Source organism: Kitasatospora sp. NPDC047058, from assembly GCF_040643935.1.
GTDB lineage: Bacteria > Actinomycetota > Actinomycetes > Streptomycetales > Streptomycetaceae > Kitasatospora.
The window spans coordinates 1-40,414 of record NZ_JBEYVJ010000036.1 but is presented as its reverse complement, the minus strand read 5'-3'; the positions used below and the strand labels follow the sequence as shown (position 1 = coordinate 40,414).

Genomic DNA, 40,414 nt, shown 5'->3' with positions numbered 1-40,414 from the left:
GGACCCGACACGGGGACCGGACCGGACGGACCCGACACGGGGACCGGACCGGACGGACCCGACACGGGGACCGGACCGGACGGACCCGACACGGGGACCGGACCGGACGGACCCGACACGGGAGCACCGACGAGGCGGAGCCGCGGTTGTTCGGCGAGGGCCTGGGTGTGGTCGAGTTCCTGGGTGTCGGATCGGTTGCGGCGGAAGCGGGTTCGCAACCAGGACCGGACCGTGGTCGGCTCGTCGGAGTCGGTCCGGTCGGTCTGGTCGGTCTGAGCTGTCCCGTTCGTCTCGGTCTGCTCGTCAGCCGGGCTGGGCTGCGCGGTAGAGGTGTGCCGCGACATGACGATGTACAGGTGGGTGGCGCCGCCGAGTACCAGCGGGGCGATGGTGCTGAGCGCGCCGACCGCGGGGTTGCTCAGGTGGAATCCCTGGCCGGCTGCTGTGGTCTCGCCGTTCAAGCTGACGGCGTGGGTCCAGTTGGCCCAGACGCTGGTGGCCGTGGCTCCGCCGAACACCGACCAGGTGTAGACACGGGCCCGCAGCGGTGCCTCCTTCAGCACCACCAGCGCCCGCACGCCGTACGCGATGAACCCGTCGATGGCGACCGGGAAGAGATAGGAGAGTTCGGGGCGGACGTGCATGGCGACGGCCATCTGCTGCAAGGCGTCGTAGCTCAGAGTTCCGCCGACCGCGCCCATCACGCCGATCGCGGCCTTGTCCCATCGGGACATCCGGCTCGGCCCGGTGGTATCGCTCACGCCGCCACCACCGTGGTCGCCGGGGTGAACGCGGCGGCGATGCGCTGCTCGCGCCGCAGCAGGAAGGGTTGCTTCTCGAGCTGGGCGCGGGCTTCGCGCAGTCGAGTAAGTGCCCGTTTGCGGCCGATGCCGAGCACTGGTGCCCAGATCTGCGGGTCGAGGTCGAGGATGGCGGCGATGACGGAGACGCTGTGCTTCTCCTGCGGGGAGAGGTTGGCCGGACGGCCGTTGAGGGCGGCGAGGACGCGCTCCTCTTCCCATCGAACGGTGCCGAGGCGGTGCAGTACGAGCCGCTCGCTCTCGGTGATGCCGCCGCGGATTCCGTAGCGGTCGTTGGTCTCCAGCGCTTCGGTGAGGCACTCGTCACTGACGGGGCAGCGGCTGCACAGGGCCTTGGCTGCCTGGACCTCTTCGGCCTGGTCGGGCAGGGAGTAGAAGCGGTCAGGCGCGGCGGTGCCGGCGCAGGCGGCGCGCTGCACCCAGGTGTTGTCGCGGCGGCGGGTGGCGATCGAGGTGATGGTGGACACGGGGTTGGGTCTCCGGGTGAGTCCGCGGCCGGGGCGCGGAGGTTCGAGGGGCGGGTCGGCGCGATCAGGGTCGGTCGCGCCGGCCCGCCGGTGGCTAGCGCGGGCTGGGGCCGGAGAGACGGGGTGCCGTCTCCGGGCCTCTGGCCAGCGATCTGATCCGCCGGTCGACTGCCGGGCTCGTCCTGGAGTCCGCGGGCGCGCTCGGGCGGCTGGCCTGGAGTTGGGCCAGGGCCCGCAGGTAGCCGGGTGAGGCGTCTTCCCGGGTCTTGATCTTGGGTTCCGGCGCGGGGGCTCCGTTGCGGGCGGCCGGTCGGGTTGCCGCTGCGGCCTGGGCTCGGTGGGTGCCCAGCACTCGGATGGTGCGCAGGATCGTTTCTCCGTTGGCCTGGTTGAGCGTTGCGACGAGTGCCGGGGCGAGGGTGCGGACGTGGGTGGCGTAGGCCGGAGAGTCGGCGCGGACGTCGAGGCGGCCGGTCTGGTGGTCGAAGCTCACCGCGGTGACGTGGTTGGCGAGTTCTCCGACGGCGGCCGGCCAGAGGTCGAGCAGTCCGCCGCCGGCGAGCGGTGCCTCCCAGGCGTGCTGGACCATCAGGTCGGACAGGGCCGCTCCGAGGCCCATCGGGTCGGCCCTGCCGCGCCGGGGTGCGCTCGTCGGCCAGGTGGCCCGGGCCTTCACCACGGTTTCGGAGCGCTTGGCGGCGTCGGCGCGGGCGCGGCGCAGGGCGAGTCGGGCGAGGTCGATCCCGGTGGCGGGCTGGTTGTCGGTCATCGTGCTGTTCCTGTTCGGAGGTGGCTGGTGGTGGAGCGCAGGCGCAGGACGCGCTCGACGAGGTCTCGGCCGTAGATCTGCTCGGCCTGCTCGCGGCCGGCGATGGCCAGGGCGGAGGTGACCAGGGAGGGTCTGCCGCTGAGGTACTGGCGCCACGCCGTGGTGCGGGCCTCGCGGTGTTCTTCGCCGGTGGGCCGGTCGTCAAGGACGGCCGCCGGCTGGCGGAAGGTCTCCCGTGCTCTCGCCCAGGCGCCCTGGACGAGGGTCCGGACCGCGGAGCTGCGCGGTGCCTGCCAGGTGCCGGACCACTCGGCGTGGCGCTCGCGGGCGGCCTGCGGAGAGTCGCGCCACCAGGCGGTGATCGCCTCGCGCTTGGCCTCGGTGTCGTACAGCAGCTCGGCTCCGGCCAGGCGGGCGGTGAGGAATCCGACCGGGCGGTGGATCCGGGTGGCCGGGGTCCGCTGGGCGAGTACGGCGATGACCTGGTGGGCGGTCCACCCGGCGTCGGCGAGGTGGCGTACGGCCCAAGCGACCCGCGGCACGGGGCTGCCGCTGAGCCAGGCGACCTGGCGGACGAGTTCGAGGCCGAGCTGGTGGCGGCGACCGACCTGGTTCAGCTGCCGACGGGCCTTCCGTTCCCCCTGGTGCTGCTGGTCGTTCCCGTTCGCGACGTCGTTCTCAGAGGGATTGTTGGTAGGTGCTGCAGGAGAAGACGTGACAGCACCGACCCCCATTGGGGTGCAACGGGGGGAGGTCGACGAGGAGCGGTTGCCGGCCCTTCCGGGGCTGCGCCGCTTGGTTCGGCGGACCGTTCGGCGGGCCTTCTTGCCCAGCTGCGCGAGGGTGTGGCGGCCTTCGTCCGAGGCGACGCCGACGACCTTGCGGATGAAGGTCTCGGACTCGGCGGTCCGCAGGCCGATGGCCTCGTCGAACCGCTTCGGGATGGTGCGGACGAACTCGCTGGCCCGGCCACCCACCTGGCGTACACGGCTGCCCTTGCTGGTGTAGCTGAGCAGGCCGGACTCCCGGAGGATCGACAAGTGGTACTGCACGGTGCGCTCGGAGACCTTCAGCATCCGCACGAGATAGCCGACGCCCGGTCTGCACGGGGTGAGCTGGGCGAGCAGCTGGGCGATCCGGAGTGTGGTGCGGCCGAACCGCGGACCGTGGGCGCGAGCCGGGGCGTGGGCCTGGGTGTCGGACGCCCAGTGGACAGCCTGCAACCAGGTGTAGGTGTCCGGCGCGATGCGGCCGGTGGTGGTCGATATCCACTGGGCAGGATCGGGAACGAGCAGGCCGGAGGCGCTCGTCGCCATCTCCGTGCTGTGCGCCTCGGCGGCGCGGTCGGACAGGGTGGTGCTGGGCACGGAAGTCCTCGCTGGGCATGGCGGCCGGCGCCCCGGGCGATCGGGGCGAGGCGGCGGGTGCGGGCGGCTGTGCGCGGTGGAGGCTCTCCTGCGGTGTCACCGGCAGGGGGCTGTCTCGCTCGGGAGGGACAGCCGGGGGCTCTCACGGCGCGGACCGGGGCAGGGTTGATCAGCCGACGTCGCGGCGGCCGTGGGCCTGCGGGTCGGAGACGGTCGGGCTGTGTCGGGGGGACTTCCCGGTCAGGCGGCCACGGCGGCCGTGTCGGCGGCGACCACTGCCGTCAGGCGGCCGGTGGCGAGGTCGAGCTCGTGGGCGTGGTCGGGGTCCAGGCCGGGGAAGCACTGGACGATCCACCGGGCTGCGGCCTGCCGGTAGGCGAGGGGCTGCGGGACCGCTTGGCCCTCGGCGTCGAACGCGCCGGCGGTGCGGGGGAAGCCGCCGGTACCGGCGTCCAGTCGCACGACGGCGGCGCGCGGTTCGAGGAGGCCGGCGAGAATCTCGACGAAGGAGGCCGGGGCGGTGGCGATCTCGGTGGTGGCCGGTCGCGACGGCGACCCGGCTGTACCCGCGAGGATGGGCATGGGAGACTCCTGGGCGGTGGAGCAGACCGGCCGCATGGTGGAACAGGCTGGCCGAGCTGCTTCGGACGTGATCCGCGCCCTCGGCGGGTGGCATCAAGGAGCTGCAATCTCCGGACGCCCGCCGAGGACGGCCCGCGGACTCGGTCTCGGCAGCAATCTGCTGCCGGTTCCCCCTGCCGCCCACCTCATCCAGGGCGAAGCGAAACACCCCCTGACCAGGCGATCGACAGTTAACTGTCCATCGGGTGCGATCAACGTACACCAAAATATCGGCCATGGGGACAGCTAACTGTCGATCGAGATGTGCACTCGGGCACCATCGGGCACTAAAGTGTCCGCGTGGGACGATCTGACACGAGGGAGCACCGATGAACGAGGCCGCGAGAGAGGGCGCGACGCGGATCGCCGGCATCTTCAACTACCTGCTGGACCACCGCCACCCCCAGGAGCGGGGGCCCTACTCGATCCCCGAGGTCGCCAAGGGCACGGGCGTCAGCGAGAGCACCCTCAAGCAGATGAAGTCCGGCTCCAACGACAACCCCAAGATCAACACCCTGGTCGTGGTCGCGAAGTTCTTCGACGTGCCGCCGGATATCTGGGTGACCGACAAACCCTTGGACGAGGTGCTGGTCGACCGCGACCTCCACAACGCCATGCGCGACGCCGGCATCGAGTCGATCGCCCTGCGCAGCAAGGACCTGACCCCGGAGAACCGCAGGCTCGTCGCCGACATGATCACCGTGGCGCGCAAGTCTCAGGGACTGGACCCCAAGGAGCCCGGCACGCCCTGAGCACCCCGGCCGCAGGGTCCTTTATTTTTCAACCTTATCTATGCGCATAGACTCGCCTGGCGAGTCTGTGCGCATTTCGGCTTTCCGGGCATGCCCCTTCGGAGTGCGAACAGAAATGGGACGCGAATGCGAAACTGAGACGCAGATCACGAGCTGTCTTGACGCGGGCACGCTGACTCACTTTCGGTAATGAACTAACGCCTCGTCACTCGCCCCCACCCCGTGATCTCGCGCATCCCAAGTGGTTGCATCATGCACACCGGCACTTTCCGTCACGGTCCGAAACAAACTCGCAGGGGCTCACTCCACCCCTCCCGCCGCCCGAAGATCATTAGCGGAAACGATCTTCATGGATATGCATACGATCGTCTCTGTCACGACCACGGTGCAGGCCGTCGCAATGAGCACGGGCCCCACCCAAGATCATTTCAGGAGGGGATTGTGCATGCGGCCTGCGAGAACCGCCTCAGCGACCTTCTCCCGCTCCTGCCTCATCGCTTCAGCGAGGAGGAGCTGGTCCAGGCGGTCTCCACGCTGATCGGCCGCCCGATCTACGTCGAAGCTCGTGACATGAGAGGGAATTTCGCCTGCGGCCTCCGCGAGAGGTATTCGGACCGCGAGGTCATCTCCTTCGAAATACACACATCACCGCTTCACCGAAGCCAGATCATCTGCCATGAGCTCGCCCACATCCTCTGCGGACACAAGGGCTCGATCAGTTATGCCGATATCCCCTCGGACGAGGAATTGGCCGACATGATCGACTGGTCGGTTCTCGGCATTTCCGCCCGCACGTCCTACGAGGAGCAGGACGAGCAGGAGGCCGAGCTGATGGCCAGCCTCATCGTCCAGCGGATGTACCGCGCGACCGTGATGCCCGCACAGCGCCCCGCCGCCGCCGACGAGCGGTGGAACGCGATGTTCACCTGACCGGAAAGAACCACCACCCATGATCCGCCTCATTACGCTCGGGCTCCCTGCCCTGCTCGTGGCAGCCGCTCTTTTCTGGATTCGCCCGCGCCGAAACGGCCAGGCGCGGCCGGCTCATTCCGGCAGCACGATCACCATGCTGCTGGCCTGGGCTGTCGCCATCGTGGGCTTCCATCCCGGAGTACAGGAAGCAGCGGACAGCGTCACCCGCGACCTCGCGAAGCTGGCCAGCAACGCGCTGATGCTCATCGCGAGCGTCAGCGTTGTCTCCTGGCTCATGTTCCTCAACCACGAGCAGGTCGAGGCCCGCAGAAGGCTCCGGCCCCGACTCGCCTTCCTCGGCGTGGCCGTCGCCGTGATGACGGCCGCCTTCTTCTCGGTCCCCGCGGACCGCCGTTGGAGCAGCGAGTTCACGAACACCCACTGGGGCCAGGCCCCCGTCCTTCTCCACGTCTACACCCTCGCCTACGTGCTGGTGATGGGGCACGCCACGTACGACTGCCTCACCCAGACCTGGCGCCGCAGCAGCCAGTCGCCCTGGCGGGTCCACCGTGCCGGGCTTCGCGGAGCGGCGATCGGCTGCTTCTTCGTCCTGCTCTACCTGGCCTACAAGGTCGTCAACGCCGGCGCGTCCATCGCCGGGGTCGAGCTGTTCCCCGGCGGTCCCCGCTGCACCACACTCGTCACGCCCTACCGCTGTGCGTTCTCGTTCACCGCGCCCTTGCTGGGCGTGCTGCTGATCACCGCCGGCCTCACGGTCCCGGCCCTGCTCTGGCCGGCCGCCAAGATGCTGCGCCGTCGGTGGGAGCGCAAGACCGCCCAGGACCTCCTGCCGCTGTGGACGGACGTGACCGCGGTCCGCCCGCAGGTCATCCTGCGTGCCGTGGTCGTCGAGACCGACCCGGACGTCGTTCTGCACCGCCGGGTGGTGGAGGTCTGCGACGGAATCCTCGACCTGGACAACCACCGCTCCCGCGCCATCGAGCGCATGGCCACCGAAGCCGTCGAACGCCGAGGGCAGGCCGGCACCGCGACTGGCGCCGCCATCGTCGAAGCAGCTGTCGTCGCCGCGGCAATCGAGGCGGCCCGAACCGACGCCCGGGAGCAGGACGACCCCGCTCCCCAGGCCACCGGGGAGTCCGCCCGCGCGGGAGACCTCCGCGCCGAGGCGCTGTGGCTACGCTCGGTCTCCCAGCAGTACGCGAACAACGACATCGTCCGCACCGCCGTGGCCGTCCAGCGGCAAGCGGCGCCCACTGCAACAGCGGCCTAGGGACCGAACCATGGCATCCTCGCCCTTCAGCGACCCGGCGTTCTACGCCGACCGCTACCCCACCTACACCGCTCTGCGGACGTCGTCCCCGGTCCTGCAGGCGTCGCTGGACGGCGGCGCCTCCACCGTGGCCGTCGTCACCGGCTACGACGAGGCCCGGCAGGCGTTCACCGCGCCGCTGTCCAAGGACGCCGGCGCCTACTTCGCGGACAAGCCCTCCACCCGCTCGCTCCACCCGGCCATCGCCCGCACCATGCTCACCGTCGACCCGCCCGAGCACACCCGGCTGCGGAGGCTGGTGACGAAGGCGTTCACCCCGGCCAGGATCGACGGATTGCGCCCCTACATCCGCGCCCTCGCCGAGCAGTTGGTCGGGAACTGGGAGCCCGGCACCGAGGTCGACCTCGTCGAAGAGCTGGCCGGCCCGCTGCCGGTCACCGTCATCTGCCAGCTCCTCGGCGTGCCGACGGTCGACAGGGCGTCGATCCGCTCCTGGTCGACCGACCTGTTCGCCACCGGTGACCACACCCGCATCGACGGGGCCTCCCACGCCCTGGCCGACTACATGGCCGAGCTGATCACCGCCAAGCGCGCCCACCCAGACCGCTCACTGCTCTCCGACCTGATCGCGGTCCACGACCAGGACGAAGACCGGCTGAGCGAGGACGAGCTGCTCTCGCTCGCCGTACTGCTGCTGGTCGCCGGCCACGAGACCACCACCGCGGCGATCGGCAACGCCATGCTGGCCCTGCTCCACCACCCCGCCGACCTGGCACACCTGCGTGCCAGCCCGCACTGCATCGCCGACGCCGTCGACGAGCTGCTGCGGTACGACTCCCCGGTCAGCATCGCCACGTGGCGCTGGGCGCCCGACGAGGTGGACCTCTCCGGAACCACAGTGCCCGCCGGCAGCCCGGTCTTCGTCTGCCCGGGCGCGGCCAACCGCGACCCGGCGAAGTTCCCCGACCCCAACCACCTCGACCTCAACCGCCAGAACGCCGCCAGCCACCTCGCCTTCGGCCACGGAATCCACCGCTGCCTCGGCGCACCCCTGGCCAGTGCGGAGGTCGAGATCGTCCTCGCGGTCCTCCTGCAGCAGTTTCCCGGCCTGCAGCTGGCCGTCCCGACCGACCAACTCGTCTGGCGGCAGTCCCGGCTTGTCCGCGGCCTCGTCGCCCTGCCAGTGAAACTCTAGGCTCGCGCCGTGCGGGGGCGGGACGATCTCCCCGCCCCCGCCCCCGCCCCCGCCCCCGCACACGCGCCACACCGGCCCCACACGGGGCCACACGTGTTCACCCATGTCAGGACGGGTCACCGGCCTGCTCCGCGCCCGGCAGCGGGGCCTACGCGGCCTCGCCCGCCCCGGTGGCCATCGCAGCCCGGACCCTGGCCCGCCCCCTGGCCGTCACCCGCGCCCGCGCCTCATCCGGACCGCTCTGGCAGCGAGCCCCCGAGCACAACGGGCACAGGCCCGGCTCCGGCAGCGGATCCCGGCACTCCTCGCACTCAGCGAAGCGTCGGCGGCGCGCCGATGGCGCGTCCAGGCGCTGCGGCGGCGGCATCTTGCGCTCGAGACGGCTCTGCAGCACCTTGGCCGGCGAGTAGACCACGCTGGGCAGACCGGCCAGCAACGCCTCGCGCAGCCCCTCCTCGGAGCCGCCCCGGTCCAGCCATGCCCGCACCAGCGGCGCGAGCGCCGCCGCCTCGGCCTCGCCGAGCGGCAGTCTGCGCTCGCGCCGAACCGCCCGCAGGAGGACCACAGCCGCCGCCCGGGTGTCCTCGTCGGCCGCCTCCCCGCCGTCGGCGGTCGTTCGGGAGTCGAGTTCGTCCTCCTTCCCTCCCTGCTCCTCCTCGGCCCGCGATCCGCTCGGCTCCTCCGGCTGCGGCTCCTCGGCGACAGGGAGGGAGGGTATTTTCACCAGGTACTTTCCAAGAAGGGCGTCAGGACCACCGCACTCCGGCTCACCGGACGCCGGTATGTCGGCACCCGGCAGCATCGACCGCTGCGGCACGTCGAAAAGATGGGCCTCGGAGCGGAGTCGGCCGTTCGGCAGCCGTACCACGTCCACCCGGTAGTACCCCCACGCTCGGAGCTCGTCGAGGGCGTCCTCCACCGTCTTCCGGCCCTGCGGGCTGGAGTCCGCCATCTGCCGGCAGGTCTCCTTCCACTCCTCCGGCCGAGAGATTAGGTCGAGGAACAACCCCTTGGCCGTGTAGGAGATCGCGCGGTTCTGCGCCAGAGCGTTCGGGACGACCACGAAGCGGGACAGGTGCGGGCTGCGGTGGATACGCAGGGAGAGCCTCCTCGTTCCTCAGCCGGGCCAGTCCCAACCGGGGGACGACGGACCATAGCCACGAACTCGGCTCAAGTGAAGCCGACACCGAGCGACCTTGATCACACTGCGATTCGACCGCCTGGCGACGCGCCACAACCAAGCAGCCGACCACCGCCCAGGATCAGCCTCGGTGTTGGCGGTACAGCAGCCCAGGGGCCCTCTGTAGATCAAGGCGGAAGCCTGTCACCGCCTCCTGGGTGTCGAGGGTGATCGCGTATCCGGGTCCGGTGTACGTCAGGCTGCCGGTCTGAGCGAGCCGGTCGCCGGTTCCCTTCCGCCACAAGTGGAGGCCGCTGCTGGTACGGGTCAGCCGGAGCGTTCCTGGAACGTCCTCGCACGTGAAGGCGCCGATCTCGATGTGCTCGCTGTCCGCAACCGGCTCAGAGCCCTGCGCCTCCTCTGCCTCACCTCTGGTCGCGACGAGCTGGGCGTCGAGGAGGTCGAGGTCGGCGGAGTCGATCGCCGCGACGATGGGTGCGGCGATGCGGGCCGCGTCCAGCTGTGCGTGGTTGGACAGGCAGACGACCCGTGCTCCGGCGGCGGTGAGGTGGGCGGCGGCGGAGAAGCCGTGTTCGTGTCCGGAGTGGAACACGACGTGATGGTCGCTGCGGGTGTCGGCGTAGAGGCCGGCGCCGTAGAGGAACGGCGGATGGTCGCTGGGGCCGTACGGGACGGCGCGCTCGAACGGCAGGGGTCCGCCGTCGGTGATCCACCTCTGGTGCAGGTGTACGAGCCAGCGGTCGAGGTCGTCGGGGGTGGTGGAGAGGGATCCGGCGCCGGGGAGCATGGCCGGTTGGGCGGTGTGCTGCCATCCGGACGTGGTGGGCCGGTAGGCGTTCGCGGCGTTGGGGATGACGTCGCGGGGGTCGTTCTTGAAGCGGCTGTTGTGCATGCCCAGCGGGGTGAAGACGCGGTCGCGGGCGAGGTAGTCGAGAGTTGCGCTGTGGACCATCTGCAGGATCCGGGTCAGCAGGAGGTAGTTGGTGTTGCTGTAGAGGAACTGCCCTCGGGGGACGGCGCGCTGGCGCTGGCGGGCGGCCAGGGCGAGGAGGTCGTCGGCGGTGTAGTGGTCGAGGTCGCGCAGGCCGGCGAGCGGGAGCAGGGATTCGGTGTCGCGGATCCCGGACCGGTGGGTGATCAGTTCGGCGATGGTGACGCCGGGCACGCGCAGGGCGGGGACGAGGTCGGCGACCTCCTGGTCGAGGCGCAAGGCACCACACTGCGCTGCTTCCAACACCAGGTAGGCGGTGATCTGTTTGGTGGTGGAGCCGACGACGAAGGCGGTGTCCGGGGTGATCGGGGTGGAGGTCTCCAGGTTCGCCAGGCCGGCGGTCCACCGCCGGGGTTGCTCCCCGGGCCGGTGGACCAGCACGGACAGGCCGGGGCCGTCGGCAGTCACAGGCCGATGGCCTGCTGGTGGACGGCGCGCAGGTGCTCGCGCAGGTCCGGGTCGGGAACCAGGGTGAGGGCTCGGGCGTGGTCGGGGCCGGTGCCGGCGAGGAAGGTGCGTTGGAGGTCGAGGTACGAGGTGAGGAACCGGCGGCCGGCTCCCTCGGTGCGCTCCAGGACCCGGGCGGTGTAGATCATGGTGAGGGGGAAGGCCCAGCAGGCGTGGAGGAACCCGTACGCCGGGCGCGGGGTCCGCTTCCACGGGGAGTGGAACAGGGCCTGGTCGTCGAGCTTGCAGCCCGTGGCGGCGAGCGCGTCGTTGAGCCAGTTGTGGCCGGCTTCGTGGATAAGGTCGCGGGCGAGGGCGGCGGGGTCGTCGATGTGGTCGACGAAGACGGTGCCGGGCAGGCGGCTGATCGTCCAGCTGTCGAAGGTGTCGTTGTAGCCCTTGCGGCCGAGGAAGACGAGGACGCGGGCGTGGCCGGCGAGGAGGTCGCCGAAGCCGGTGTCGTCGGCGAGGGTGTAGGCGGCGCGGGCGAGTTCCTGGTGCCCGGCCGGGGCGGGGCCGGTGTGGGGGTTGAGCAGGTAGTAGGCGGTGTCGGAGATCGGCGAGGTGATGAGCTGCTCGGGGGCGATGACCACGCACTGGCCGACCGCTGTGGGCGCCGCGAGGGCGTGGGCACCGGCGTCGGGGTGCGCGGTGTACCAGGCGAAGAGGTCGCGGTCTCCGGCGCGGGCGGCGGCCTCGGCACCTTCGAGGTAGTGGTGCGCGGTGGCGTAGGCGAAGGCGTGCTCGGCGGCGGCCGGTGCGGTGGTGGCGGTGAGCGCGTGGATGCGCCGGACGCGCTCGGGGTGGAGGCGGTCGGTGGGGGCGAAGCGGAAGCCGAGCTGGGTGGGGGTTGCCATGGGAGTCCTCCTGTCGCGGTGGGTGGGGCCGGGCCGCCGGTCGGGGATGGCGGCCCGGCCCCGTCAGGCGGGTCAGACGGTGCGGTTCTCCTCGGTGGTGCCCGTGTCGCCCTCGGCGTCGTCGCCCTGGGCGGCGGGCCAGCCCTCGGCGGACACGCGGGAGGTGTGGGCGGTGGTCCGGACGGTGGAGTCCTCGCCGCGCAGCTCGTCGACGGCGGCGAGGAAGCCGGTGATCTTGTCGCTCATGGGTCCTCTTCTCTGGTCGGGTGATGATGGTCGGGCGGTGGGCGAGCGGCCGTCTCGCGTGCATCGCCCTCGCCCGCACGGCAGGTGCGGGCGGGTCAGGGGGTGTCGCGCTCGCAAGGGCAGCGGTCGGTGGCCGGTGCGTGGCGGGCGGCGTGGGTCAGGACGCGGGCGCCCTGGTCGAGGCCGGCGAAGTAGGTGTCCCAGTCGGAGCCGTCGGCGGGGACGAGCCGGATCTCGATGGTGCGGTGCGTCCTGCCGGTGGCCGTGCTGGCGAGGTCGGTGTGGATCAGCTGGAGCGCGAGCCCGGCGGGCAGGAACGGGCTCGCGCGGGTGACCGTGTGGCAGGCGCGGGCGGCGAGGCGTCCGTATTCGGCGGCATCGCGCGGCAGTAGGCCGACGCGGAACGGGGACGGCGCGGCGTCGGTTCCGGTGTGTGGGTGGCCCTCGCAACTGTCGTAGGTGACGGCCTGCCAGGTGCCGGTCGCGGTGTCGACGAGCGGTCGCACGCGCGGTTCGATGCCCGCGGTCCACTGGGGGTGGAGGGGGTCGAGGTCGTCGGCCTCGTGGATGCCGGGCAGCCCGACGGTGTTGATGTTGCCGTGCTCGCTGGTCACCAGCCGGGCGGGTGCGCGGTGGGCGTCGGGGTCGTCCCAGCGGGCGAGGAAGGCGTCGGCGTCGGCCATCTCGTTGACCGCGTGGCGCCGCCAGTGGGCCTTCTCGCAGAACGCGCCGTCCGGGTGGCCGGGTGCGGCGATCAGGGCGGCGACGCCGTCGATCAGCCGGGCGCGGTGCTCGCAGTAGGCGTCGTCGCTGCCGGTGTCCTTGAGCATCCGCCAGCGGGTCGCGGCGCAGCCGCCGCCGCACGCCACCCGGTACGGGCAGGTCAGGCACTTGGCCATCATGCCCCGGGCACCGGTGAGCAGGGTGCTGCTGTCCTGGGCGGCGGTGACGTCCTGCTCGCTGCGGGCGCCGGCGAGGGGGAGGAGCTTGGCGGTGGGCCAGGGCAGTTCGTCGCAGGAGCCGAGGCGGCCGTTGGGGTAGGCGGTGAAGACATGGGAGCACTTGAGGTTGGAGAAGTGGCAGTGGTCTCCGCCGACGCCCTGCAGCTGGCGGATGACCGCGACGACGGGGTCGAGCTTGACGCGGCGGTAGTGGCCGGCGGTGATCCAGCGGGCGGCGGCCTGCAGGACGAAGCGGGCGTACTGGTCGGGCGTGACTGCCCAGGCCGGCCCGGCGGGGGTGATGGCCTGCTGCTGGAGTTCGCGGCTGGCGGGGGCCCGGCGGGAGGCTGCGGCGGTCGCCCGGGTGGTGGAACTGTCGAACGCCGGGACGAGGTTGATCGCGTTGACCGCGGTGAAGGAGGCGATGTGGTCGATGATCTCGGCGGCCCGGCCCATGACGGCCGGGGTGACGACGGTGATGACGCCGCAGGTGCGCCCGCGCCGGCCGAGGAGGTCGAGGGCCGCCGCGATCTTCGGATAGACCGGTTGCCCGTCGTAGCCCAGGCGCCAGGAGTTGCCCTGCTCGTCGCCGTCGAGGGATATCCCGATGGTCAGCTGCGGGCAGTGCCGCTCGAAGAGGTCGAGCCAGGAGTCGTCGAGCTGCACGCCGTTGGTCTGCAGGTGGACGCGCAGGACCGCGGGCTGGGCGGCGAGTTCGTCGAGGATGGCGGCCATGGCGTCCTGGCCGACGGTGAGGGGTTCCCCGCCGTGGAGTTCGACGACCAGTCGGCGGCCGGGGAAGAGGGAGGCGAGGTGGCGGATCTGCTCGCGGGTGACGACCGCCCCGCCCGGGGCCTCCTTGCGCTTCTCGAAGCAGTACAGGCAGTCGACGTCGCAGGTCTCACCGCGCAGCTTGAGGATGACGGAGACGGCGGTGTCGGGGCCGGTGCTCTCCAGCGTGCGCCACAGGGAGTCGAGGTCGTCGGGCGGGGCGAAGGTGCTGCGGTGCGGCATGGTGCCTCCGGCCGGTGGGTGTGGTCAGGAGCGGGCGGTTGCCGCCCAGGAGTGGAACTGCGCGTCGGTGAGCGGGACGAGGTCGTCGCCGCGCTGGAGTGCCCAGCCGTCGCTGCAGCGCTGGGGCAGCCATCCGAGGCCGGACCAGGCCGGGTCGAGGACGGGTGCGTCGCCGGCGTCGGGAAGTTCCCAGAGTGTGGTCAGGGCGTCGCACAGCCGGGCCCGGACCGTCCGGAACGCGCGCTCGGTACCGTAGGGGCGTTCGGTGTCGGGCAGCGCGACCACCGGCCGGGGCGAGCGGTCGGGGCCGGCGGCCAGGCCGAGCAGGGCGGGCAGCCACTTCTCCCCCAGCAGGGGCTGGCCCGCGGCTGCGGCTTCGGCCTGCGCGACCACCACGGCCATGCGCTCCCAGACCAGGTGTTCGGCGAGGCGCTGGCGGGCCTCGATGAGGCCGAGCAGGTCCTCGGTCAGGCTGATCGCCTGCTGGATCCGGTCCGCCAGCGCCCACTGGGCGTAGACGTCCAGCTCGTCCTTGTCGAGCACCGGGTGCTGGCGGCCGTCGTCGAGGACGACGGCGGTGCGAAGCGCCGTGAGGTCGGGAAGGCGGCGGCGGACGGTACGGAAGGCGGCAACGTCGCCCTCGCGGGGCAGTTCGAACCCGGCGAGCAGGCTCCGGAGGTCGGAGGTCTCCTTCCCGGTGCTGGTGTGGAGGTCGACGCGGATCCCGTCGACCGTCCGCGAGACGACCCGGACCGGGTGACCGACCGGGGTGATGATCCGCAGGTCGATGTCGGAGCGGGCGTGGGCGAGGCCGTGGGCGAGGGCGCCTTCCAGCAGGATCTGCGCGCCTGGGTGCTCGGTGGCCAGCAACGCGGCGGTGGCGTGGGCGATCCGCAGCCGCTCGGCGTACCAGGTGCTCACGGGCGCACCGCCTCACGCCGGCCGGCAAGGGTGCGGGCGGTGGTGGCGACCCAGTCGTCCAGTTGGTCGCGGACGTCGGTGCGCTGGGCCCCGATGTGCGGGGTGGCGATGAAGTTGCGGGGCGGGCCGCCGCGGGGCAGCAGGCGCATGTCCTCGCGCTCCACCGGGTCCAGGGCGAGGCCGGCGAGGTCGCCGTCGTCGAGGGCTTCCAGGCAGGCGGCCACATCCAGGGTGGCGAGGCGCCCGACGCAGACCAGCATCGGGCGGCGCTCGCGGGCTGCGGCCAGGAAGTCGGCGCCGAACCGGCCCTGGTTCTCCGGTGTGGCGGGCAGGGCGACGAGGTGGATGTCCGCCCAGTCGGCGAGAGCGGCGGCCGGGAGCTGGCGGGTGCCGTCGGGGATGCTGGGCCTGGCCGCGTAGGCGATGTCGCCGACGTGCGGGGCCAGCGCGACCTCGCACGCCTGGCCGATCGGTCCGGCGCCCCAGATCGCGAGCCGGGCCTCGGCGAGGGGGCGGGTCACGCAGCCCGCCTTGAAGTGCACGCCCGCGGCCAGGGCCGACTGCCCGAGCGGGATGCGCCGGCCGAGCGACAGGACGGCGGCCAGCGCCCACTGCGCGACGGAGGCGGCGGCCGGCAGCGGGTTGCGGTGCACCGAGATCCCGCGGCGGGCCAGCTCCGGAAGGTCCAGCCCGTCCAGGCCGGAGCCGGCCCGGATGACGTGCCGCAGCGCCGGGAAGTACTGGAGCTGCTCGGCGCCCAGCCGGACGCCGGAGCGCAGCACCACGATCTCGGTGGTGTCGTGGACGGGTTCGCTGCCGTCGAGGTGGTCGGCGTGCCGCACGGTCCAGCCGGGCAGTGCCTCGGCGAGGGTGATCAGGTCGATGGCGCCAGCCATGACGAGCGCTGTGGGCCGTCGGAGCACGGCTGCGGTCACCACCGGTCCACCAGGATGTCGCGGGGGTGGGCGAGGGCGTCCAGGAGTGCCTGGTTGACGTTCGGCAGCAGGTGCTTGCCGGGCAGGTCCGCCAGGGGTACCCATTCGAAGCCGACCTGCATCGGGTCGACGGGGTCGGACATGCGCGGGACGCTCTGGCCGTCGGTGATCTCGGCGAGGAAGTTGTGCTGGGTCTTGTGCTGGGGGCCGAGGTCGAAGCCGTACTGGCCGGGGACGTACTCGACGACGAACAGCTCCCGGACGGTGCGCACGTTCAGGCCGGTCTCCTGCAGGACCTTGCGGACGACCGCGTCGCGCAGGGACTCGCCCTCGGCGGCCTTGCCGCCGGGCAGGTTGTAGTGGAAGTCCCCGCCGTCGGCGGTGTCGTCGTAGGACAGCAGCAGGACCTGGCCGTCGTGGACGATCGCGGCCTTCACCGAGACGCTGATCTTGGGCAGTGCCGTCATGGTCGGTCCCTCCTTTCGCTCGTGGTGGGCGGGCAGGGTGGTCACAGGCAGGCGCGGGCGGCGGGGTCGGCGACCTGGAGGAGGTCCTGGACGTCGGCGAGGCGGGCCGGGTCGAAGGCGCCGTTGGCGCGGAAGTGGTCCGCGGCCTCGCGCATGGCGGCCATCGCCGCGCGGCTGAGTTGGTTGGCGTAGATCGCCAGCGCGTAGCCGGCCGCGCCGAGCTCGTCGGGCCCCAGGTGGGGGAAGGCGGTGGGCACGCTCACCAGCGGGGCCAGGCCCGTCCACGCCTTGCCGACCGCCAACGCCTGCTGGCCGGAGGCATCCTTGGAGTGCAGCAGCACCGCGTCGGCTCCGGCCGCGACGTACGCCTCGGCGCGGGCGACGGCCTCGGCCACCGAGCCGCCGCAGATCAGCGTCTCGGTGCGGGCGATCAGCAGCATCTCCGGGCCGGCCTGGGCCCGGATCTCCTTCAGCTGGGTGCGGACCAGGTCGAGGTCTGCCAGGCTCTGGTCGCGGTGCATCGAGAAGGAGTTGGTCTTGGGGTAGGCGCTGTCCTCCAGGCACACGGCGGAGGCCCCGGCGCGGGCGAGGTCGAAGGCGAAGCGGCCGGCCGGGCCGACGGCCCCGCCAGCGTTGTCGATGTCGACGATGACCGGCAGGTCGGTGGTGCGGCGCAGGGTGAGGACCACGTCCGCCAGGTCCCGCGGTCCCAGGACGTTCTCGTCCGGGAGGCCGAGTGCGGTGGAGACCTCCAGGCCGGACACCCACAGGGCGTCGAACCCGGCACCGGCCGCGATCTTGGCGGCGGGGGCGTTGGCGGCGCCGACCGCCCGCACCGGGCGGCCGTTCACCTCGGCGTTGCGGAGGGCTGCGGCCAGCGGCCGGGCTATCGGGCGCAGGGTGGTGGCGGTCATGCGGTGGTCTCCTTCAGGGGCAGGGCGGGAAGCAGCTGGTGCTCGCGCAGGGCGCTCCAGGCGTCGGCGAGGACGCCCGCGCGGTCCTGGGAGGCGTCGATGCGGACGATCGGGCCGAGCTTGGGGAAGGCGGACGGGTCGTCGGCGACCTCGTCGTACGTGCGGCGCACTCGGGTCTGGACGTCCAGGACGTCCCAGTCCGCGCGGACCGCGTCACCGGAGCGGCCGGCTGCGCGGGCCATCGCCGCCTCGGGGCTGTTCTCCAGCAGGAGCGTCAGGTCGGCGGTCACCCCGATCGCCCCTTCGAGGGCGGCATACGTCTCCTTCGCCGGCGCGTCGTGCTTCACGGCAAAGAACGCCAGCTCCGACAGGAGCCACCGGTCGGCAATCACCGGCCGGTGCGCGAGCGCGGGCAGGACCAACTGCTCGACGGACGCCCGCTTGTCGGCGCGCAGGGCCGCCAGGTAGCGGTCCCGGTTCGCCGGGCCGGGCCGGTACTTGCCCTCTTCCAGGTCCGCGGCCACCGCCGGGTCGAGCCAGTTCGTCGTCAGAATCGACAGCGGGGCCACTCCGTACAGGCTCTCGATCAGCCGGAACAGGCCCTTGCGCAGGGTGGTCTTGCCGGTGCCGTCCAGGCCCTCGACCACGACGAGGAAACCCGGAACGCTGCTGCTGTTGCTGCTCATGGCTACTCCACCTGCCCGGCGCCGAGGCCGCTGCGGTACTTCAGGAACTGGCCGCGCCACGGGAGCGCGTTGGAGACGAGGTCCACCAGGCGCAGCTCGGCGAGGCTTTCCAGCAGGGCGGGCATGCCGGCCTCGGTGACGACGGCCTCGGTGACGGCCCGGCAGTAGGCCGCTCGCACCTCGGGGTCGTCGTCGCCGTTCTGCTGGAGGTGGCGGCGCAGGACGCGCAGGGCGCTGCCGAGGGCGACCGCGCGGGTGGCCTCGGTCAGGGTGGCGAGCGGCACGGTGTCGGTGACGTCGTCGTCGATGGTGATGTGGTGGCCGCCGAGGTGGCGCAGGACGGCGAAGGCGCCGACCCACCAGGCGGACGCCGCGCAGACCGCGCGGACCGCGTCGGCGACGGCGCCCTGCGGGGTGCCGACGAGGAGTGCCTCGGCCACGGAGCTGGCGGCGGGTGCCAGCTGGCTCGTGCCCGAGGTGCGGCCGACCTGCTGGGGGACGGTGACCAGGGCCAGCAGGCCGGCGGCGGTCACGACCGGCGTCGCCGCGTCCGCTGGCGGCTCCGGCCGGCGCAGCAGCGCGAGCGGGACCGCCTGCGCGGGCAGGCCGCACTCGGCGGCCCCCTTGCCGGAGGCTTCCTCCAGCTCCGCGCGGTGGAGGTGGATCCGCTGGACGGCCAGGCCGTCCGAGAGCGCCTCCCAGCCGTCAGATACACCGACCGGGCGTGGGGGTCTCAGGAGTTCGCGAGCCATGGGTGTCCTCTCAAGGGCAAGCCGAGGGCCGCGCAGCGGTAGCACTCCGAGATTTCAGGAGTGCGCTGCGTCACGTCGAGTAGCGTCCACCCATCGGCCGCACCGCGTCAAGCACGTGACTGGCAAAATGCCATTTGGAGTGCCAGTCATATGAACGGCACACTTGCCTACACTGACCCGCGCCGGGCCGGTGTGGCCTACCCTGGCCGGATAGACGCGCTTCAACCTCGGAGGGGACCGATGGCAGCTACCATCCCGAGCAGCCCTACCGCGGCCCGGAGGGCGTTCGGCGCTGACATAAGGCGCCGACGCGACGACCGGGACCTGACCGCGGCGGAGGTCGCCGTCGTCATCGGGTGCAGCACCTCCAAGGTGACCCGCATCGAGACTGGCCAGCGCAGCGCGAACCCTGACGACTTCGAGGCATTGATGGACCTCTTTCAGGTCCCCGACGCCGACCGGACCCACCTGGAAGCCCTGTTCAAGCGGGGCCGTAAGCGGACGGCCATGTGGTGGGACGCCTACGGGGACGTCCTGAGCTCGAAGTACGTCGAATTCATCCGCAACGAGCACGAAGCGGCCGGCATCTTCGACTACCAGGTGGTCTATGTGCCTTCCCTGTTGCAGACCGAGGCGTACGCCCGCGCGGTCACGGCCGTCGGCTTCGCCGCGCTCGGCCCCGACCAGATCGACAGCCTCGTCGAGGTCAAGATGCGCCGCCAGGGCCGCCTCCACGAGGATGAACCCCTCCGCCTCGCTGGCGTGATCACACAAGCCGCCCTTGAGTTCCACGTCGGCGGCCCAGCCGTCCAAGCCGCCCAACTGCGCCACCTCCGCGCCATGATGGAGCTGCCCAACATCGACCTTCGCGTGATCCCCTTCAGCAAGGGCGCGGACGGAACGCAGACCGGCGCGTTCAGCACCTTCACAAACGAAGGGCAGGAGTCCCCGGAAGCCGCCTTCGCAGAGGCCGTCACTGGTAGCGTCTTTGTCGATGATGCACTGGGTCTGCGGCGCCTCCACCGCCTTTCCACCTACCTCGCCGATGCAGCCCTCAGTGCCGACGAGAGCCTTGACCTGATCGAGCAGACCGAGAGAAAACTGGCAGCAGCATGATCAACGCAACGAAGCTCTACGCAGCCCCCCTCACCGGAGCCAGCTGGCACAAGAGCACGTACACCGCCAACAACGGCCAGTGCGTGGAACTGCTCCCGATGACGTCCCTGCCGGCCGTGGCCATCCGCGACTCGAAGAACGTCCAGATCCCGCCGATCAGGACCAGCAACCAGTCGATGCGGAGCTTCGCGGACGCCCTCCTCAATGGCCAGCTGGTCGCGGCATGAGCCACCCCCAGACCACCGCCAAGGAAGCCCTCTACGCCCTCGACCTCAGCAACGCCGTGTGGCAGGTGGCGCCCGACAGCGACCCGTCGGACCGCCTTGAGGTCGCCTTCCTCCAGGACGGCGCCGTGGCACTTCGGCACTCAGCGAACCCTGCGGGCACTATCCTGCGCTACGACGCCCAGGAGTGGGTCGCCTTCCAGCGAGGACTCGAAGACGGCGAGTTCGACGCCGACATGGGGCGCATCCTCACTTCTGCCTAGACCGGTTGCCGCCCCGATGACTTCGTCCATCACGCCCGCCCTGGACCCGCTGCTTCCTAAGTAGCCCGGTCCGACGGACCAGCTCGGGTGCCGTGTCCTGCGGCGGGGCCGAGCCGGCCAACCTCTGCCTGTTCGGTGAGGGGCAGCGAGCGGTCCACTTCGGCCTCCCAGAATCGGTTCGGCTGGCCCTTGTAGCGCGGTACCAACAAAGCAAAGCCCTCCCAGGGCCTGTTGAACAGGGCGGAATTGATGCATCAATGAGGCGTTGCTGCTGCAATGACGCCTCTGAGCTGGGAACTTCTACGGCAGTGAATCCGGCAGGGAAGTGGGGGCCGCCTGGTGGGAGCGCGGCGCGACCGGCTAGTCCAGCACCGCAAGATCGCGGGCTTCTCGCAGGAGTCCCTAGCCCTTGCGATGGGCGTCGACCGCACCACGGTGGGCCGCTGGGAGCGCGGTCTAGCTGAACCACGCCCGTGGCAGATGCCGAAGCTTGCCGAACTCCTGGGCGTCAGCCAGCGCGGACTCGGTATTCTGCTGATGCCGGATGAACCGGCTAGACCGGAGTCTGCTCCCACTGTCCTACGAGGTACCGATGCTGACGTGCGGACCTACGGGCATGCGGAACCAGGCTTGGGGCCGAGCGAGGGGCGCTCTGGGGCTGGTTCCAGCCTGGCTGCCGGCGCAACGGTCCTCATGGACGGCGGGGTCCGGGTCGGGTGCCGGACGTCAGACGGAAGGATCGTCTTCGTGACCATGCCGCGCCGGGCACTCCTACGCGGTGTCTCAGCCGCGGCCAGCATGACCGCGCTGTCGAGCCTCGTTTCACCGGCTACCCACGCTGCTCGGCCGGTCCTCTCTGCCGACATCCACCCCGTTGACAGCATGCGGTTGTTACGCCGAGCCCTAGTCGAGTGCGACAACGTTCTCGGGCCCCGTGAGGTCGTCGCCACTGCCCAAGAGCACATCCTCATGATCCAGGACCTCCGCCGGGAACTGTCCGGCCAGGACCGCCGCGCACTTCTGCAGGTCCAGGCCGAGTACGCCGAGTTCTGCAGCTGGCTGTACCAGGACAGCGGCGACCACCGCGCCGCCCAATACTGGGCGGACCGAGCCGTCGACTGGGCGCGGGCCTCAGACGATCAGGACCTCGCTGTCTACATCCTGGCTCGAAAGGCGCAACTCGCGGGCGACATGCTGGACTCGTTAGACGCTGTCGACCTGGCCGCCTCCGCTCAAAACCTGGCACGGCCGGGGAGCCGGCTCAGTGCCATGGGAGCTGTCTACGGTGCTCACGGACATGCCCTGCTAGGCGATGAGCGCACGGCCCAACAGGCGTACGACCAGGCGCTGTCGCTGCTCGCCCGGCCACCCGAGGCGCCACCTGGCCGGGGTCGCTGGCTGGACGAAGCGTATGTCGTGGCACAGCGCGCTCGGTCGCTGTCGGTGCTCGGAAGGCACCGCGAGGCGGTGTCCAGCTTCGACCAGGCGATTCGGTCCCTGCCCGTGACCTACCGGCGTGACCGCGGCGTTTACCTCGCCCGCGCGGCCACCGCACAGCTCCACGCCGACGGCCCGGAGCAGGCGGCCACCACGGCAATCGAGGCGTTGTCGATCGCCGCCACGACCGGCTCTGCTCGGATCTTCACCGAACTGGCCGCGCTCGACTCTCTGCTGCAGGGCTGGCGCCGCGTGCCGGAGGTGGCCCGGTTTCGGCAGGAACTCGACGGTCTGCTCCTACACGACCTCTGATCACCCCCGAACCGATACTGCCTTCCATAGAGAACGGACCCCGCGATGCCCAACCGCCATCTCCCCCACGTCCTGCTGAGCGTCGCCACCTCTGTAGACGGATTCATCGACGACGCCTCCGCGCAACGGCTGCTGCTGTCTAACGCAGCGGACTTCGACCGTGTCGACGAAGTTCGGGCGAACTCCGACGCCATCCTCATCGGTGGCAACACCCTGCGCAGTGACAACCCCAGGCTGCTGGTGAACAGCGACAAGCGGCGCGCTGCCCGGGTGGCGGCCGGGAAGTCCGAGTACCCCCTCAAGGTGACGATCTCGGCCAGCGGCGACCTGAGTCCTGAGCTGAAGTTCTGGCACTTCGGCAACGACAAGGTCGTCTACACAACCGACGCGGCGGCGTCGAAGCTCCGCGAGCGCCTGAGCGACCTGGCCGACGTCGTCAGCACCGGTCCCACCGTCGACTTCACTGCGATGCTCGAAGACCTCGCGAACCGTGGCGTCGAACGTCTCATGGTCGAGGGGGGTGGACAGATCCACACCCAATTCCTCGCCCAGGGCTTGGCCGACGAGGTGCACCTCGCGGTGGCTCCGCTACTGGTCGGCGACGCCGGTGCCCCGCGATTTCTCCACCCTGCCGAGTACCCCGGGGGCAGCGCCCACCGGATGACTCTGCTGGGCGTCCAGGCCATCGGGGACGTCGTCGTCCTGCGCTACGCGCCGAAGGGAGGCGTTGTCTGAGCTGCCCGATCCTGCGGCGGTTCGAGGGGGTTGGTCATGGCTTCGGGTACCCGGATAGCCTACGGCGGAGCGGGCAGCGACGGCCGAGGGGACCGCATGACCATCGAGGGCAGCAACGGGCTTTCGCCCGCGTGGGTGGCTCGGAACGTGGTGGCCTTCGACGAACTCCGGTTCGCGCACGGCTTTCTGTGGTGGCTGCAGTCCGACCCGGAACACGGCGGCGTGCGCCGGATCATGCGGTCCGACACCGCCGGCCGGGGCCTCGCGGTGACGCCACCGCAGATTCCAGTCGGTGGTCAGCTTCATGCCTACGGTGGCGGCAGCTTCGCGGTCGCTGGAGACGCTGTGTGGTTCGTCGGGGACGCCGGCCGGTCCGTCTGCCGGCATGAAAGGGGTCGGCGGGCGGTGCGCGCCGTTTCCGGGGGTGGGGATGACCAGTTCGGGGATCTGGCCCTGACCACGGAAGACTTACTGCTGGCGGTCCGCGGAGGGGAGTCCGCCGACGAGATCGTCTCCGTCTCCCCGGCGGGTGAAACGCGCGTGCTGGTCCGGTCGTCCGGCTTCCTTGCCGCGCCCCGGCTCCGGGACGGAGTCCTCGCCTACCTGGAGTGGGACCGCCAGGAGATGCCGTGGGACGGCTCTCGGCTCCTGCTCGCCGAAACCCGTCCAGGCAACTCGCCGCAGGGCTCCTGGGTGGCGGGCGGCCCGACGGAGTCGGTGGTGCAGCCGTCATGGGGGCCGGACGGCGCGCTCTACTTCATGTCCGATCGCACGGGCTGGTGGAACCTGCACCGCTTCCGCGACGGCGCCGTCGAGACGGTCGTGCAGGTCACCGGCGACTGTGCCCCGGCTCCCTGGGAAGGCGGCTACCAGTCCTACGACTTCACTTCGACGGGCGGGATCGTCCTGATCACGGGTGACGGCATCAGCAGTGAGCTGCTGCTCGTCGAGGGCTCGGCACGGCGCAAGATCGCCTCGAACCTCACCTCCATCAAGCCCTACCTCGCCGTCGCGGGTGAGACCGTCGCGGTGATCGGAGCGACCCCGGACCTTGCACCGGCCGTCTGGGTCGCCGATCTCGCCGCTGACCCCGATGCCCCTGCCCTCCCGCTCGGCGGGGAAGTCAGCTCCTCTCCCTCCTGGACAGTGCAGGAGCCCGTCGTGGAGACCGTGGAATCGGATGACGTGACCTTGCGGTATCTGCTGCACCGCTCCCGCCACGACCGGCCCGGACCGCTGCTGGTGCGGGCTCACCCCGGGCCGACCGACGACGTTCCTCTGCGCCTCGACTGGACCACCCAGTACTTCGTCAGCCACGGGTTCTCCGTCGCGGAGGTCCTGTACCGGGGAAGCACCGGGCAGGGCCGCGCCTTCCGGCAGGCCCTGCACGGCCACTGGGGCGACTACGACGTCGAGGACTGCGCGGCCGTCGCCGAGCACCTGATCGCCACCGGGGTCGCGGCGGCCGGGGCCGTGTTCATCAGCGGCGCCAGCGCCGGCGGCTACACCGCCCTCCAAGCGGCTTGCCAGCCAGGCCCGTTCTCCGCCGCAACGGCAACGTCCGCCATCATCGACCCAGCCCAGTGGGAGCAGTCGGTCCCGGCCTTCCAGCGCCCGCACGCCGCAGTCCTGGCGGGGCCGGCTGGCGCGGTCCGGCCCGAGCGCGTGAGGATCCCCGTCCTGCTGATCCACGGGACCGAGGACACCATCACCTCCCCCGAGGACGCCATGCTGCTCGCCGACCGGCTTGCCGCCACAGGCGATACGCACCAGCGGCTCCTCCTCAAGGGCGGTGACCACTACCTGTCCGACCCAACGTCACGCGCGCTGGCCCTGCAAGCGGAACTCGACTTCTACCGGCGCGTCATGAGCCACGGGCCATCGTGAGGGCGAGCTGGCCGGCCTCCGGCAGCACCGCCTCGGCGTACTCGCGGAGGTCACGGACAGGCGCGTAGTCGCGGTGAGCGTTGAGTTCGGCCAGGACTCCGGCCACGCGCTCGATGCAGCGTCCAGAACCGGTGCGGGCTGCGTACGTCACGGCTTCGCGGCCGGCCGCGCTCGCCTGATCGAGATCTCCGCTGCGTAGCCAGGTCGAGGCGAGCAGCGCGGCGTCGATGGCGAGACGGCGGACCTTGTCACGGCCGACGCCGTCCAGTGCGTCCGCGAGCTGGGTCCGGGCCGCTGGGGAGTGGCCGAGATCGTGCCAGCAGTGCGCCGCTTCGTCGGCGAGGTAGGCGGGCGTGAAGTACCGGATCCACTCCGGTTCGTCCTGCGGATTCGCCCCACTGAGCAGTTCCTCCGCCTGCAGGATCAGTCTGGTCGCCTCGCTCTCCCGGCCCATGCGGGCGTTCGCCCGGGCGACGACGGCGGTGATCGCTGACCGCGTCGCGGGGCTCGCCGCCGTACCCGCCGCGGCCTGCGCGGAGGAAGCCCACCGCAGAGCGGCCTGCGGCTGTCCGCAGTGCAGAGCCAGGTGCGCCAGGTTCACCGCCACCAGGTAGGCGCCGTACGCCTGGTCGTTCGTTGCGGTGGTCAGGGTCAGTGCCCGCTGGTAGTACGCCTGGGCCTGCCCGGGGTTGCCCGTGTCGACCGCCTGGTATCCGGCGAGTTCGAGGAAGCCAGCGGCGATCCTGGCACGGTCGCGCGTCACCCGTTCGTCTGCCGCCGGCCGGGCGAGCAAGGAGCTGAGCTCACCGTCGATGTAGGACCCGACCTGTGGAGCGTAGGCCCGGGCGCCGTGCATGTGGTCGAGTTGGCGGAACATCGTGAGCATGCCTGCCACTGCTCCCAACTCCTCGGCAGTGACCCACGACTGATGCCCGTGGGCAGCTGGCCGATTCGTGTAGAGGGAGGCCCAGTCGCCGATCAGAGTGTCCCCGCTGTCGAGGCGAAGGCCGGCTGCCTCAACCTCCCTACGGGGAGGTCTGGTTGGCGGTTGCGCCGCGACTGCTCCCGCTGTGGCCTGCGACGTCGCTGCCTGGCCACGGGTCTGCCGGAGGATGTCGTCCAGCTCGTCGGCGGATACGCGTAGCACGCCCATCAACTTCGGCCGGTGCCCGCTCTGCGGCTCGCTCTTTCCGACCTCCCACCGACCCACGGTGGTCCTGTCCAGGCCCATCGCTTCGGCGAAGCCCTCTTGCGAGTAGCCCGCGGCAGCCCGCCGCGCGGCGAGCGCGGACCGCTTCCGTAGAGCCATCGGTGGACATCCCCCAATTTCGCGGTACCCGAAGAGACGCAGGTCAGGGCGCACATTGCATCAACTACGCCTCATATTCGCCTCAAGTTTGCCGTGTTCAACGCTAGTTCGTGCTGCTTCTGTATGACCCGCCGAAGAAAGTTGGCAGCCCTGACCGGCCAGCTTCCGGCTGGGCCGGGGCCTTCGACACGTCCTCGCCCCGAGGGCCTCGCATTTCCTCAGAGGAAGGACCGGCAATGGAGACCGCATTCAGCCCGCAGCCCGGACAGCTGGTCCAGCACCCCGCCGGCCACGACGGGGAACTGCGCGGGGCGGTGGAGGAGCTGCGGGCCGGACGCTGGCAGGCCGCTCGTGCGCTGCTGGCCGGTTCGTGGAGCGTCCGGTCGTTGTGGACCTCGCGTACCCAGGCGCTCGGCGTCGTCGCGGCTCACACTGATGTCCTTCGGCACTGGGCCCGGGAGGAGCCGAGCGGCTTCGGCCTGGTCACGCTTCAGGCCAGGGCTTCCGTCGAACTGGCTCTCATGGCCGCGCAGACGCACGCCGAACCGCCGGAGGTAGCCGCTCGGGAGCGCGAAGCCCGCGGATGGTGCTGGCAGGCGGCCTCCACACTCGCCGGCGACCCGGTCCCGTGGATCGGCCTGCTCGCGCTCGCCCAGTTGGATCCGGGACAGGCCCGCCCCGAGCACCGGGTGGCGGCGCCCGACCAGATGCTTCCACCCGGCCCGTGGGGGCTGCTCAACCAGGCTCACCTGGCCGACCCGTGGTGCAGGGAGGCGTTCCACCGCATGCTCCGCTTCTGGCTGGCCCGGGGAGACGGCGGCACTGCGGCCGAGTTCGTGGCGACGTACCTGCCCGCCGCCCCGTCCGGCTCACCTCTGTACGCACTCCCGTTGTACCTGCAGGTCGACCGCTACCGGCGTGCCGAGCGCAAGGAGGCAGTCGCGCTGCTGTGGACGAACGACCAAGGCGTCAAGGCAGCAGCGTGGCGGGCCTACGAGCACTGGCGGACGGCACGGTCAGCCGGCGACCGGTGGCTGGTGACGGACGAGAGCCACCTCGCCCATGCCCTCTGGGCGACCCGGAAGCCGGAGCAGGCCGCCGAGGTGTTCGCGTCGCTGGACCCGTTCGTCTCCTCCCAACCCTGGGCGAGCCTGTCGGGCCGTCCGGAGGACCTGCTCCGTCAGGCCATGGCCCAGTCGTTCGCCGCTGTTCGCTGACCGTCGTCCCCCGGGCACCGGCACCCGGGCTCCCCACCGTCGCTTCGCCCTACGGAGGTCTCCGCATGTCCCGATCCCACCGCTCCGCCCCCGCGCACGGGGACGACGAGCACCTGCGATCACTGGGCTACCAACCTGAACTCACCCGGAGAATGGGCTCGTTCGGGAACTTCGCCATCTCCCTGTCGGTCATCTCGGTTCTGTCCGGCTGCATGACGCTGTTCGGCCTCGGGATGGTGACCGGCGGCCCGGCGGTGATGATGTGGGGCTGGGTCGGCGTCGGCCTGGCCGTCCTGCTCGTCGGCCTCTCCCTGGCCGAGGTCACCAGCGCCTACCCCACCTCCGGCGGCCTCTACTTCATGTCCCAGCGCCTCGGCGGCCCGCGGTGGGGATGGGTGACCGGCTGGCTCAACCTCATGGGGCTGCTGGGAGGCATCGCCGGCATCGACTACGGGGCCGCGTCCTTCATCGCGGCGTTCGCCGGGCTCCAATGGGGCGTTGTGCCGACCCCGGGCCTGGTCCTCACGATCTTCGCCGCTGTCCTGCTGCTGCACGCCCTGCTGAACGTTGTGGGTGTGCGGGTGGTGAGCCTGTTGAACAGCATCTCGGTGTGGTGGCACCTGCTCGGTGTCGCGGTGATCGTCGGCGTGCTCGCGGTCGTCCCCTCCCACCACCAGTCCCCGTCCTTCGTGTTCGGGCACTTCGCCAACGACACAGGCTGGTCGAACCCGGTCTACGTGAGCGCCGTCGGTCTGCTGCTGGGCGGCTACACGTTCTGCGGCTACGACGCGAGCGCGCACATGTCGGAGGAGACGAAGAACGCGCGGATGGCGGCACCGCGCGGCATCGTGCGGTCGATCTGGGTCTCGCTGCTGGCCGGGTTCGTGCTGCTGGCGGGTCTGCTGTTCGCCGTGCAGGACTACGCGGGCACCGCCGGCGCGGCGGTGCCGCCCGCGCAGATCTTCCTTGACGCCCTCGGCACGACCGGCGCCAAAGCACTGCTGCTGATCGTGATCGGCGCCCAGCTGTTCTGCGGCTCGGCCGAGACCACCGCAGCGTCGCGGATGATCTACGCCTTCTCGCGGGACAACGCGCTGCCCGGCTCGACGACCTGGCGGCGGGTCTCGGCCAACGGCGTGCCAGTGCCCGCGGTGTGGCTGGCCGTCTCGGTCGCCTTCGTCCTGGCCGTCCCCTCACTCTGGTCTCCCGTCGCCTACGGCGCGGTGACGGCCATCAACGTGATCGGGATGAACTGCTCCTACATCATCCCCGTCTACCTGCGGCTGCGCCGGGGCAGCCGGTTCGTCCCGGGCCCGTGGCAACTGGGCCGGTGGAGCAGGCCGATCGGGATAGCCGCTGTGGTGTGGGTGGTGATCCTGACGGCGCTGATGTGCCTGCCACAGCGCGCCCCCGTGACCGTCGAGACGTTCAACTACGCGCCCATCACCCTGGGGACGGTCCTCGTGCTGGCCTGGGCGTGGTGGAAGCTGGCCGGCGACAAGTTCTCCGTGCCGGTCGTCCAGGACGCGCAGCTGGCCAAGGTCGAGGCGCAGATCGTATGAAGGCGACCGTGCGCGCCACGCGCTCCCGCACCGACCGTGCCGTCGCTCGGTCCGCCTCGCCGGTCGGGCCGCTGCGGGAGCTGGTGGACGCCCACCGCATCGACACCGTGCTGCTGGCGGCCGTGGATGTGCAGGGCCGGCTCAAGGGCAAGGCGTACGACGCCCAGGTGCTGCTGGAGCGGCTTGGGTCGGGCCGGATCAGCCCGGAGGTGTGCGGGTACGTGATCGGCACCGACCTGGGCATGACCGCCCCGCAGACCGGTGCGTTCTCATGGGACAGCGGCTTCGGCGACGTCATGCTGCTGCCCGACACCCAGCACGCCCGGGTGCTGCCGTGGATGCCGGGTACCGCGGTGGTGCTCGCCGACCCGATCGAGAACGGCTGGCCGCACCCCCTGGCGCCCGTCACGGTGCTGGACGAGCAGCTCGTTCAGCTGGCCGGGCTCGGCCTCAGTGCCGCGGTGGGGATCGAGACCGAGTTCGTCGCCTACGAGGGCACCGCGCGCGACGCTGCGGCGGCCGGCTGGCGGGGGCTCGGTCCGGCGACGTGGGACAACCGCGACTACGCCCTCGACCAGCCGGGCCCCGTCGCCGGGTTCGGGCGGCACCTGGCGCGGGTCCTCGCGCAGGCCGGGCTGCCGGTCGAGGCGGTGAAGCTGGAGGGAGCCCCGGGCCAGGTCGAGGTCACCTTCCCGTACGGGGACGCGAGGGCTGCGTGCCGCCAGCACGTGCTGTTCAAGCACGCGGTCCGCGCGGTCGCGGAGGAGCACGCGCTGGCCCCGACGTTCATGGCGGCCCCGGCGACTGGGACCGGCTCCGGTCTGCACCTGCACATCTCGCTGCACCGCGACGGCGAGCCGGTGCTGGGCGAGGACCCGGACGCCACCGGGCTGTCCGAGCTGGGCGGGCAGGCGGTCGCCGGGCTGCTGGAGGTACTGCCGGTCACCGCGCCGCTGTGGGCGCCGTACGTGAACTCCTACAAGCGGTTCGCCGACCACTCCTTCGCGCCGACGCTGTTCACCTGGGGCCGGGACAACCGCTCCTGCGCGGTGCGGGTGGTCGGGCACGGCCGCGGGCTGCACCTGGAGGTCCGGGTGCCGGGCGCGGACGCCAACCCCTACCTGGCGCTCGCCGCCGTTCTGGCGGGGATCCGCCACGGGATCTGCGCCGCGCTCAAGCCGCCGCCCCCGGTAAGCGGCGACTCCTACCTGGACGACGAGGCGACACCCGTCCCTGTCTCCCTCTCCGCCGCGCTGGACGACTTCGAGATCAGCGCGCTCGCCGATGGCCTGCTGGGCCGGCGCGCGACCGAACACCTGGCCGCCGTCGCCCGCATGGACCTGCGCCACCACAACCGGCACGTCACCGATGCCGAGCTGGCACGAGGCTTCGCCCAGACGTGAGAGCCCCGGGCCGGCCGCGGTGTCCCCGCCCCGCGACCGGCCCGGCTTCAACCCCGCCCCTGTACTTCCCGTCCCGACCACGCTGGAGGACCGCATGGCCACCCCCACCCGCACCGAGGCCCCCGCCATCGCCGAGGTGCCCATCTCCACTGTTACCGAGGTGGCTGCGGAACCGGCGGTGCCCGCGGTACCGGAACTGCTGTCCGCTCCTCACCTGACGGACGTCACCCACCCCGGCACGGCCGGCCTGGCGCTGTGGCTGGCGGCACGCGGCGCCGACGTCACCGGCAGCGCCGACCCGTCCCCGGGCGACGAGGAGCTGGTCGGGCAGCTGACCGCCGCCGGGGTCCGCGTCCGCGTCGGGTCCGACGCCGGCCACGTCGGGGCCGACCGCAGCGCGGTGGTGTGGTCGGGCGTGGCACTGGGTCCGCACCCGGAACTGGACCGGGCCCAGCAGCTGGGCCTGCCGGTGGTGGCCCGCGCCCACGCGCTGGCCGAGGTGTGCGCCGGGGCCGGGCGTCCGACGGTGGCGGTCGCCGGCAGCCACAGCACCGCGACCGCCGCCGCGGTGCTGGCCCGCGCGCTCGACGACGGCGAGACGGGCTGGATCCTGACCGCCCCCGCGGCCGGGGTGGCCGCCGGGCACAGCGGCCGGCGACGGCTGGTGGTGGACCTGTGCCCGGACACGGCGACCCACGAGGCGGCGCCGCCCGGCGCCTGGCAGCCCCGTCTCGCCGCCAGGTCCCCGTTCCGGTCGCCGTCGCCCTCCGTCGTGCTGATCACCGCCGCCGACGCGAGCGCCCCGCACTACGAGGACACCATCGCGGGCCTGGACGCGGCCACCTCCCTGGCCAGGTCGGCCACCACCGTCGTCCTGCCGACCTGGGAGAACAGCGTCAAGATCGTCGCCGAGCGCCTGCGCGACCGGCCCGGCCCGCAAGTGGTCACGGTGGGCCTGGACGAGAGCGCTGACGTGTGGGTGATGGTGCCCCGCTGGATGGGCGACTGCTACCACCTCACCCTGCGGTACAAGGGTGAGCAGCACCCGTTCGTCGTCCGCCTCGCCGGGCGCCACCACGCGCTGGCCGCCGGCGCGGCCATCGCCACCGCCCTCGTCGCAGGCGAGAACGCTGCGGACATCGCCGAGCGGCTCACCGCCTTCGAAGGTGTCAGGCACTCGCTCACCGACCTCGGCACCCGCGGCTTCGGAACGGTCGTCGAATCCCGAGCCCGCCACCCCCGAGAGGTGGCCCAGGACGTCACAGCCGCCCGCATGCTCACCGAAGGCAGCGTCATCGCGGTCCTCGAGCCGGACGGCGTCGCCCGCGCCACCGCCCACGCGGCCGAACTCGGCAAGGCCCTCGGCGAGGCGGACCTGGCGGTCCTGCTGCCGGTCAGCACCCCACTGCCGGTGGTGCACGCCGACGACCCGCTGGAGGCCATCGCCGCCGCAGCAGCTGGTGCGCTCGGCGGCTCCGGCGCCGTGCACCGGGTCCGGACCGGCCCGTGCGAACCAAGCGCCGAACAGGTCATCCGCGACCTGGGCGGGCCCGACGACCTCGTCCTGCTCATCGGCACCGGACGGGCCGCCCTCCTCGGCCCCCGGCTGCTCGCCCAGCCCGGCCGGCCCGCCGCCGACAACTGACCAGGACTTCGGAGAGCCCGCCATGAACACCCTCCCGCCCGCACCCGACCTCACCCCCACCCAGGCCCGGCTGCTGCGACGGGTCGCCGACGGCGAGACCCACGCGCTGATCGCCGCCGACCCGCTCCTGCACCTGCGCGCCGACCAGGTCGGTGCCGCCGTCGACGAGCTCCTCACCCTCACCGGCACCCGCACCCCGCCACACCTCGCCGCGTGGGCCGCGGCCCGACGGTTCGTCACCGACACCGCCGAGCCCTGCGCGGCCCTCACCGCCACCGTGCGCCTCACACGGCGACAGCACGATCTTCTGCGTGCCTGGACCGGGGGTCTGAGTACGCCCGAGATCGTGACGGCCTTCGGCGTCTCGTACGGGACGGTGCGCGGCTACAGCACTCTGCTCCTGGGCCAGCTCGGCGTCCGCAGCCAGGTTCAGGCGGCCGTCGCCGGCGTCCTGGCGCGCCTCACCCTGCTGAGCGATGTCGACCCCGCTTGGCCGGCTGAACCGCTGGCCCCCGCCGGGCCGATCGCGCGGGCGGCGTGAACAGGCGCGGGCTGGGCGGCCGTTCGGCGCTGATGGCACTGCTGGGCTTCGTGTCCGGTATCCCGGTCGGTGCCGCACTGCTCCACCTGTTGCGGCACCCCGGCGTGATTCACCGTCCGCTGTACCTGGCGATCTTCGTCGGCGCCGCCTTCGCCGCCCTCGCCGCCGCCGACCGCGTTCTCAACCACCGCTCCACCGCAGTACCCCATGGCGGCCGTCCGGGCCAGGGCCGCACCCCTACGACACCGAAGAGCTGATGAACGCCCCTCCACCTTCCGACACCGTGGCGATCCGGGACTTGGACCGCCAGCTGCGCGACCGCACCGCCGTCATCGTCGACATCGGCGCGCTGGCCGACCTGCCCCGCACCGCCCTGCTCGGTGCCGACCCCGTGCTGCTGAGCGTGGGCGACCGCGTGTCGCCCACGGCTCCCGCCCCGCTGCTGCGGCTGCTGCTGCGGGCCCGCTCCGTAGCTGTTCCCTGCGCCGTCGTCGCGCCCAGGCTGGGCAGCGACCTCGTCGACCAGCTCACCGCCCTGCGGGTGGCGAACCTGTGGTCGGCGGCCGTCTACGGCCGACGCCGGCAGCAAGAGGGCACCAACCCCTACCGCGCCGCCGCCGAAGCGCTCGGGCTGTCCATCGAGCGCTGCCTCGTCGTCGGTGCCGACCCGATGCCCGACGTGGTCGCCGTCTGCGGTGCGCGCCGGATCCTCGTCAGCCGAGGCGGGGTTCTCCGCTCCGCCGCCGCGACCGCCAGGGCGCTGCTGGACAAGGAGCGAGATCTCGCCCAGTTGCTCGCCCTCGGGCACACCACCGCGAGTGCCGCCGCCGAGCTGGGCCGGCCGGCCGCGACCCTGTCCAGCCTCATCTGGGACCTGAACAAGCGCTTCGGGTTCACCGACCGCACCCGCACCGTCGCGCACCTGATCACAGCCGGGCTCCTCGACAGCGCGCCCCTGCGCGCCGCCCTGACCGACAGCCTCCCGCCGCTCGACCCGAGCGAGCACCGGGCCCTGCGCCTGCTCGCCAGCCACGACACCCCCGGGGTCGGCCGCGAGATGGGTCTCGCGGAGAACGCCACCGGCGATCTCATACGCCGCGCGGTGGCCCGGCTCGGCGCCCGCAACCGCACCCACGCCGTCACCATGGTGCTGATGGCCGACCGGACGGCGGCAGAGGCGTGAGGCTCATCGAGCCGCCCCAGGAGTTCATCGCCGACGGCCAGCTCTCGCTCTACCTGGCCGGGCGGAGCATCGGCGTCCCGCACTGGCAGTCCGAGGCCGTCGCCCTGCTGGCGGACGCGGGCTTCGACGGCACCGTGCTCAGCCCCCGCCCCACCAGTCCCGGCGCCGACCCCTACCTCGCCTGGAAACCGTTCGGCTGGCAGGACCACACCATCCGCCGGGTCGACTGCGTCATGTTCTGGATGCCGATCGGCGCCCAGCGGATACAGGACCTCTACGAATCGCACCTGCTCGGCCGGACCACGGGAGCCGTGGTCGTCGGCTGCGACCTCGACCACGCATCCACCCGTAACACCCTGCGCTCCCTCCTGCCCTGGCTGCCGGTGGAGTCCACGCTCGCCGACACCGTCGCAGCCGCCCTGGCCCAGCTCTCCCACCCGGCGATTGCCCGTGACCCCGCAGCGGAGCCCGCACCCGTGCACCTGACCACCGACCAGACCATCCGATCCGGAGAACCCGCCGTGAGCTGCCCGCCCGACCCCAACCCGGCCGGTCAACCGCCCGCCGGTCCGCGGGCCCGGGCGTCGGCCCCGCCGCGAGGAGGCCGGTCATGAACCCGAACCACACCCCGCCCGAAGACACCGCCACGGCCGGGACCGCAGCGCTGACGGCCTCGGCGCGCGAGGCACTGGTGACCGCCTGCGCCGCGCAGGGCTTCGACCCACGCGGGGCCCGCCTGCTGCACCGCAACCACCACTGGGTGCTGCGCCTGCCCTCGGCCTCGCCCGGAGGCCCAGTGATCGCCAAGGTCCACCACTCCAGCGCCGCGCGGGCCGCCGTCACCCGCCAGGTGCTGACCGCCCAGTGGCTGCACGAGGGCGGCATCCTCACCGCACGGCCGGCCGGTACCCGCTTCCCCGTCCTGGCCGCCGGGCACCTAGTGACGTTCACCCACGACCTCGGCGACGGCGGCCGGATCTCCTCCGAGGAGCTGGCCCCCCTGCTGGCACGCCTGCACGCCCTCCCCGTGCCCGGCCACCTGGACCTGCCCCGCCTCGACCCAGCCACCAGCCTGCTGACCCGGATCGAACGACTGCCCGACCACGTCCTCGGCCCGGCCGACCGGCACTGGCTCACCGGCCACGCCCGCGCCCTGGGCGATCTGTTCACCGGCACCAACTGGCCCGGCAGGCCCGTGGTCCTTCACGGCGACCTCGCCACCCAGAACACACTCCGGTCCAAGGCCGGCCCCGCCCTGATCGACCTGGAATACGTCAGCATCGGCCCGGCCCACTACGACCTGGCGTTCCCCGCCTGGACCCGGGACGGCTTCGGAGGCGACCCGGAGAACTACCGGCAGTTCTGCGCGGCGTACGGCACCGACGTCACCACCGTGGACGGCGGCGAACCGTACGCGAGGGTGCTGGCCCCGCTGCGCGCCGCCGTCGGCGTCGTCATCGCCCTGGAGGCCGCCGTCCGCGCCCCGGACTGGGCGGACGAAGCCGCCCACCGGCTGGCCTGCGCCCGCGGCCAAGGCGGTCCCCGATTCGCCTACCCGTGGCACTGGTCCAGCGCCATCGGATACACCAAACCCCCCGCCACCAGCGTGGCCTGACGGGCCGCCCCGGGACCGACTGCGCCGGCCGACCGGCCCGCGCGGACACCGCACACGCTGCCCTCCTCCACCCACCCCGCCACCGCCATGGCCTCATCCGCAAGGACCCCCATGCTCCCCGCACCCGCCTCGCCGACCCGGATCGAGGACCACGCGCTCATCGGCAACACCGGCTCCGCCGCCCTCGTACGCACCGACGGCACGATCAACTGGCTGTGCCTGCCCGGGTTCGACTCCCCGGCCGTGTTCGCCGAACTGCTCGGGCACAACGACCACGGCTTCTGGCGCCTGGGGCCCGCCGTCTACGACAGCACCGCCCCGCCGCCCGCCACCCGGCGCCGCTACGCCGGATCCACCCTGGTCCTGGAGCAGGAGTGGGACACCGAGGGTGGCACCGTTCGGATCAGCGACTTCATGCCCGCCCCCAGCGCGTACGGCGACCCACCGCCGCGGGTCGTGCGGGTCGTCGAGGGCGTCAGCGGCACGGTGCGCATCGCCTCGGTGTTCCGCCCCCGGCCCGGCTACGGGGCCCTCGGCCCCCGGATCAGCCGCACCGACGACCACGGCGTGCCGCGGCTGTGCGCGACCAGCGGACCGGATTCCTACTGGCTGGACTCCCAGCACCGTCACAGCGCCGGCCGCAGGGGGGTCTGCCGGGCCGACATCGAGGTCCACGCCGGGCAGCGTTTCGCCTTCACCCTGACCTGGCAGCGCTCCACCATGCCCGCCCCGCCCGTCCCCGACGCCCACGCGGAACTGGCCGCCACCACGGACTACTGGCAGCGGTGGGTCTCGGCCTGCACCTACCGAGGCCCCGACCACGAGGCCGTCGTGCGGGCCGCGATCACCCTCAAGGCGATGTGCCACCCCGACGGGGGGATCATCGCCGCGCCCACCACCTCCCTGCCCGAGCTGATCGGCGGCGAGCGCAACTGGGACTACCGGTTCGTGTGGGTGCGCGACAGCGCCCTGACCGTCGCCGCCCTGCTCCGGGCCGGCTTCACCCAGGAGGCCCGCGCCTGGCGCAACTACCTGACCGAAGTCATCGACCCAGCCGACCTGCGCGCCATCTACCGCGTCACCGGCTCCGCCGACTTGGAGGAGAAGGTCCTCGGCCACCTTCCCGGCTACGAGGACTCCCGCCCGGTGCGCATCGGCAACGGCGCCGCCGGGCAGCTGCAGCTCGACGTCTACGGGGAGCTGGCCGACGCGCTGCTGCTGGCCGATGACGCGGGCCTGCCCGCCCACCCGGGCTGCGACGCGCTGCTGCTCGCCCTGGCCGAGCGGCTGGAGATGCTGTGGGGTAAGCCGGACGAGGGGATCTGGGAGATTCGCGGGCCGCGCCGGCACTTCGTTCACTCCAAGGTCATGGCCTGGGTCTGCTTCGACCGCACCATCACGCTGCTGCAGCGCCGCCCCCGCACCCCGCGATCGGTCCTGGACCGCCTGCGGACCGTGCGCGAGGCCATTCACCGCGATGTCTGCGCGGGTGGCTACGACCCCGAGCGGAACACCTTCACCCAGTTCTACGGCAGCACCGAGCTGGACGCCGCTCTGCTGCTGATCCCGCAGGTCGGGTTCCTGCCTGCGGACGACAAGCGGGTGATCGGCACCGTCGAGGCGATCCAGCGCGAACTGTCCACCCCGGACGGCTTCCTCCTGCGCTACCCCACCCACGCCGACAGCGACGACAACGTCGACGGCCTGTCCGGGCACGAAGGCGCGTTCCTGGCCTGCTCGTTCTGGCTCGTCGACGCCCTCGCCCTGATCGGCCGCTCCGCCGAGGCCCGACAGCTGTTCGACAAGCTCCTGGCCCTGCGCAACGACGTCGGCCTGCTCGCCGAGGAGTACGACACCCGCCGCGGGCGGCAGGTGGGCAACTACCCGCAAGCGTTTTCGATGTGGACCCTGATGGACAGCGCTCGGGCGGTGCGCCCCGCTGTGATGACCAAGGAGGAGAGGTCCGGACGGCCACCGGTCGACCGCACGCCCCTGATCGCCTGGGCGACCGGGCACCTGAGCGAGATGCTCGCCCAGGCCCCTGGGGAACCCGACCTGACGCAGCAGCACACCCTCGCCCTGCGGCACGCCGCGGCCGGGATGTCCAACGCCGAGATCGGCCAGGCCATGTGCCTGACCGAGGACACCGTGAAATCGCACATGGTCGAGGTGTTCAACCGGCTCGGTGCCCGTGGCCGGACGGGCGCGTTCGTCATCGGTCTGGCCCGCGGCGTCATCCGCCCCCACGATGTCCTCCCGGCCGGATCCGAGCCGCTGGAGCTGGCCGCCACCCACCGCCTGCTGCTGCTCCTGATCGCCTGCGGCCTGTCCCTCCCGGAGGTGGCTGCGCTAGCCGAGATGAGCCTCGACACGGTCAAGTCCCACCTGCGGGTGGTACTGCGCAGGTGCGGCACCACCCGCAGCTCCCACACCGTCGCCGTCGCCATCGTGCTCGGCCTGGTCCAGATACCCGGCCTCACGCTGCCCGTCCGGGAGCCGGCGTGAACACCACGGCCCCCGGACAGCGGCACCCGGCAGCGGGCCCCAGGTGTCCTCGTGCTCCCGCACCGAGGAGCGCCCCGCCCGGGGCCGTCCCAGTCGTTTCGCCAACCGCCCTTTGAGAGAGGAATGACCGTTGCCGGTGCCGATGCTTCGAGCCGACCAGATCGAGGCCGCCGACGACATCACCCGCGTCCTCGCCCGCGAGGACCGCACCATCTTGACGATGGCCTGCGGGACGGGGAAGACGCGCACCAGTGGCGAGATCGGCAGACGGCTGGCGCCCCGCACGCAGCTGCGGACCTTTCCGAGCCTGGCCCTGATCGCCCAGTCGGTCGCAGAGCTGGCACGGACCTTCGGCCGTGACAGCCTGGGCCGGGTCGTCGCCGTCTGCTCCGACAGGAAGATCCTCGCCCGCCACCAAGGCGAGCTGGACGCCGCCATGGCCACCGTCACCTCCGACCCCGCCGAGCTGACCGCGCTGGTCCGCGCACCAGGGACCGTCACGGTCTTCTGCACCCTGCAGAGCCTGGACGTCCTGATCGCAGCCCACGCCGACCACGGCCTCCCCGCCTGGGGACTGACGACCGTCGACGAGGCGCACCGCACGGTCGGCGTCGAGGACCGGCTCTGGGCGGCCGTGCACGACCAAGCACGTGTCCCCGCCGAGAAGCGGGTCAGCATGACGGCGACGATGAAGATCGTCACGAGCCGGGCCGCCGAGGGCCGAGACGACGTCGTGAGCATGCACGACACCAAGGTCTTCGGGCCCGTCGGCCACCGGCTCACCTACGGGAAGGCGGTGCAGCTGCGGATCGTGGCGCCCTACCGGCTGGTCGTGCCCGTCATCACACAGGAGGCCGTGCGCGAGGCGGCCACCGCCGTCGACGACCCGGTGTACTTCTCCACCGGTGCGAACGCCGTCTCCGCACCGGTGCTGGCAACACAGATCGCCCTGCTGCGCGCCGCCGCGGAGCACGGCTCGCGCCGCATGGTCACCTACCACCGCACCATCGCCGACGCGAAGTGGTTCGCCACCACCCTGCCCCTGGCACTGCGGCACCTGGAGCCCTCGCAGCGCCCCGCGGCGCTGTGGGCCGGCCACGTCCACGGCGGCCAGTCCACGGCCCACCGCGAACGGGTCCTGGACCGTCTGCGCTCCGACGAGCCCGGCCTGATCGTGGTCGCCAACGCGCACGTCCTGACCGAAGGCGTGAACATCCCGGCGATCGACTCCGTCGGCCTGCTCTGCCCCCGCGGCGAGGTCGACATCATCCAGGCCATCGGGCGGGCCGGACGCCTGCCCGACCCGGGTGTCGACAAGACGGCGCTCGTCTTCGCGCCGGCGGTGATGGGCCCCGACGAGGACCCGACCGAGGCCCTGTACGGCTCGGCGTACGCCACCGCCTACGGGGTGGTGCGCGCGCTGGCCGCGCAGGACGAGGACCTCGCCCTCTCCCTCGACCAGGCCCGCCGCTCCATGGGGCGTGCCTCCTACGGCGACCGGAGCGGGGGCCGGGAGACGATGCCGCACTGGCTGTCGGTCACAGGAATCGAGGTCCCGCCGGGCTTCGCCTCCGCGATCACCGTCCAGGTCGTGCGCGCGGCCACCGCACCGTGGGAGGAGTACCTCGGCGCCGCGAGCGCCTTCCATGCCGAGCACGGGCACCTGCGCCTCCGGCGTGACTGGAGCACCCCCGCCGGCCTCGCGGTGGGCAGGTGGCTCGAATACCAGCGCACCCGCCACGCCCAGGGCCGCCTCACCGCCGAGCAGACCGGACAGCTCGAAGCCCTCGGGGTCGTGTGGAACGAGTACGAGCACGGGTGGTCGCAGTTCGTCGCCGACCTCACCGAATACCGTGCCGAGTTCGGCAACCTCGACGTGCCGCAGTCCTACGTCAACGCGGCCGGGCGCCCGCTCGGCAGCCAGGTCGGCACCCGACGCACGACCTTCGCCGAGTTGTCCCCTGAGCGCGCCCGACAGCTCCTCGACCTTGATTTCGTCGTCAACTCCCGGGACCACCGATGGGACCGGCACTTCGACGCCTGGCTCGCCTACCAGCGGCAGCACGGCACCCCGGTCGTTCCCCGGGACCACGTCACCGCGGACGGCCTGCCGCTGGGCGCCTGGCGGATCGTGCAGATCAAACAGCTCCGCGCCGACACCATGCCCGCCGACCGCGCGCAGCGCATCACCGCCCGCCATCTTCAACTCAGCGGTCCCCAGGCCCGCTACCAGGCCAACGTCGACGTGCTCCGGGACTTCCGGAGGCGCCACGGCCACGCACGGGTGCGGCACGACCATGTCCTCGATGACGGCACCCGGTTCGGCGAGTGGTTCCAGCGCCAGCAGCGCGCGCTGCGCGACGGCACGCTCACGGCGGAGCAGGCGAAGACCCTGCTCGCACTCGGGGTGGCGCCGGCTGCTAGGAAGGCCGGCGCGCGGTGACCGGCGGACCGGACCGTGACGTCAGCCCGGGCCCCGCGAGAGAACCCGGCACCGTACGCCTTCCCCCACGTGGCCTCGCATTTCCCGAACTCGGACCGGTCGACGCCGTCGGCACTTTCCGGGCCCGGGGGCCGCCCCGGGCCACCGGGCGCACCCGTCCCACCCAACTTCTGGTGATCGCGGCGCATCCCGCGCCCGGCGCCAGGCCCCGCAAGGGAATTCACGAAGGAGATCCACATCATGGCCCAGCAGATCCAGGCCGCACCCGCGACCGCCGTCGACGAGTTCGACCTCGACATCACCACCGTCGAGCGGACCGACTTCGCCAGCCTGCAGGTACTCACCGACGACGGCTGCGGTTCCACCTGCGGCGCCTGCACCACCGGCGTCCACTGATCTACCCGGCCGGGGGGGCGCCGGGGGGGGGCCCCGGGGCCCGCCCCGCGGGCGGCGGCACACGCACAAAAAGACAGAGCAATAGGACACAAGACGGTTAGGGGGTGGGCTGGG

At 71.9% G+C, this 40,414-nt stretch carries 39 protein-coding genes and 3 pseudogenes; 24 read left to right on the top strand and 18 right to left on the bottom strand.

The window, feature by feature from the left end:
* From ABZ885_RS08495 to ABZ885_RS08475, 5 genes are all read right to left on the bottom strand, one after another.
* A partial coding sequence (locus ABZ885_RS08495; RefSeq protein ID WP_360184979.1) for a DUF2637 domain-containing protein occupies positions 1-761 on the bottom strand: 761 nt, incomplete at its 3' end.
* A complete protein-coding gene (locus ABZ885_RS08490) occupies positions 758-1,288 on the bottom strand; it encodes a WhiB family transcriptional regulator (RefSeq protein ID WP_360184976.1) in 531 nt (176 codons plus the stop codon). The genes ABZ885_RS08490 and ABZ885_RS08495, both read right to left, overlap by 4 nt.
* A gap of 94 nt (positions 1,289-1,382) precedes the next feature.
* Positions 1,383-2,057, bottom strand: coding sequence for a DUF721 domain-containing protein (locus ABZ885_RS08485; RefSeq protein ID WP_360184973.1), 675 nt, complete (start codon positions 2,055-2,057; stop codon positions 1,383-1,385).
* Positions 2,054-3,424, bottom strand: a complete 1,371-nt coding sequence (locus tag ABZ885_RS08480) for a helix-turn-helix domain-containing protein (protein WP_360184970.1) — start codon at positions 3,422-3,424, stop codon at positions 2,054-2,056. The genes ABZ885_RS08485 and ABZ885_RS08480 overlap by 4 nt, the downstream gene beginning before the upstream one ends.
* 240 nt (positions 3,425-3,664) lie before the next feature.
* Positions 3,665-4,006, bottom strand: coding sequence for a hypothetical protein (locus ABZ885_RS08475; RefSeq protein ID WP_360184967.1), 342 nt, complete (start codon positions 4,004-4,006; stop codon positions 3,665-3,667).
* 368 nt (positions 4,007-4,374) lie between these two features.
* Here ABZ885_RS08475 and ABZ885_RS08470 point away from each other — a divergent pair, with 368 nt between their 5' ends.
* From ABZ885_RS08470 to ABZ885_RS08455, 4 genes are all read left to right on the top strand, one after another.
* A complete protein-coding gene (locus ABZ885_RS08470; RefSeq protein ID WP_360184965.1) occupies positions 4,375-4,797 on the top strand; it encodes a helix-turn-helix transcriptional regulator in 423 nt (140 codons plus the stop codon).
* 441 nt (positions 4,798-5,238) lie between these two features.
* Complete coding sequence (locus tag ABZ885_RS08465) at positions 5,239-5,727, top strand: regulator component (RefSeq protein WP_360184962.1); 489 nt, start codon at positions 5,239-5,241, stop codon at positions 5,725-5,727.
* A 19-nt stretch (positions 5,728-5,746) separates the two neighbouring features.
* The gene (locus tag ABZ885_RS08460) at positions 5,747-7,000 is read left to right on the top strand and encodes an MAB_1171c family putative transporter (RefSeq protein WP_360184959.1); all 1,254 of its coding nucleotides are present in this window, start codon (positions 5,747-5,749) and stop codon (positions 6,998-7,000) included.
* Positions 7,001-7,010: 10 nt separating this feature from the next.
* Positions 7,011-8,195 carry a cytochrome P450 gene (locus tag ABZ885_RS08455; RefSeq protein ID WP_360184956.1) on the top strand — a complete coding sequence of 395 codons (1,185 nt, stop codon included), beginning with the start codon at positions 7,011-7,013 and terminating at the stop codon, positions 8,193-8,195.
* Positions 8,196-8,343: 148 nt separating this feature from the next.
* On the opposite strand, the gene ABZ885_RS08450 is transcribed toward ABZ885_RS08455, so the two are convergent.
* From ABZ885_RS08450 to ABZ885_RS08400, 11 genes are all read right to left on the bottom strand, one after another.
* On the bottom strand, positions 8,344-9,147 hold the full coding sequence (locus ABZ885_RS08450; protein WP_360184953.1) for a hypothetical protein: 804 nt from the start codon (positions 9,145-9,147) through the stop codon (positions 8,344-8,346).
* Between the two features lie 310 nt (positions 9,148-9,457).
* Positions 9,458-10,735, bottom strand: coding sequence for a serine hydrolase domain-containing protein (locus tag ABZ885_RS08445; RefSeq protein ID WP_360184950.1), 1,278 nt, complete (start codon positions 10,733-10,735; stop codon positions 9,458-9,460).
* Positions 10,732-11,631, bottom strand: coding sequence for an HEXXH motif-containing putative peptide modification protein (locus ABZ885_RS08440; protein ID WP_360184948.1), 900 nt, complete (start codon positions 11,629-11,631; stop codon positions 10,732-10,734). The genes ABZ885_RS08445 and ABZ885_RS08440 overlap by 4 nt, the downstream gene beginning before the upstream one ends.
* A gap of 72 nt (positions 11,632-11,703) precedes the next feature.
* Positions 11,704-11,877, bottom strand: coding sequence for a hypothetical protein (locus ABZ885_RS08435; RefSeq protein ID WP_360184946.1), 174 nt, complete (start codon positions 11,875-11,877; stop codon positions 11,704-11,706).
* Between the two features lie 95 nt (positions 11,878-11,972).
* Positions 11,973-13,832 carry a radical SAM protein gene (locus tag ABZ885_RS08430; protein ID WP_360184943.1) on the bottom strand — a complete coding sequence of 620 codons (1,860 nt, stop codon included), beginning with the start codon at positions 13,830-13,832 and terminating at the stop codon, positions 11,973-11,975.
* 24 nt (positions 13,833-13,856) lie between these two features.
* Positions 13,857-14,753 carry a hypothetical protein gene (locus tag ABZ885_RS08425; RefSeq protein WP_360184940.1) on the bottom strand — a complete coding sequence of 299 codons (897 nt, stop codon included), beginning with the start codon at positions 14,751-14,753 and terminating at the stop codon, positions 13,857-13,859.
* Positions 14,750-15,649 (bottom strand): NAD(P)-dependent oxidoreductase, encoded by a 900-nt coding sequence (locus ABZ885_RS08420; protein ID WP_360184938.1) that lies wholly within the window; start codon positions 15,647-15,649, stop codon positions 14,750-14,752. The genes ABZ885_RS08425 and ABZ885_RS08420 overlap by 4 nt, the downstream gene beginning before the upstream one ends.
* A gap of 35 nt (positions 15,650-15,684) precedes the next feature.
* A complete protein-coding gene (locus tag ABZ885_RS08415) occupies positions 15,685-16,155 on the bottom strand; it encodes an NUDIX domain-containing protein (protein WP_360184935.1) in 471 nt (156 codons plus the stop codon).
* Between the two features lie 41 nt (positions 16,156-16,196).
* Positions 16,197-17,069: an isocitrate lyase/phosphoenolpyruvate mutase family protein gene (locus ABZ885_RS08410; RefSeq protein WP_360184933.1), complete on the bottom strand. Its 873-nt coding sequence runs from the start codon at positions 17,067-17,069 to the stop codon at positions 16,197-16,199.
* Positions 17,066-17,755: a thymidylate kinase gene (locus ABZ885_RS08405; RefSeq protein WP_360184930.1), complete on the bottom strand. Its 690-nt coding sequence runs from the start codon at positions 17,753-17,755 to the stop codon at positions 17,066-17,068. Before ABZ885_RS08405 ends, ABZ885_RS08410 begins: the two co-directional genes overlap by 4 nt.
* A gap of 2 nt (positions 17,756-17,757) precedes the next feature.
* Positions 17,758-18,507, bottom strand: a complete 750-nt coding sequence (locus tag ABZ885_RS08400; RefSeq protein WP_360184927.1) for a hypothetical protein — start codon at positions 18,505-18,507, stop codon at positions 17,758-17,760.
* Positions 18,508-18,657: 150 nt separating this feature from the next.
* Between ABZ885_RS08400 and ABZ885_RS08395 the strand changes: the two genes are divergently transcribed.
* From ABZ885_RS08395 to ABZ885_RS08365, 7 genes and pseudogenes are all read left to right on the top strand, one after another.
* Positions 18,658-19,623 (top strand): helix-turn-helix transcriptional regulator, encoded by a 966-nt coding sequence (locus tag ABZ885_RS08395; protein ID WP_360184924.1) that lies wholly within the window; start codon positions 18,658-18,660, stop codon positions 19,621-19,623.
* On the top strand, positions 19,620-19,850 hold the full coding sequence (locus ABZ885_RS08390; RefSeq protein ID WP_360184921.1) for a DUF397 domain-containing protein: 231 nt from the start codon (positions 19,620-19,622) through the stop codon (positions 19,848-19,850). Before ABZ885_RS08395 ends, ABZ885_RS08390 begins: the two co-directional genes overlap by 4 nt.
* Positions 19,847-20,110 carry a DUF397 domain-containing protein gene (locus ABZ885_RS08385; RefSeq protein WP_360184918.1) on the top strand — a complete coding sequence of 88 codons (264 nt, stop codon included), beginning with the start codon at positions 19,847-19,849 and terminating at the stop codon, positions 20,108-20,110. The genes ABZ885_RS08390 and ABZ885_RS08385 overlap by 4 nt, the downstream gene beginning before the upstream one ends.
* A 339-nt stretch (positions 20,111-20,449) precedes the next feature.
* Positions 20,450-20,614, top strand: a pseudogene (locus tag ABZ885_RS08380) (helix-turn-helix transcriptional regulator); the annotation flags it as partial.
* 465 nt (positions 20,615-21,079) lie between these two features.
* Positions 21,080-21,859, top strand: coding sequence for a DNA-binding protein (locus tag ABZ885_RS08375; protein WP_360184989.1), 780 nt, complete (start codon positions 21,080-21,082; stop codon positions 21,857-21,859).
* Between the two features lie 45 nt (positions 21,860-21,904).
* Entirely contained in the window at positions 21,905-22,594 is a 690-nt protein-coding gene (locus tag ABZ885_RS08370; RefSeq protein ID WP_360184915.1) for a RibD family protein, read from the top strand.
* A 96-nt stretch (positions 22,595-22,690) separates the two neighbouring features.
* Positions 22,691-24,481, top strand: a complete 1,791-nt coding sequence (locus ABZ885_RS08365) for a prolyl oligopeptidase family serine peptidase (RefSeq protein ID WP_360184912.1) — start codon at positions 22,691-22,693, stop codon at positions 24,479-24,481.
* Here ABZ885_RS08365 and ABZ885_RS08360 read toward each other — a convergent pair.
* A complete protein-coding gene (locus ABZ885_RS08360) occupies positions 24,459-25,376 on the bottom strand; it encodes a hypothetical protein (protein WP_360184986.1) in 918 nt (305 codons plus the stop codon). The genes ABZ885_RS08365 and ABZ885_RS08360 overlap by 23 nt on opposite strands.
* A 234-nt stretch (positions 25,377-25,610) precedes the next feature.
* Positions 25,611-25,790 (bottom strand): annotated as a pseudogene (locus ABZ885_RS08355) (helix-turn-helix transcriptional regulator); the annotation flags it as partial.
* A 236-nt stretch (positions 25,791-26,026) separates the two neighbouring features.
* Here ABZ885_RS08355 and ABZ885_RS08350 point away from each other — a divergent pair.
* The 13 genes and pseudogenes from ABZ885_RS08350 to ABZ885_RS08290 all read left to right on the top strand — a co-directional run bounded on the left by ABZ885_RS08350 (position 26,027) and on the right by ABZ885_RS08290 (position 40,300).
* The gene (locus ABZ885_RS08350) at positions 26,027-27,007 is read left to right on the top strand and encodes a hypothetical protein (RefSeq protein WP_360184909.1); all 981 of its coding nucleotides are present in this window, start codon (positions 26,027-26,029) and stop codon (positions 27,005-27,007) included.
* 65 nt (positions 27,008-27,072) lie between these two features.
* On the top strand, positions 27,073-28,569 hold the full coding sequence (locus tag ABZ885_RS08345; protein WP_360184906.1) for an amino acid permease: 1,497 nt from the start codon (positions 27,073-27,075) through the stop codon (positions 28,567-28,569).
* A gap of 8 nt (positions 28,570-28,577) precedes the next feature.
* Positions 28,578-29,972 carry a glutamine synthetase family protein gene (locus ABZ885_RS08340; protein ID WP_360184903.1) on the top strand — a complete coding sequence of 465 codons (1,395 nt, stop codon included), beginning with the start codon at positions 28,578-28,580 and terminating at the stop codon, positions 29,970-29,972.
* 94 nt (positions 29,973-30,066) lie between these two features.
* Entirely contained in the window at positions 30,067-31,617 is a 1,551-nt protein-coding gene (locus ABZ885_RS08335; protein WP_360184900.1) for a Mur ligase domain-containing protein, read from the top strand.
* A 22-nt stretch (positions 31,618-31,639) separates the two neighbouring features.
* Positions 31,640-32,158 carry a LuxR C-terminal-related transcriptional regulator gene (locus ABZ885_RS08330; protein WP_360184898.1) on the top strand — a complete coding sequence of 173 codons (519 nt, stop codon included), beginning with the start codon at positions 31,640-31,642 and terminating at the stop codon, positions 32,156-32,158.
* Positions 32,155-32,415, top strand: coding sequence for a hypothetical protein (locus tag ABZ885_RS08325; RefSeq protein WP_360184895.1), 261 nt, complete (start codon positions 32,155-32,157; stop codon positions 32,413-32,415). Before ABZ885_RS08330 ends, ABZ885_RS08325 begins: the two co-directional genes overlap by 4 nt.
* 26 nt (positions 32,416-32,441) lie before the next feature.
* Positions 32,442-33,341, top strand: coding sequence for a hypothetical protein (locus ABZ885_RS08320; protein WP_360184892.1), 900 nt, complete (start codon positions 32,442-32,444; stop codon positions 33,339-33,341).
* On the top strand, positions 33,338-33,955 hold the full coding sequence (locus ABZ885_RS08315) for a hypothetical protein (RefSeq protein WP_360184889.1): 618 nt from the start codon (positions 33,338-33,340) through the stop codon (positions 33,953-33,955). Before ABZ885_RS08320 ends, ABZ885_RS08315 begins: the two co-directional genes overlap by 4 nt.
* On the top strand, positions 33,952-34,956 hold the full coding sequence (locus tag ABZ885_RS08310) for an aminoglycoside phosphotransferase family protein (RefSeq protein WP_360184886.1): 1,005 nt from the start codon (positions 33,952-33,954) through the stop codon (positions 34,954-34,956). The genes ABZ885_RS08315 and ABZ885_RS08310 overlap by 4 nt, the downstream gene beginning before the upstream one ends.
* Before the next feature lie 111 nt (positions 34,957-35,067).
* Positions 35,068-36,879 (top strand): annotated as a pseudogene (locus ABZ885_RS08305) (glycoside hydrolase family 15 protein); the annotation flags it as partial.
* Positions 36,856-37,461 (top strand): LuxR C-terminal-related transcriptional regulator, encoded by a 606-nt coding sequence (locus tag ABZ885_RS08300; RefSeq protein ID WP_360184983.1) that lies wholly within the window; start codon positions 36,856-36,858, stop codon positions 37,459-37,461. The pseudogene ABZ885_RS08305 and the gene ABZ885_RS08300, both read left to right, overlap by 24 nt.
* A gap of 142 nt (positions 37,462-37,603) precedes the next feature.
* Complete coding sequence (locus ABZ885_RS08295; RefSeq protein WP_360184982.1) at positions 37,604-39,904, top strand: Helicase associated domain protein; 2,301 nt, start codon at positions 37,604-37,606, stop codon at positions 39,902-39,904.
* A 240-nt stretch (positions 39,905-40,144) separates the two neighbouring features.
* Positions 40,145-40,300 carry an FxLD family lanthipeptide gene (locus ABZ885_RS08290; RefSeq protein WP_360184883.1) on the top strand — a complete coding sequence of 52 codons (156 nt, stop codon included), beginning with the start codon at positions 40,145-40,147 and terminating at the stop codon, positions 40,298-40,300.
* Positions 40,301-40,414: the final 114 nt, after the last annotated feature.

What these genes read in the sequence shown, in the direction of transcription:
- ABZ885_RS08390 (WP_360184921.1), top strand. Translation starts at nt 19,620, where the DNA reads ATGATCAACGCAACGAAGCTCTACGCAGCCCCCCTCACCGGAGCCAGC.
- ABZ885_RS08420 (WP_360184938.1), bottom strand. Translation starts at nt 15,649, where the DNA reads ATGGCTGGCGCCATCGACCTGATCACCCTCGCCGAGGCACTGCCCGGC.
- ABZ885_RS08410 (WP_360184933.1), bottom strand. Translation starts at nt 17,069, where the DNA reads ATGACCGCCACCACCCTGCGCCCGATAGCCCGGCCGCTGGCCGCAGCC.
- ABZ885_RS08440 (WP_360184948.1), bottom strand. Translation starts at nt 11,631, where the DNA reads ATGGCAACCCCCACCCAGCTCGGCTTCCGCTTCGCCCCCACCGACCGC.
- ABZ885_RS08370 (WP_360184915.1), top strand. Translation starts at nt 21,905, where the DNA reads ATGCCCAACCGCCATCTCCCCCACGTCCTGCTGAGCGTCGCCACCTCT.
- ABZ885_RS08345 (WP_360184906.1), top strand. Translation starts at nt 27,073, where the DNA reads ATGTCCCGATCCCACCGCTCCGCCCCCGCGCACGGGGACGACGAGCAC.
- ABZ885_RS08365 (WP_360184912.1), top strand. Translation starts at nt 22,691, where the DNA reads ATGACCATCGAGGGCAGCAACGGGCTTTCGCCCGCGTGGGTGGCTCGG.
- ABZ885_RS08450 (WP_360184953.1), bottom strand. Translation starts at nt 9,147, where the DNA reads ATGGCGGACTCCAGCCCGCAGGGCCGGAAGACGGTGGAGGACGCCCTC.
- ABZ885_RS08460 (WP_360184959.1), top strand. Translation starts at nt 5,747, where the DNA reads ATGATCCGCCTCATTACGCTCGGGCTCCCTGCCCTGCTCGTGGCAGCC.
- ABZ885_RS08405 (WP_360184930.1), bottom strand. Translation starts at nt 17,755, where the DNA reads ATGAGCAGCAACAGCAGCAGCGTTCCGGGTTTCCTCGTCGTGGTCGAG.
- ABZ885_RS08430 (WP_360184943.1), bottom strand. Translation starts at nt 13,832, where the DNA reads ATGCCGCACCGCAGCACCTTCGCCCCGCCCGACGACCTCGACTCCCTG.
- ABZ885_RS08375 (WP_360184989.1), top strand. Translation starts at nt 21,080, where the DNA reads ATGATCCAGGACCTCCGCCGGGAACTGTCCGGCCAGGACCGCCGCGCA.
- ABZ885_RS08395 (WP_360184924.1), top strand. Translation starts at nt 18,658, where the DNA reads ATGAACGGCACACTTGCCTACACTGACCCGCGCCGGGCCGGTGTGGCC.
- ABZ885_RS08485 (WP_360184973.1), bottom strand. Translation starts at nt 2,057, where the DNA reads ATGACCGACAACCAGCCCGCCACCGGGATCGACCTCGCCCGACTCGCC.
- ABZ885_RS08385 (WP_360184918.1), top strand. Translation starts at nt 19,847, where the DNA reads ATGAGCCACCCCCAGACCACCGCCAAGGAAGCCCTCTACGCCCTCGAC.
- ABZ885_RS08455 (WP_360184956.1), top strand. Translation starts at nt 7,011, where the DNA reads ATGGCATCCTCGCCCTTCAGCGACCCGGCGTTCTACGCCGACCGCTAC.
- ABZ885_RS08295 (WP_360184982.1), top strand. Translation starts at nt 37,604, where the DNA reads ATGCTTCGAGCCGACCAGATCGAGGCCGCCGACGACATCACCCGCGTC.
- ABZ885_RS08415 (WP_360184935.1), bottom strand. Translation starts at nt 16,155, where the DNA reads ATGACGGCACTGCCCAAGATCAGCGTCTCGGTGAAGGCCGCGATCGTC.
- ABZ885_RS08335 (WP_360184900.1), top strand. Translation starts at nt 30,067, where the DNA reads ATGGCCACCCCCACCCGCACCGAGGCCCCCGCCATCGCCGAGGTGCCC.
- ABZ885_RS08300 (WP_360184983.1), top strand. Translation starts at nt 36,856, where the DNA reads ATGTGGACCCTGATGGACAGCGCTCGGGCGGTGCGCCCCGCTGTGATG.
- ABZ885_RS08400 (WP_360184927.1), bottom strand. Translation starts at nt 18,507, where the DNA reads ATGGCTCGCGAACTCCTGAGACCCCCACGCCCGGTCGGTGTATCTGAC.
- ABZ885_RS08310 (WP_360184886.1), top strand. Translation starts at nt 33,952, where the DNA reads ATGAACCCGAACCACACCCCGCCCGAAGACACCGCCACGGCCGGGACC.
- ABZ885_RS08350 (WP_360184909.1), top strand. Translation starts at nt 26,027, where the DNA reads ATGGAGACCGCATTCAGCCCGCAGCCCGGACAGCTGGTCCAGCACCCC.
- ABZ885_RS08475 (WP_360184967.1), bottom strand. Translation starts at nt 4,006, where the DNA reads ATGCCCATCCTCGCGGGTACAGCCGGGTCGCCGTCGCGACCGGCCACC.
- ABZ885_RS08435 (WP_360184946.1), bottom strand. Translation starts at nt 11,877, where the DNA reads ATGAGCGACAAGATCACCGGCTTCCTCGCCGCCGTCGACGAGCTGCGC.
- ABZ885_RS08470 (WP_360184965.1), top strand. Translation starts at nt 4,375, where the DNA reads ATGAACGAGGCCGCGAGAGAGGGCGCGACGCGGATCGCCGGCATCTTC.
- ABZ885_RS08330 (WP_360184898.1), top strand. Translation starts at nt 31,640, where the DNA reads ATGAACACCCTCCCGCCCGCACCCGACCTCACCCCCACCCAGGCCCGG.
- ABZ885_RS08290 (WP_360184883.1), top strand. Translation starts at nt 40,145, where the DNA reads ATGGCCCAGCAGATCCAGGCCGCACCCGCGACCGCCGTCGACGAGTTC.